Raw genomic sequence first — 57,671 nt, 5'->3', positions numbered from 1 at the left:
CAGCGTGGGCGGTATCCGCTCGCCCGGCGGCATCGGCTTCGACGCCACCGGCGAAGTGTTCTACACCGACAACCAAGGCCTCTGGAACGGCACGAGTTCGCTCAAGCACCTGAAGCTCGGCTCCCACGCGGGCAACCCCACGGGCAACACGTGGTACAAGCAAGCCAAGGAAGACCTCGCGACCAAAGGCGTCGAAGACTACCTCGGCCCCGATCCCGGCTGGCCGGAACAAGACCAGACCCTCACCGAAGACGAGCGTCAGCGCAACCCGCGCTACCTCCCCCCTGCGGTCATCTTCCCGCATGGCAAGGTCGGCAACTCGCCCACCGGCATCGTGTATGACAACAGCGAAGGCAAGTTCGGCCCGTTTGCCGGGCAGATGTTCGTCGGCGAGATCACTCACAGCCAAGTCCAACGCGTCTTCCTCGAAGAGATCAACGGCGTGCAGCAAGGCGCGGTGTTCCACTTTGTCTCGGGCTTCCGCTCAGGGCCGGTGGGCGTGATGATGGCCGAGGAAGGCTTCATCTTCACCGGCGAGACCGACCGCGGTTGGGGCTCGCGCGGCGGCAGCCCGTTCGCGTTTGAACGTATCCGTTGGACCGGCGAGGTACCGTTCGAGGTGCACGAGATGCGCATCGAACCCGACGGCTTCACGCTGACCTTTACCAAGCCCGCCGACCCCGAAACCGCGGGCGACGTCGCGTCTTACCAGATGAAGAGCTGGACCTACTGGTACCAGGCGGCCTACGGCAGCCCCGAGATCAACCACGCCGACCAGACGATCACCTCGGCGACGGTGGCCGAGGACGGAATGTCGGTGCGGTTGGTCGTCGAAGGCATCGTGAAAGGCGACGTTCACGAGCTGAAGATGGAAGGCGTCCGCTCGGCGGAATCCAAAGACGAAGGCCTCTGGCACCCGCTTGGCTATTACACCGTCAACGAGATCCCGGCGGAGTAAACAACCGGCAGCCTCGCCAACGCCCAAACAAACCAAGAAAAAACGCCCGCCGATCAAACGGCGGGCGTTTTATGTTTCGAGGTTAATCAATCCGTTCACGGCGTAGGTAGCTCGAGCGTCTTGTCGTCCGCCCCCGGGGCGAAGTTACTCGTAAAGAACTCGGTGCCATCGCCTTTCGCGCCCCACTCGACCTCGACCCGGCCGTCGCCCAGCACGATGTTCAACAGCTTGGCCTTGAGCGCGTCGGCCACGCCGCGGTACTTGGGGTTGTGGGCGAGGTTGTTCAGCTCATCCGGGTCGGCCTTCACGTCGTAGAGGATCGGCTCGAGGTCTTCGTAGTCGGCTTTGAGGGCCCACTTGAAGTCGCCGCCGTGCTTCTTGTCGGGTCGCGGCTTGAGCGAGAACATGTACTGCTCTGTGCGGATCGTCGCACGCGGGCCGGTCACGGCGTGGCTCTCGCCGATGATGTACGGCCGGGGAGCCAGCTCGCCCGACGCGACCTTCGCCAAGTCGTAGCCGTCCAGATAGGCGTACTTCTCCTGGGACAGGTCCCCCCCGCCCGCGGCGATCACCGTGGGCTTGATATCGACGAACTCGGTGAAGGCGTGCACCACCTTGCCCGCGGGGAATTTCTCTTTGTCCGAAGACACCACGATGATCGGGTTCAGCGAGTCGATCAGCCACGGCGTGAACTTCGAGATCGCGCCGTGCTCGTTGAGCTTCCAGCCGTGGTCGCCGCACACATAGACAACGACCCAGGGCTGACCTTGCGACTCGCTGTACGCGATGAAGTCGTCCGCCGCTTTGCCGACCAGCTCGTCGCCGTAGGCGCAGAACGCGTAATAGTCCTGCACCATGATCTGCTTATCCGCATCGGTGAAGTGGTCCGAAGCGTTGGTCCAAGTAACGAACTGCTTCAGGTCCTTGGGAAGCGTGTCTGCTTCCTTGGGGTCCACCACGGGGATCTTGTAGGTCTTCTTGCTGAAGCGCTCGCGGTAGGACTTGGGCGGCAGCACGGGGGTGTGGGGGAAGTCGTAGCCGATGTGGGCGAACAGCGGCTTACTGGTGTCCACGCCGGTGTAGGTCTGCGAGCCGACCGTCAATTTCTTGCCGGGGTTTTCCAGGAAGCGGGTGAGCTCGGTGTTGTAACGCCCGTCACGCGTGAGGCCCGCGGGCTGCGGACTGACGCCGCCGAGGATCATGCCGGTGTTCCATAGGGGCTTGGCGTTCGGCGGATCGTACTTGCGGAACAGGTCGTACTTCGCATCGACTTTCGCGCTGTGGTTTTCGAAGCCGGGCACGTCGTTGAGCGCGGGCCCGCCGTAGTCGACGCCGTCGGGCGAGAAGAACCAGTCGGTGTGCGTGGGCTCGGGGAGTTTCTTGCCGTCGATCTCGGTGATCTTGCCTTTGCTCCAGTCGGTCAGGCCCTCGGCCCACATCTTGTGGAAGCTGATGTCCTGCTCGTAAATCTGATGCCCCTTGAGCTTGCCGTTCGCGCCGAAGGTGCGGATGCGGACGCCGAGTTTGCCGACGTGGAACGTCTGGTAGCCCAGCTCGGCCATCTGCTCGGGCATCGAAGGCTGCCAGTGGGGGACGGTGTTGTTGTGCCATTCAAACTCGTAGAGGCCCGAGCGGTGCGGGTATCGGCCGTGGTGGATCGAGGCCCGCGAAGGAGCGCAGCCCTGGGCGTGGCAGAAGGTGTTGATGAAGGTCGTGCCCATCTCCGCGAGGCGGTCGACGTTCGGCGACTCGACGTAGCCCAGGGCGCTGTGGTCCCGGCCGTGCAGGATGCGGTTGAACGCCTGGATGGAGTCATAGCGCTGGTCGTCGGTGATGATGTACAGCACGTTGGGTTGAACATCATCGGCCGCGATCGCGGTCGGCGAAATCATAAGAAATGCCAAGAGAAGTAAGCTGAAATATTTATGCATCTTGATCTTTCGATAAAGGTTCATGTCCATGAAAAATGAGTAGTGGTCGAAAAATGAACTACGGGGCACCGACCGCCGGAATCTTGATCGTCTTGTCATCCGCGCCCGGGGCGAAGTTGCTGGTAAACACCTGGGTTCCGGTGCCCCACTGCTCCCATTCGACTTCGACCCGGCCGTCGCCCAGCACAATGTCGAGGAGCTTGGTTTTCAACGCCTCGGCGACCTCACGGTACGCGGGGTCGTGGGCGAGGTTATTCAGCTCATCGGGGTCGGCGATCACGTCGTAGAGGATCGGCTCGAGGTCTTCGTAGCTGGCGCTGAGCGCCCACTCGAAATCTTCGCCACGCTTGTCGTGCGGCCGGTTGCGGAGCGAGAACATGTACTGCTCGGTGCGGATGGTGGCACGCGGGCCGGTGAGCACGAGGTTCTCGCCGATGATGTAGTCGCGTGGTGCAAGTTCACCCGAAGCGACCTTGGCCAGGTCGTAGCCATCGAGGTAGGTGAAACGATCGGAAGACAGATCCGCTCCGCCCGCGGCGATCACCGTGGGCTTGATATCGACGAACTCGGCGAACGCGTGAACCACCTTGCCCGCCGGGAAGGCTTCTTTGTCCGACGAAACCACGATCATCGGGTTTTGGGCATCTGGACGCCACGAGGTGAACTTCGCGGTCGAGCCGTGCTCGTTGAACTTCCAGCCGTGGTCGCCGCAGACGTAGACGATCATCCACGGCTCGCCGCGTGTTTCGTTGTATTCGATGAACGCATCGGCGGCCTGGCCGACCAGCTCGTCGCCGTAGGCGCAGAAGGCGTAGTAGTCCTGCACCATCTGCTGCTTCTCGGCGTCGGTGAAGTGGTCCGACGGCTTGTGGTTCTTCACGAAATTCTGCATCTGCGGCGGCAGCTTGGCGAACTCATCCAAATCCCAGGTCGGGATGTCGTAGGTGATCTTCTGGAACCGCTCGCGGTACGACTTGGGCGGGAACACCGGGGTGTGCGGGAAGTTGAAGCCCAGGTGGGCGAAGATCGGGCGGGACTGGTCCACGCCGTCGTAGGCCTGCGAGCCGATGGTCAGTTTCTCGCCGGGGTGGTCGAGGAAATTCTCGAGCTCCGTGACGTACCACGCGTCGCGGGTGAGGCCGGCCGGTTGGGGGCTGACGCCGCCGTAGAACGTGGGCCAGTAGCCGGGCTCGCGGTTTTGGCCGGGCTTGTAGTGACGGATCAGGTGGTACTTCTCATCCGTCTCCTTGCTCATGTGCTCGAATCCGGGGATGGTGTTCAGGCCCGACCCGGTGTACTCCCGGCCTTCGGGGCTGTACATGGTCACCACGTTCTTGACCGGGTGCGGCAGCTTGACGCCTTCGATCTCGGTCATGGTGCCCTTGTTCCAGTCGGTGAACCCCTCGTTCCACATGATCTTGGCGTTGATGTCGTTCTCGTAGAGCGGGTACTGCCCCTTGCTTTCGCCGTTGGACCCGATCTTGCGCTGTCGCACACCGAGCTTGCCGACGTGGAACGTCTGGTAGCCCAGCTCGGCCATGACTTCGGGCATCGACTGCTGCCAATGCTCGACCTTGTTGTTGTGGTACTCAAACGAATAGAGCCCGGTGTGGTGCGGGTATCGACCGTAGTGGATCGCCGCGCGTGACGGGGCGCAGCCCTGGGTGTGGCTCCAGGCGTTGATGAACGTCGTGCCCATCTCCGTCAGGCGGTCGACATTAGGCGACTCGACATAACCCAAGGCGCTGTGGTCGCGCCCGTGTAGGATGCGGTTGAACGCCTGGATCGAGTCGTATCGCTGGTCGTCGGTCAGGATGTAGAGAATGTTGGGCTGGGTTTGTTCTGCCGCAACGGCTTTGCCCGGCAGAATCGCCAGCGTTAATAGCAGCAGGATGAAAAACTTGCGCATCGTGTACTCCGAGTATCGAAACCAACGGCTAGCGTGGACGACCGGGATGAGGATCAAGGGATGAGTTCCGCGGGGATATCGAGCTTCTTGTCGTCTGCCCCTTCTGCGAAGTTGCTGATGTGGTAGGTGTTGGGCTTGGACCAGTCGCACTCGATCCGGCCGTCGCCCAGCACGATCCGCCCCAGCTTGTCGCGGAAGAACGCCGCGAGCTCGACGTACTCCGGGTCGGCGGCCACGTTGTTGCGTTCCATGGGGTCGTACTTCAGGTCGTAGAGCGCCAGGTCCACCTTCTCGACCGGGGCCTTGAGCGCCCACTGCAGGTTCTTGCCGAGCTGCTTTTCGTTGACCCAGTTGTCGAACGGGCGGGTCCGCATGGAGAAGCGAAAGCGTTCGGAGTGGAGGTAGGCGCGGGGGCCGATCACGAGGTTCATCTCGCCGAGGATGTAGTCGCGCTTGGGCTTACGCTCGTGGACGACATCCAGCAGGCTGTAGCCGTCGAGGTAGTCGAACTGCTCGGAGGCGATGTCGCCACCGGCGGTTTGGATGAGGGTGGGGGCGAGGTCCACGTATTCGACCAGGCCGTTGTACACCTTGCCCGCGGGCACGAGCGACTTGTCGGACGAGGCCATAATGATCGCGTTGCCCACCGAGTGGTGCCACGGGCCGAACTTAGCTTCGATGCCCTGTTCGCCGAGGTGCCAGCTGTGATCGCCGACCAGGAAGATGATCAGCCAGTCCCGGTCTTGCTTCGCCGAGTATTCCTTGAACGATTCGATCGCCCGGCCCATGAGCGCGTCGCCGTGGGCGCAGAAGGCGTAGTAGTCCTGGATCGCCTGCTGCTTCTCGTCGTCGGTCATGTCGTCGAAGTTCATCGCCTTGAACAGCCGATCGAGCTGCGGCGGCAGCTTCGAGACCTCGGCTTCTTTGTCGAACTCCGGCACCTTGTAGGTTTCCTGCTGGAAACGCTCGCGGATCGACTTGGGCGGCAGGACCGGGGTGTGGGGCAGGTGGAAACCCAGGTGCATCAGCACGGGCTTGCTGCTGTCGGGCCCCTGAACATCCAGGCCCCAAACGGTTTTGTACCCCTGGTCGGCGTTGGCGAGGTGGCTTTCAAATTCATCGACCACGCGGGCGTCGACGGTCTTGTCGGCGGGCATGGGGTTCACGCCGCCGATGATCAGGTTCTTGTTTCCGCCACGGGTGTAAGAGCGGAGGATGTCGAACTCTTCTTCGACCTCGGCGCGGATGCGTTTATCGTCTTCGGTGATCGGGCCATCGACCCGGCTCAGGAAGTATTCCTTCACGCTGCCGTCGGGGTAGTGGGCCCACTCGGCTTGCCCGAGCTTGGTCCAGTTCTTGGTGTAAGCCGTGTTGCCGAACAGGTCGCCGTAGCCGACTTTCTGGAGCTGGTTCTTGAAGTGGATGCGGTGGTCCCAGTGGCCGGGGTCGTGGAAACCTTGGCCGGGCCCCCAGCGGTAGATGTAGCTGTCGGACTTGCCGAAGCTCGCGGAGGTGTAGCCCAGGTCACGCAGCGTCTGCATGATCACCGGCCGCGTGAAGTCGGGCTCCTGGTGGGTTTGTTCGAAGGCGTAGTGCCCGTTGCGGAAGGGGTACCGCCCGGAGTGGAACGAGCCCCGCGAAGGGCCACACGCCGGGGAGTTGTTGAACGCGTTGATAAACAGCGTGCCCTCGGCGGCCAAGGCGTCGGCCACGGGCGACTCGACGTAGCCCAGCGGGCTGTCGTCGGTGCCGAAGACCGCGCGGTTGTAGGCCTGCAGCGAGTCGGGCCGCTGGTCGTCGGTGACGATCCACATGATGTTGGGTTGTTTGTCACCCGCCTGAGCTTGCCCCGGGAAAATGACAGCAGAGCAGATCGCAAGAAGAGCTATCGATAGAACAGCCGGTTTAAAAGCAGTCATGTTGTCTCGTTAAAAAGAAAGCAGGGTTGAAGAGGGAATCACGTCCGTGGAATTTACAGCCAAGTCATATGGCTTAGACCCACATGTTGATTGTCTACATTAACCGTCGATTTATAGATTGACAAGATCGGAAGTAGTCTCGATGCGCGCAGTTGGATTAATCTCGAATCTGATTGACGTAACAGTAATACGCCCCTCGATCAATCTTGTTTTCATCGATCAACCAAGCCTGAACGCGGTAACGCCCGGGACTCAAATCGGCCACAAGGGTCACGTGGCAAAGGTCGGGGGTGATGGCCTGATCGACCAAGGCGACAGAATCACCTTGCTGATCTACATCAACATCGTGAATTGCAAGTTTTGCGCGCTTAAATGACAAGCTCGCGCCTTCGGGGCGATCGCTCACGTGGGGCACGCCGATGCGAGCGGGAAGCCCCGCGGTCATAGGCGCATCGACCTCACGAGGCCAGCGGCGGAACTCAAAGGTGTACCGCCCCGCGTCCGCGACTTCGATCAGCCAGTAGCCGTTCTGCGGCACGCCGAGCCGGCAGTGGTTCTGGTCGTAGATCCCCGGCGGTCGATCCACGCCGTGCCAGGCGTGGGCGGTCATCATCACCGAGTCATCATCCTGACTGAGATAGAACGGCCAGACCTGATCGAACCCCGCGTCCAATTCCTCCCACCAGGCCTCGTAAACCCCCATCAGCTGCGCGACCACTTCGGGGTGCTGTTCCGAAACATCCTGCCGCTGCTCGACATCGTGGTCGGCACGGGTGAGCTCTCGCCGACCCGGCCCCCAGTCGGTGGTTTGGCAGAGCCGCCAGTCACGGGTCATCACCGCAAAGTCTTTGTACTTCTCCGGGTTGTCGCGCTGCTGGTTGTGGACGACGATCGCGCGTTCATCGAGTTGCTCATCGTGTTCGCCCTGAAGCGCCTGAGAGAGATCGTGCCCATCGAATCTGCTCGGCGCTGAAGCTTCCCCGGCCAAGTCGCACTGCTCGATGAGCGTGGGCACTAGATCGAAGTGCGCCGTGAGTTGATCGACGTCTCGCCCCCCGCTCCAACCGCCGTTGGCCCAGCGGATCATGCAGAGGTTGCGGTGCCCGCCGTCGGTGCTCCAGCACTTCTTGCCGCGCAGCCCCGCGTTGTAGCCCTCGGCAACAAAACCCTCGTGGTCGACCGTCGCGCCGCAGGCGGTTCCGTTGTCGCCGGTGTAAACGATGATCGTGTCGTCGGCGATGCCCAAGTCCTCGAGGTGCTGTCGCAGCTTTCCCACGTTCTCGTCGATGTTGGCGATCATCCCGAAGAAGTGCGCCCGGTCGTGGGGAACGCCTTGGTCGAGGTAGGGCTTGGCGTAGTCGGCGTGGACGTCGTACGGGCTGTGCGGGGCGTTCAACGGCAGGTAGCAGAAGAACGGCTGCTCGTCAGCCACACTCCGCCGGATGAATTCGGAGGCTTCGTGGCACCAGACGTCGGTGCAGTAGGTGTCTTCGAATCGCTCGGGCACGCCGTTGCGCCAGAACACCGCGTTGAAGTAGTCGTTATCCCAGCGGTCGGGCATCTCGCCGATGACGCCGCCGCCGTGGTAGAGCGCCTCGTCGAAACCGCGGTCGTGGGGGAGGTAGCGACGCGAATCCCCCAGGTGCCACTTGCCGAACATCCCCGTGCGGTAGCCGCCGGCCCGGAAGTGGTCGGCCATGGTGGGCATATCCCGATTCAGGAAGTAACGACCGGTCAGCGTGCTCCAAACGCCCGCCCTGGCCGAGTAGCATCCGGTCATCAGCGCCGCCCGGCTCGGAGCGCACATCGGATCGGTATGGAACTGCTGGAGACGCACCGCGTCGTCGTGGAACCGGTCGAGTTCGGGGGTTTTCAGCCACGGGTTCCCGCTGCAGGAAAAATCGCCGTAGCCCTGGTCGTCGGTCACGATCACCAAAACGTTCGGACGGTTCTTATTCATGGGGGAACTGATGGGGTTCTCGAGCGGAAAAACGGAGTCTCACGGGCCGGTCATGATAATCCGCCGCCGCGGAAGCGACCCCGCATCAAACCCGCGCGGGCATATTTTTTGACAATTACGCTCATCATTTGACCCAGAATTGTTAGACTGATCCTCCGCCTCCTGCGTGGCCCCGGCATCCGGGTCAACCGCCTCCTCCGTTCCTTCGAACACCTAAGACGCCTCTTCCTTACCAGGTCTAATCTCCATGCCAAGCTTTGCGCGAAACTTCGCTTGTTTTTCCTGTCAAACCCTCTGTTGTGTTCTGCTCCTGGCCATGGGCTCCGCCGCGTCGGGGCAGGTGGCTTATGAGACCGGCGTTGCGGTGCAGGTGTACTCGGTTGAGGGCGACCTGACGAACGTGCCCAAGCTCGCTCCGCACCAGACGCCCAACTACGAACAGCTCCACGAAGCGCTGGATTTTCACGAATCCGCGCCTTGGGCCGAGGCCGTGCCGGGCAAGCGTGTCATCGTGATCCAAAGCGAACTGACTTGCCCCGAGCCCGGCAAGTACCAAGTTCGACTGACCGGCAACGGCGCCCTGCGCTTCCAGGTCTGGGGCGGGGTCCGTGGCGACACGACGATCGGCGACCCGGAAGTCATCGAAACGAGCATGGTCTGGAACGATGAAGGCAGCTACGTCCGGTTCAACATCCAGCAGCTGACCGTGGGCGAGGAATCGAATCTCGCTTTGGAATGGCGTGCGCCCGGCGCTGAAGACTTCGAGTCCATACCCGCCGAGTACTGGCGCAGCATCGCCGACCCAACGCGTGTGACCTCGCCGGGCGTCAAGCGGCTCTCGAACACGCGCAGCCCCGGCGACGGCAAGGCGGTCGCGGGACTGCACCCCGGCTACGACATCGCCACCATCCGCCCCACCGACAGCAAGCCCAGCGTCGGCGCGATGACCTTCATCGACGACGGCCGGCTGATCGTCGGCACGTTCAGCCCGAAGCAGCGCTCCAACGTGGCGCTGCCCGACATCGACAGCAAGGAACCCGACAAACTCTACGAGGTCCGCGGCGCAACCGGGAACGATGCGGACGCCTACGAACTCGTCGAGATCGCCGACGGTTTCCTCGAGCCCAGCGGTCTTTGCGCCATCGGTGACGCGCTCTACGTCTCGCACCGCCGGGCCGTCACCCGCCTGACCGACCAAGACGGCGACGGCTACTTCGAGACCCACCACACCGTGGGCGAGGGCTGGGAAGGCTGGAACTACCACCAGTTCTCCTTCGGCCTGATCCACCACCACGGCAAGCTCTACGTCGCGCTCTCCACCGCCATGGCCCCTCCCGGCTGGGAAGGCATGGGCACCAACGCCGCGACCAACGGCCCGATGCGCGGCTCGATGATCGAGATCGACCTCGCCACCGAATCGGTCCGCGTGATCGCCGGTGGATTACGCACGCCCAACACCGTAGCGATGGGCCCCGAAGGTTCGCTCTTCTATGCCGACAACCAAGGCACCTGGTTCCCGACCAGCGTGCTGTCTCACGTCCAGCCCGGCCGGTTCTACGGCCACTTCAACCGGACCAACATCGTCCCCAACCTCGCGGACCGCTTCCCCGAAGGCGGCCACCCCAGCACCTACTCGGACCAGATCCGCAGCACCCCCGTGCTCTACCTCCCGCAGAACGAGTTCATCAACTCGCCCAGCAAGGCGCTGCTCATCGAGGACGGCCCGTTTGCCGGGCAGATGTTGATCGGCGAGATCACCTCCGGCGGCATTCGCCGTGGCTACCTCGAAAAGGTCAACGGACAGTGGCAGGGCGCCGCCTTCCGGTTTACTCAGGGCCTTGAGTGCGGCGTGAACCGCCTGGACTGGGGGCCCGACGGCAGCCTGTACATCGGCGGCATCGGGGCCGGGGGGAGCTGGGCGTGGAACGGCACCCGCTTCGGCCTGCAACGCATGACGCCCAACGGCAAGACCGTCTTCGAGATGCTCAGCGTCAGCGCAACGCCCGACGGCTTCCACGTCCGCTTCACCAAGCCGATCGATGCCGAGTGGCTCGCCGACGCGTCGAACTACGACGTCGAGCAATGGAACTACAACCCCACCGCGCAGTACGGCGGCTGGAAGACGAACCAGGAAATCCTCAAAGCGGCTGAAGCCCACCCCGATGAAGACGGCCAGGGCGTGCGTTTGGTGATCCCTGATCTGAAACCGTGGCGCTGCGTGTACCTGCGGATGCTGCCGACCTCATTGGATGGCGAGACGATCTGGTCGACCGAGGCGTTCTACACCCTCAACATGATTCCGACTGCCGAGCCGATCGAGCCCAGCACGATCAACGGTCGCATCATCGTCTCCGACGAAAGCGACAACCCCGGGATCGGCATGGGTGTGCTGCCGCCCGCGGACGCGGTGGCGTTGATCGGCCGTTCGTCCAAGGGCCTGATGTACCACTCCAACGTCGAGCCCAAGCGGATGGCCAACAAGGGCGCGGTCACCCAAGACGAACTCATCCAGATGGACCCCGCGGAGGGCGTTGCGGTCTCGAAGAGCCTGGGCAATCTGATGTCGTCGGCGACCTTCGGCGACCAACGCCTGCACCTCGAATGGATGGCACCAGCCCGGGAAGACGGCGGTTACGGCAAGCAGACCGGCAACAGCGGCGTGTACATCCAGGGACGCTACGAAGTCCAGGTGCTCAGCACCCCGGCGGACAAGGCGCTCGAACCCTGGGAAGCCGGATCGCTCTACAAGTTCAAGCCCGCCGACGTCAACGCCTCGGCCGGGCCGGGAGAATGGCAGAGCTACGACATCTGGTTCCGCGCCGCTCGCTTTGACGAAAGCGGCAACAAAACCGAGAACGCCCGGATCACCTTGTATTGGAACGGGGTGCTGGTCCACCACGACGTGGAACTCCCGCAACCCACCGGCTCGGCGGCCAAGCACGGCGAGCCGGTCCGCGAAGGGGAGACGATGCTCACCGGGCCGCTGCGTCTGCAAGGGCACTGGAGCGATGCCGAGGGCCCGGTGCGGTTCCGCAACGTGTGGGTCGCTCCGCTCGAAACCTCAACCTACAGCCCGGAACCCGAGCGAGATTTGTTTGATGGGAAGTCGCTCGACGGCTGGGTGGTGCGTGGTGGCCAATCCGAATTTGCCGTGGACAACGGCGAGATCGTCGGCACCGCTGTGCCCAACAGCGGCGGCAACACGTTCCTCATGACCGAACAGACCTACCGCGATTTCGAGCTGTCCTACGAAATCCTCACCACCGACCTGAACTCGGGCGTCCAGATCCGCAGCCACGTCGACGGCGGGATCGACAAGCGCTCGGGCAAGATCCGTGGCTATCAGGTCGAAGGTGACCCGACCGACCGACGCTACAGCGGCGGCATCTTCGACGAGGGCCGACGCGGCTGGCTCAACCCGCTGATCGAGAAGCCCTACGCCCGTCATGCATGGCGGCAGGGCGAGTGGAACCAGATCCGGGTGGTGGCGAAAGGCTCCCGCATCCAGACCTGGGTCAACGGCGTGCCCGCGGCCGACCTCATGGACGCGATGACCGCCGAGGGCCACATCGGCCTGCAGGTGCACGGCGTGGGCGCTCGGGACGACCGCCCCACCGTCCGTTTCCGCAACATCAAGCTCCGGGAGTTCAAACCCGGAGCTGCGGATTGCGGCTGCTAGAGCATTCCTATTTCACCAGTAGTGTCGGGTTCAATTCCCCTCCCTTGAGGGAGGGGTTAGGGGAGGGTGTGAAAACTCGCCCCCACCCGGGGTGAAACCGCACGCCTCGGCACCCTCCCCCGGCCCCTCCCTCAAGGGAGGGGAGAAAACACCCCCCACAGAGCAAGTCGCTCTGCTTCTAATCACGTGCCTTGAATCCGTGATCAGATCGGCGTGACGCGCACCCGCACGTCGATCGTCTGATCCCCCCCGCCGATGATCACGCCGCGGACGGGGCTGACGTCGGCGTAGTCCCGGCCCCAGGCGAGCGTGATGTGGTGCTCGCTGGGGATCTGGTCGTTGGTCGGATCGAAGTCCGTCCAGTTGCCCTGACCGTCGCCCACGGCCAGCCACGCATGCGACGCATCAGCGCCGATGAGTTTGGGGTCCTCTTCCTTGTGGAAGGTACGCAGGTAGCCCGACACATACCGGGCGGGCAAACCCAGACCACGCAGCATGGCGATCTGCATGTGCGAGAAGTCCTGGCACACGCCCGACCGCTGCGCGAACACCTCATCCACCGGCGTCGAGACCGTGGTCGTGGTCGGGTCGTACTTGAAGTCGGTGAAGATACGGTGGGTCAACTCCAGCGCCGCGTCGAAGATCGGCCGCCCCTCGGTGAAGGATTCCTTTGCGTATTCTGTCAACTCCGGCAACGCACGGATCAACGTGGAGTCGTAGATGAACTGGAGCATTTCCAAACCCGCCGCCGAGGTATCCCACCTCACCTGGTCACGGACCTGCTCCCAGGGCGGGCTCATCCCGGGGATCGGCGGCCCCGCGGGTGTCACTTCCACCTCACTCACCGATACCACACTCATATGCGTATGCGATTCCTGGATCGTGAACAGCGTGGTTTGGTTACCGAAGTAATCGTGGCGGACATTCGAGTTGGCGGGAACCGGCTCAAAGTCGATGAGGTTGCCCAGGCACTTCTGCTGGCCCGGCAGATCACGCGGGCGGAGAAACACCTGGTTGTGTCCCACGCCGACGGAGGACGCGTAGCTGTACTCGGTCTCGTGCTTGATGCGGTACTTCATGCGCCCTCCTGGTTGACCTTGTCCAGCCGATCGGGCTCGGCATACTCAGCAGGCTTCCGCGTGGTACTGCCCAGGCGGGTCGAGACCGCGTTGTGACTCAGGAACTGACGGGCAATGGCATCGGAGAGTTGCGGCAGCTGATCGGTCAGGCCGGTGAGGTACTCGGACAACGCGTCGCGCTGGGACTGCATGTTCACCATGGCCAGCCAGCCGGGGTCGGCAAGGCGCAGCCCGGTCAGCATGTCTAGCACACGGCGTTGGTCTTCGGTGAGCCGCGTGTCGGGCGTTGAGGGCCGGGGCAATCGGTCGAGGTGCTCGGAGAGTTGGGCCACCTGGTAGGCCACGGAACGCGGGTTGGTCTCGTCGAGCAGCAGCATGTCGAGCGTGGTGAGTGCCGACGGCACCGCGAGGTAGCGTTGGCGGTAGCTCATCGCGCTGGCCATGACTTCGAGCAGGGCGTCGAGGGTCAGGCCTTCGTTGTCGAGCGGGCTGACCGCCAGGAGCCGCAGCAGTTCCGCATGATTCAACGCTCGTTCCAGACGCCGCCCCATGTCCAGGAATCGCCAGCCCTGGTTACGCAGCATCGACTCGGTGCCCAGCCCCGTGAACGCGGCGAGCGTGATGATCATCTGGTCGAGCAGCTCCATCGCATCCCCCAACTCGGTGATCGGGGGCTGCCAGGCTTCTTCGTCGTCCTTGCCTTCGGACGGCACCGCGATCGGGCCGGTGATTTCCTGGTAGTCGCGCCCCAATTGGCTGACGATCCGCCAGGTATCCAGCGAGATGCGGTCGCGCGCGGTCGATGCAAGCCGGCGGGCGTTGGCGAGGGTTTGGTACAGCCCGCTGGAGACTTCGGGGTTGAACATCGCCGAGAGGATCCGCGATTCAACCGAATCGTCTTCCTCGGCGTGGTTCTCGCTGACCGTATCCAACGCGTTCACCAGCGCGATCAGTTCGGGGCGGTCGTCGGGTTGGGCGTCGTCGGTGAGACGTTCCATGATCGCCCGCAGCAGCCGGACCAGCCCCTCGGTGCGCTCGACGTATCGCCCCAGCCAATAGAGGTTGTCCGCCACACGGCTGGGCAGGTCGAAGCTGTCGTTGGCCAGAGCCGTGGCGGAGGCCGAGGCGTCGCCGCTGAGCAGGCTGAAGTTCGAGACCGGCCCGTCGGAGATGATCCAGGTGTCTTTGCTGCCGCCGCCGCGCTGCATCGAGGTGACGCGTGAGTCGGCGGTGTTGGAGACCCGGGTCAAGCCGCCGGGCATCACGACATAGCCCGGCTCGTCGTCGCACGCCGCCACGTAGGCACGCAAGATCATGTGGCGCGGCTCGAGCTTGCCGTCGCGCCACACCGGAGTGGTGGAGATGTTGACGTTTTCCTGCGCCGCAAACGCCTCGGGCCGCGAGCGGATCAATTCGGCGATCTGTTTGCCCTGGTCCTCGGTGAGTTGATCGCCGAAGATCGCGTCGATGTGCACGCCGCCGAGGCCGCGGGCCGGGGCACCGGGGTACGCGGGCTTGATGACCAACTCATGCAGGTATTTGAGGACGTAGTCGAGTTCTTTGGGCTGACCGCACCACCACGTGGCGAGGCTGGGCAGTTTTTCTTCTTCGCCCAGCAGCTTCTTACAGAGGCCCGGGTAGAACGGCATCAGCCCCGGGGTTTCGAGCAGACCGGTGCCCAACGCGTTGGCGATCGTGACGTTGCCCGCCCACGCCGCCTGCACAAGCCCGGGTACGCCGATGGCCGAGTCGCCGCGTAGCTCCAGCGGGTCGCAGTAGCTGTCGTCAAGGCGACGGAGGATCACGTCCACCCGCCGCAGCCCCCCGAGGGTTTTCAGGAACACCTTGTTGTCGCGCACCGTCAGGTCGTCGCCCTGCGCCAGCGTGAAGCCGAGGTACCGCGCCAGGTAGGCGTGTTCGAAAAACGTTTCGTTGAACGGCCCGGGCGTCAGCAGCACGATCCGCGGGTTGTCACCCACACGCGGCGACATCGCCCGCAGCGTCTCACGCCACCGTGCAAAGAACCGTGCGTGCCGGGTCACCTGACAATCACGGAACACGCCCGGCAGCGTCCGGGAGATCACCAAGCGATTCTCCAACGCATAGCCCGCGCCGGAGGTCGCCTGGGTCCGGTCGTTGAGCACCCACCACTTGCCTTCGGGCGATCGCGCCAGGTCCACGCCGTAGAACGACAGGTACCGCTGCTTGGGCACCTTCAGGTTGTGGCAGGGCCTCAGAAAACCGGGATGGCCCATGATCAACTCGGCGGGGAGTTGGCCGGACTTCAGGAGTTTTTGCGGACCGTAGAGATCGGCACACACCGCGTTGAGCAGCTTCGCACGCTGGATCAGACCCGCCTCGATCATCGCCCATTCCTCGGCCCCGACGATCATCGGCACCGGGTCGAGCTGCCACGGCCGATCCATCCCACGCGGGTCGCCGTAGACGTTGTACGTCACGCCGTTGTCCTGGATCATCCGCTGGCCGTGCGACCAGCGTCGGCCCAGTTCGTCGGCCCCCAGCACATCAAGACGGCCGGCCAACCCCTCCCAAGCGGGGCGCACCCCGCCCTCGGCGTTTTTCATCTCGTCGTGCACACCGTTGGGCTCGCCGTACGACTGGGTCAGCGAGTGGTCGGTGTCCGGGTTGGCCACGGAGTGGGTCATGAGCCGCGTATCTTAGCGGGGAACCGCGGCGGCCCGCGATCCCAAGGAATTGGGGTGAACTAATGCGGATTCAAAGCTTGCGACGCAGGTCTAGCGTCACGGGCATCTCTTCGCTGCGCGTGGTCGGTCGCATCTGGAAGGAGCCGGGCGTGTGACCGTGCTGGAAGAACCGATTCACGCGGCGAGACTCGGCCTCGAGCGCGTTGATCGGGAACGTTTCGTAACTCATGCCGCCGGGGTGGACGACGTGGTACGTGCATCCGCCGATCGAACGGTTGGACCACGTATCAACCAGGTCGAAAGTCAGCGGCGTGTGGATCGGGATGGTCGGGTGCAGGCAACTGGGCGGCTGCCAGGCGCGGTAACGCAGCCCCGCGACGAACTCGCCCTGCCGACCGGTGGGGGTCAGTGGGAGTTCCTGCCCGTTGACCGCGACGGCGTACTTCCGAGCTCCTGAGACCGAGCCGACCAGGCCGGTGACCTTGACCTGCATGCGTTCGAGCGACGAATCGACGTACCGCGCGGTGCCCTGCCCGGTCGCTTCTTCGCCGAGCGTGAGCCACGGCTCGATCGCTTGGCGAAGTTCGATCGTGACGCCTTCGCAGGTGTACGTGCCGTGACGCGGGAAACGGAATTCGAAGAACGCGTCGTACCACGCGGGATCGATCGCGAACCCGTCCTCGGCGAGGTCCTTGAGGACTTCCTTGAAATCCTCTTCCACGAAGTGCGGCAGCAGGAACCGGTCGTGCAGCATCGTGCCCCATCGCACCAGGTGGTGCTTGCCCGGGGACTCCCAGAACTTCGCAATCAACGCCCGCAGCAGCAACGCCTGGGTCAATCCCATCCGCGGGTGCGGCGGCATCTCGAAGCCGCGGAACTCGACCAGCCCCAAACGCCCCGTCGCCGAGTCGGGCGAGTAGAGCTTGTCGATGCAGAACTCGGCCCGGTGCGTATTGCCGGTCAGGTCGGTGAGCAGGTTCCGGAACACGCGGTCGACCAGCCACGGCGGGATACCTTGCCCGCCGGGGTCGGGGATCTGGCCGCAAGCAATCTCCAACTCGTACGTCGCATCCGCGCGGCCCTCGTCGACGCGGGGAGCCTGACTTGTCGGGCCGATGAACATCCCGCTGAACAGGTAGCTGAGCGAGGGGTGGTTGTGCCAATGGCCGAGCAAACTTCGCAGCAGGTCCGGCCGACGCAGGAACGGCGAATCCAACGGCGTCGCCGCGCCGACTACGACGTGGTTGCCGCCACCCGTGCCGGTGTGTCGGCCGTCGAGCTGGAACTTCTCGGTGCCGAGTCGGCAACGGCGCGCGGCGTCGTACAGCGTCGTCGTCGTATCGACCAGTTCGTCCCACGACGCAGCGGGGTGGACGTTGACCTCGATCACGCCGGGGTCGGGCGTGACCTTGAGGTTATGGATGCGCGGATCGGTCGGCGGGGTGTAGCCCTCGATAATGACGGGCATCTTCAGCTCCTCCGCCGTGGCTTCGATCGCGTAGACCAAATGCAGGTAGTCTTCGAGCTGCTCGACCGGCGGCATAAAGATGTAGATCCGGCCTTCGCGCGGCTCGACGCAGATCGCCGAGCGGATCACCCAGCTGGCCGACTCGCCGACTTGCGGGACGCGGTCGCCCGGCGCGGGGATCGGTTCCTGTCGGTTGATGTGGCGATCGGGCGGGAGCTCGACTTCTTCGCTGCGGGCGGCCCGATGGCGTCCGCCTTGGGTGAAGTGGTCGGGCTCGGGCAGGGGCTTGGTCGCCGCGTGCATCGGGTCGGCCTCGACGACGTAGGGGTACTCGTCCTCCACCACCCACGGCAATCGGTCCAGCGGCAGACGCAGCCCGACCGGCGAGTCCCCGGGGATGAGCCGGATTCGGCCGCCACGCGGCAGCGGACGCGCATTGGGCTTGGGCTGTGGTTTGGCCTTGGACTTCTTCTTGCCGCGCGGCTGCGTCTCCATCGTCTTGTCGGCCGGGCCCTGCATCATCCACAGACCGCTCTGCCACTGCGGGCCATCCGGGCTGAACACCCGCTTGAGCGGCAGCACGTATCCCACGGGCCGGTTCAGCCCGCGCCCGAAGACGCGCTTCAAACGTTCGCGGTCCTCGATGCTTTCGAGCCGATTGTCCTGCGGCGTCACGTTGACCGGGAGCTTGGCTTTGATGTCCTGGTAGTGCTTCGTGTCTTCGTAGACCGACTTCACGTACCGGCTGGACACGCCGAGCTTCTTAGTCAGCTTCTGGAGGAACTTGCGGGCGTGGGGCGTGTCGTAGCCGTAGTCTTTCGATTCGTCGGCGATGAGGTCGTCGCGGCTCCACATCGGCTTGCCGTCTTTGCGCCAGTACAGGCCGAGCGCCCAACGTGGCAGCGGCTCGCCGGGGTACCACTTGCCCTGGCCGATGTGCAGCAGGCTGCCAGGGGCGATCTTGTTGCGCAAGCGTTGGACGAGTTGGTCGGCGTATTGACGCTTGCCCCCGCCGACCGCGGCGGTGTTCCACGTCTCGCCCTCCTGGTCGTCGATCGAGACGAACGTCGGCTCCCCGCCCATGGTCAGGCGCACGTCCCCCGCGTTGAGCCGGTCGTCGATCTGCTGACCCAGCGTGTTGATCTTCTCCCACTGGTCATCCGTGTACGGCCTGGTCACTCGCGGGTCTTCGTGGACCCGGTTGATCGTCATCGCGTAGTCGAACTCGACCTCGGCCTCGCCCAGGCTGCCGGAGATCGGCGCCGCACTCCCCGGGTCCGGCGAGGCCGCCAAGGGGAAGTGCCCCTCCCCGCACATCATGCCGCTCGTCGCGTCCAGCCCCACCCAGCCCGCGCCCGGCAGGTACACCTCGGCCCAGGCGTGCAGGTCGGTCACGTCTTGCGGCACGCCCGCCGCCGCCCCCTCCTCGATCGGCTTCTCGTCCGCCACGAGCTGCACCGAGTACCCCGAGACAAACCGCGCCGCCAGCCCGCTGCGTCGCAGCAGTTGAACGAGCAGCCAAGCGAAATCGCGGCAGGAACCCACGCCCTTCTTCAGCGTCTCTTCGGGCGTCTGCACGCCGGGGTCGTAACGCAGCGAATAATCCAGCCGCTGCTCGACCATCTGGTTCACATCCACCAGAAAGTCCACCGACCGCCGCTTCTCACGATTGATCGACGCGAACATCTCCTCGAACAGCGGGCCGCACTGCTTCTCACCCAGCGTCTCCAGGTACGGCCGGAGCTCACGCGCCAGGGCCTCCTCGTACTCAAACGGGAAGTCCTCGGCGTACTCCTCCAGGAAAAAATCGAACGGGTTGATCGGCGTCAGGTCCGCGACCAGATCGATCTCGATCCCGAAACGCGTCACCGGCTTGGGGAAGACCAGCCGGGCGAGGTAGTTGCTCTGCGGGTCCTGCTGCCAGTTGATGAACGGCTGCTCTTCGCCCGGCCCAACCTCCACCTTCATGGAGTAGGCCCCGATGGGCGTGCGGCAGTGCGGCGCGGGGCGCAGGCGAACCACCTGGGGGCCCATCTCCACCGGGCGGTCGTATCGGTATCGGGTCTGGTGATGCAGGGCGATGCGTATCGCCATGGGGGCAATCCTGGGGCGTCATCGCAACGGCACGCAGCAGGCCTGATCCACGTCCGTTGCGAGGGCAGTATACACCGCCCCACCCCACGACCCCGAAGCCCGCACAGAATCTAAACACCCCCGCCCCAAGGGCTTGGCGGGTTGATTGACGTCGGCTGTGGTCTTCGCCAAGCGGTTGTGGTAGCATTTCTCGCTCGACGTCGCAGGATGCAGTTCCGGCGGCTTCTCGAGGGTGTAGCTCAATTGGCAGAGCGTCAGCCTTCCAAGCTGAATGTTGCCGGTTCGACCCCGGTCACCCTCTTTTTCTTCCACATCCCCCTTCCGGATGACCTGCGGATAACCTTTCGTGCGGTCGGTATTGGGTCTACACTCGGCAGTCTGTGTTTGATGCTGTTCTACGACTGATCCCCCCCGACACGCCGACGGCGATCGCTTTGGCGGCGATGTGCGGGGCGGTGCTGATTATTGGGATCGCCAAGTCGGGATTTGGGGGCGGGATCGGGATCCTGGCGGTGCCGTTGTTGGCGCTGGCGCTCAACCCCGAGGTCGCAGTCGGGGTGTTGCTGCCGATCCTGATCCTGGGGGACATCGTCGCGCTGATCCAGCACCGGAAATTCCGGTCGTGGCGTCACCTGCGGTGGGCGTTTGTCGGCGGCGCGGTGGGTATCGGCGTCGGCACGATCTTGTTCTGGGTGTTTCGGTCCAGCCAGGTGATGGCCACGGCACTCAACCTCACGGTTGGCGGCGTGTGTGTGGTGTTTGTGGGGATTCAGGTTTACCGGATGCTCGGCGGGAAGGTGCCCGCGGTGCCGGACAACGCGGCGTCGGGCGTGACCGCGGGCGGGGTTGCGGGGGTGGTGTCGACGCTGGCCCACTCCGCGGGGCCGGTGATGACGATCTACCTGCTCGAACATAAACTCGAGAAACGGGTGCTGGTCGGCACGCTGGTGCTGTTCTTTTTCCTGCTCAACCTGGCGAAGCTGCCCACGTACGTCGGGTTCGGGCTGATCAACGGCAAGACGCTGCTGGCCTCGGCGATCATGCTGCCGCTGGTGCCGGTGGGATCGCTGTTGGGCTTGTGGATGCACCGGGTGATCGCCGAACGGCCGTTCACGTTTATCATGTACGCTGGGGCCGCGGCGGCCGGGCTTCGGATGGTGTGGAAGGGGCTGGCGTAAACCACGCTTCGTATTAAGTTGAGTTTTCTGGGAACCGAGGGACACCGTGTCGATCCATGTCGCCATCCTGAAACGCGAATACCTGCGGATGATCCTGTCGGGACAGAAGACGGTGGAGAGCCGGCTGTCGAAGCTGCGGTGCGCCCCGTTTAAGTCGGTCTCGACCGGCGAGCGGTTGTTTCTCAAAGCGTCGGGCGGGCCGTTCATGGCGACGGCGATCGCGGGGGCGGTCCACGACTACGCCGACCAGACGCCCGAGCAGATCGATGCGCTGTGTGATCAATGGAACCCCGCGGTCTGCGGCCCGCTGGCGTATTGGCGTGATCGGCGGGACCGTCCTTTCGCCACGATGATCCGCTTGCGGAACGTCGAGCCGATGGACGTGGGCCCGAAGTTAGCCGTGCAGAACATGCGGGCGTGGTACGTGCTACCGGATGAGGCGAGCCCGCTGATGGACGTCTCGCTGAAGCCCGGGGCGCTGCGCAACCGTTACCTCTCGCTGCCGGAGTCGTCGCCCGCTATGCGGAGTCAACCGCTCACGCTGGAGATGCCCGACCACGAGTCGGTCCAGACCGATTTCGTGGATGGCGGGCCCATGCTGCGTTGGCGCGGGTGGGGCTGGTACTACGACGCATTTGCGCTCGAGGCGGGTGATGTCGTGCGTTTTGTCGCGCTCGGCGGGCGGCGGTATCGTGTGAGGTTCATCCGTTCGACCCCGTAACCCTTTCGCCTATGCCGCCACTCGACGCTTACATTTCAGATCAGGCGCTCGACCAGTTGCTGGCGGTGGCGCAGTTTGAAGACCTCGGCCCCACCAACCTCGACGCCACTTCCGCGCTGTTCATCGACGAGAACACCACCGCGGAAGCTAAGGTCGTCGCGCGTCAGCCGGGCACGGTGGCGGGGTTGGCGTTGTTGCCGGCGATCATCGAGCGTTACGACCCGAACGTCACCCTGCAGTCGGTCGCGCTGGACGGGGCACGCGTCGAGCCGGGCGACGCGGTGGCGGTGTTCAGTGGGTCACTGCGTTCGGTACTCATGCTCGAACGCGTTGCGCTCAACTTCCTCGGGCACCTCTCGGGCGTGGCGACGCACACCGCGGCGTTTGCCGACCGGATCGCACACACCTCGGCCAAGGTCTACGACACCCGCAAGACCCTGCCCGGGCTGCGGGGCCTGCAGAAGTACGCGGTGGCGTGTGGCGGCGGCGGGACGCACCGCATGGGCTTATACGACGCGGTGCTGGTCAAGGACAACCACCTGGCGCATGTGCCCATAGCCGAATGGACCGACGCGTTGCGGGCGATGGCGGATCGGGCCCGCTCGGAGATCGAGGGGCTCAAGTTCGTGATGGTGGAAGTCGACACGCTCGAACAACTCGCCCAGGTCCTGCCCGCGGGCGTGGACCTAGTGCTGCTCGACAACATGCCGCCGGACGTACTGCGGCAAGCAGTCGACATGCGAAACCAAACCGCACCGGGCGTTCAGCTCGAGGCGAGCGGCGGGGTGACGCTCGATTCCGTTGTCGCGATCGCTGAGTCGGGCGTGGACCGCATCTCGGTGGGCGCACTGACCCACTCGTCGATCAACCTCGACCTCGGGCTCGATATCGAACCTGTCGCTTCGTAACGATTACTCGGCTGTGGGCACGTCGGCGAGCTCCAGACGCTCGCCAGCGTTATCCGACTCTTCGCTGCGGCGCACCTCGGCGAGCTGCGCCTGCTCCAGCGAACGCGCGGCGATATCGGCCAGGCGCTCGGCACGCTCGGCGGCGGCGGCGAACTCCTGGGCGTAGCCTTGCTCGGTGGTCCATGCATCGGCGGCAACCTGAGCCCGGGCTTGATACGCCTCGGCCGCGTCCTGCAGACGGTCGGCCGACTCGCGGGCTTCCAGCGCCATCGCCTGAGCGGTCTCGGCCTGAGCCACCGCGGCTTCCAACGCCTGCTCGGCGGCCTCGGCTTCGGCCAACGATTGCTCGGCGGTCTGCGACGCTTCCTGGGCTTTCAACAACGCCCGGTGCGCTTCTTCGGCCTTGATCCGTGCGAGCCGGGCGGCTTCCTCCGCCTCATGCGCAACGGCTTCGGAAGTCACGGCCTCGTCGGCGGCGGCCTGCGCATCCTGCTGGGCCTGCATAGCGGCGGCTTCTTCAACCTTCAACTGGTCCGCGGCGGCTTGCTCGGCCTGAGCGACTTCGAACTGACGCTTGGTCACCTGCTCGGCCGCCGCACTCACTTCACGCAGAGCCGACTCGGCGACCTTCGCCTCGGCCTCGGCGGTCTGACGCGCGGCTTCGACGCGTTGGTTGGCTTCTTCGGCCAGGGCCTTAGAAGCTTCGTAGGCCTGCTGGGCTTCCTCGGCTTCACGGGCGGCCACTGCGGCGAGTTCCAGGTATTCCAGGGAGACTTTCAGGACGTAGCCCGAAGCATCCTTGGAAGAGCGGTTCGCATAGGGACGTTTCAGGTGCTTGGCCGACGCGGTCAGGTATAGGTAGCCGTCGTTGGCCAAAGCGAGCGAGTCGGGCCAGCGCAGGCGTCCGTCGGCGACGAGCGATTCCATCTTGCCCGAGGCGCGGCGGACGTAGACCGCGTTGTGCTCGAGGGCCGTCATGTAGAGGTCGCCGGTGGCGTGGTTGAATTTCAACCCGTCCATGGCCGAGCCGGTGGTGCCGAGGTTTTCGACGGCTTCGGAGACCGCCACCTCGCCGGCCTGATCATCCAGGAGCACGGCGGTCGGGACGCGGTAGAGCGTCCGGCCGACCACGGCGTGGTAGTACAGATAGTCGCCATCGGCAGACAGCTCTAAACCCGCAACGCCAAGGCGGACGTTGGAACGCTCACCCTCCGGGCCGGTGTGAAGCGTCACGCCGGATTCCGGACGGGTCGACTCGTGGCCGACCAAAACCGCGCGGGTCTGGCGCTGCTTGAGGTCGACCACATAGATGCCGCCCCGCTGCGAGTCGGAGAGGTAGGCCACGCCCTGCTCGGCATCGACACGCACATCGCTGAGCACGCTGTCGGCAGAGAAGTCACGCTGATGGTCGAAGTAGAAGATCTGTGCGACGCTGTCGTCCGACAGATCGATCTTGAAGAGCTTGGGGCCGGCGACAATCACGCCGCGTTGGCGTGGGTTGCCCGAGTCGAGCACCCAGAGGAACTCGTTTCCGTTTTCGATGGTGGTGGTGAGCGCTTGGGCCGACACGATCGCGCGCAGTGCGGAGGGGCCGGGCTTGGCATCCCATTGGTTCCAGATCGCGCTGGGATAGGCCACGGCTTCACCGGTCGGTTGCAGCTCGCCCAACGCGGGAGAAGGCTGACGATCCAGCCAGGGGAAGGTGACAAACACGCGGCCGGTCGACGACACGGCGATGCCCGAGGGGCTGTGGTCGTCGAACTGCGCGAGCTCCACGACCAGTTGGTTCAGGTCGGTGCCTGCGGGGAAGGTGATTCCTGCGGGCTGATCGCCGGCGGCAGACACTTCGTCTGAGTGTGGCGCAGTCGTGCTGCAACCCGTCACGCCGAGACCGGCCAGGGATAAGACGAGGATCGACATCTTGTTCATAACCAACTCCGCGTGATAGCAAGTAGAGAAACACGGTTGCTATCGACGTTTCCGGACGGTCGATGAAGGTTTGACGATCCCGCCTAAGCCGAAAATCCCATAAAAATCGCCCGCATCGGCGTGATACGTCACACTGTGCGGGTTATGCGGGCAAGCCAACGCGGAGGGCGGGTTAATCCTCAGCGGAAATACGGTAAAGCCGACGCGGGGTCGCGATGGCGTGGACGGGGTAGTCGTGAGTTTCTACGGGCAAGTCATCGCGCAGTTGTTCGTCGAAGGCCAAGCCGACACGCAGGCCACCCTCATGACCCGGCCCATCGAAAAAGCGGTCGTAGTACCCCCCGCCCATGCCCAGCCGGACGCCGGTCTCGGGCGAAAACGCGAGCCCGGGGAGCAGCGTGAGGTCGGGGGCGAGGCCGAGCGGTTCGCCGGTTTGGGGGGTGAGCAGAGAAGGCAGGTGCGGGTCGGGTACGAGGTCCTGGAGCGCGTGGATGACGACCGCCTGCATCCGGCCCGCCTTGGGATCGGTGATGTGCGGGACCGCCACCGTTTTACCGCGGACAAGCAACGCCTCGATCAACTCGTGCGTCGCCACCTCGCTGCCCGCCGAGGCGTACACGAAAACGCTTTGGGCAGTGCCGAGTTCCGGCAGGTTCAGAATCGTTTGATGGATGGCTTGGGAACCGCGCTGCCGCTCGCCGGCCGGTATCGCATCCCGCACGGCCCGGAACTTTTGCCGGAGTTGAGCTTTGGTCGACATCACATCGGCTTCACTGAGGGGAGCTAAACATCTGAATCTCTTCGACGTCCGCGTTGTGTTCAGCCGTGGGGTCGAGATGCAGATACTTCTTGAAGAATGCTACAGCTAGGTAGATCACCGGGGTGTCGATCAGCGCCGCGACAAGTTTGAACACGAAGCCCGTGATAATGAAAAGCCAGAGCTGCGGCCAGATAGCCTTGGCGTCGTCGACCGGCAATGCGTGGGCGTAGAAGTGGGTAATGGTAATCACCGCAAACGTGTCCACGAATTGGCTGATAATGGTCGAGCCGTTGTTACGCAGCCAGAGGTGCTTGCCTTTGGTTAGCCGTTTCCAGAAGTGGAACACCTGCACATCGATGAGCTGAGCGGCCAGGTACGCAATCATCGAAGCAAAGACCGAACTGATCGCTAAGAAACGTATCTGGTAGAAGGTCCAGCCTGTTTCTTCGTAGAGGCCTTTGTCGGCGTTGTACTCGGGCTGTACGGGGAAGCCGCCGCCGGCGTCGTTGGGCAGAAAGCCCGGGAGTTCGCCGCCGATCCAGAGGATCAACACCACCCAGAGGTTGAGCAGCAAACCGACGAGAACCAGAAAATTGGCTCGTTTTCGGCCGTAAAACTCGCTGATGAGGTCGGTGCAGAGAAAAGTGATCGGGTAAGGCAACACACCCACGGCGACGGCGAAGGTCAACTCGCCCGGGATGCCCCACTGCAATCCCGATTCCCCGCCATAGGACGCCAAGACCAGGAACCGCGATATCCCCAGCAGGTTGAGCATCGTCAACGTCCCGAGGAACAGCCCCGCGAGAACGAGGAACACCCGTTCACGGCGTTGATGGAGGATCGCGGGATCGATGCCGGGAGATGCGGTGGACAAGACCAGTTACTCACGAGAGGGAAAGAAAGCGACACGTGTAATTCATGCTAGGTCCCCTCGAGTGATGTTACAATCCTGTTGCCTTTCTTCACCCCCGCCCACTCGGGCAACAAGGAATTCTCTCGATGTCGACCACCACCCAACCTGCGCAGATCTACGACGGACACGGCGACGACCTGATCGTCGAAACCCATCTCAGCGAGAAAATCACGATCATCCCGGACGGCAAGCCGTCGAGCCAACCGGATGTGACCCGGCGTCTGCGGATTATGTGGGGCCAGCACCTGCTCGACGATGTGCTGGCGGGGCGTTACCGGTCGCTCGTCTGCGCGGTGAACACCGAAGACAACAGCCACGGCATCGTGGCCCAGCTGGCGACTCTGCTCCCGACGTCGATGTGGACCCCTAAGACGATCACCGAGTACGCCCGCCAGTTTGCGGGCAACCAGCAGACCGCGGTCCTGAAATTCGACATGGACGTGGTCGAGGTCCTTGCTCTGCTGCGCCCCTCGGCCCAGGACGAGATGACCATCACCGATCTGGGCCACGGCTTTGAGATCGTCAGCGAGATGCTGCGCCGCAAGACCCAGCGTCTGCCCACGGCATCGGTTTCGTTCCTCGGGGCCCACGCGAACCGGTTGGCCGGGGCCGAGCCCGGGACCGAGCCGAGCTTCGAGACGGTGCTGCGGGTCATGAGCGAAGCCGGATTTGCGGGGGATGTCTACCCCTCGGTGAAGATGTGGGACAGCCACCCCACCGCCGTCTACGCCCGCTACCCCTTCCCGGAATCGGTCGAGCAGATGCGGGACGGCGGTTACTGAGCCGCTGCTTTTGGTGAGATGTGGGGATAGGCAATCCTGCGGAATCCGGTCAACACCCCCTCGCCCGGGCCACAATCGAAGGGTATACTTGCACCTGATGATGAGCGTGGCACTCTCAGAAGCCGTGAATTCGACCCGATACCCGCTGGACGCCTTTGTTTTCGTTCAGCGCGGCTTGGACTTCACGGTCCGCCGGGAGCACGGCGAGCTCACCGAAGACTACGACCCCGAGGACCCGGATCAGCCCAGCCGTCACATCAGCGGCCGGGTGCTGTGCGAGGGGCTGCGTGACTACGCCATCCAGCAATACGGCCTGCTCGCGGGCACGGTGCTGCGTCGCTGGCGGATCACGAAATGTGAAGACTTCGGCCACATCGTCTTCGCCATGGTCGAATCCGGCATGATGCACAAGACCGAGGACGACTCGCTGGCGGACTTTGAAAACGTCTACTCGTTCCGTGACGCCTTCGGCAGCTCGGCCCTGGCCCTGGGCTGATCGAACCCACAGATCCCCGCAGTGCGGATCGGTGGCCCCACAATTCGCATCTGTGAGAACGCAATTACCCGATGATGCTACGGGCAGGTATCCTGCACCCGTCCACCCATCTTCGGGAGCCCTTGCATGTCCGACTCGGCCGATGCCGTTGAGCCCTCACCCCAGCCCCCTGAGGCACGCCCCGAACCGGCGCGTGCCACCCCAGGCAAACCCGAGTTCCGCCGATACGTCTGGCAGCGACGCTGGTTCCAGACGCTGCTCGCCGCGCTGGTCATCTTCCTGGTGCTGTCCTACGTCGTGCCCGGCGTCCTGGGGATGCTCTATGCGGTGCGCTCGGTGCTCGTACCGGTGCTGATCGGCTTGGCGTTGGCGTACATCGTCAACCCGGCCCTGCGTTTTGTCGAGCTCAAGATGCGCATCGGCCGACTGGCGGGGACCATCTCGCTGATGTTGTTGGCCCTGGTCATGGTCATGGTCATCATGGTCACCGCGGTGCCGACGATGTACCAACAAGGCGGCGAGCTGCTCAAGACGATCCAGGAAGCTTATCCGAGATACGTCGACAAACTGCTTGCCCGGATCGACCAAAAAGAAGCGGGCGAGTCAGAACAGCGACCCGACGTCGTGGTGGTACAGGTCAAGCCGGAGGTCGCGGCGAATGACACCGAAGCAGAGATTGACGGCACGACTCAAGCCGCGGAGATCGATGCAGAGGCCGACGCCGTGAGTCCAGAGGCGGCCGAGGAAGACGCGTCGATCGTCGACAAGTTCATCAACCCCGACCGCAATCGCCGACTGCTCGAGCTCAGTGTCGAACGGCTCAAGGGATTGGACGGCTCGGTCATCGCGGGCTGGGCGATGCAGTCGCTGGACATCGGCGTCGGGCTGGTGGGGTCCGCGGTGAGCTTCACCAGCTATATCGCGTTGTCCGCCGTGGTGATCGTGTTCTGCTTCTTTTTCTTCTCGTGGAAGTTTGATGCGATCTTGAAATGGTTCGAGCCGTTCATCCCACGCTCGCATCAGGCCGAAACCATCGACATGCTCAAGAAGATGGACCTGGCGGTCTCGTCGTTTGTGCGCGGCAGGCTGATCCAGAGCCTGGTCATGATGGTGATCCTGATCGTCGGCTGGTGGATCGCCGACGTGCCCTACTGGTTCTTGCTTGGGGTGGTGACGGGGCTGATGAACCTCGTGCCGTTCCTTCCCGCGGTGGGCTGGATCCTGGCGTTGATCCTGGCGGTCATCACGACGCTGGCCAACGGCGGAGACTTCACGGTCGCGCTGATCCTCTGGCCGAGCGTCGTCTACTTCGCGGCACAGAGCCTCGACGGCTGGGTGGTCGAGCCGCTGGTTCAGGGACAGGCCACGAACCTGGACCCGTTGACCGTCATGCTGGTGGTCCTGGTCGGCGGGACACTGGCCGGGCTGCTGGGCATGCTCCTGGCGATCCCGCTGGCGGCATGCGTAAAGATACTATCCCGTGAGATGCTGCTACCCCGACTCAGAAAAGTCGCGGCCGAGGCCTAGGCATTTTCAGATTCGGATGTCATCTCTAGATAAACGCGGTAGCCTTCCAACTCATGATCCTCGACCGCTTCCTGAGCAATCAGAGTGTGCGTTTCAGAAAAGCCTGTTTTGTCCATCGGAGCATGTCCGATCTGAGACTTGAGGTCTCGGGTCGACACCCGCTCAGGAAGTGTGTCAAATTGCTGTTCGTACAGCCGCACGTGAACAGCAAATTCATCTACCGCCAGGATTTTGCTGACAGCATAGGTACCGTTTTCATTGGCATATGCGTAAACATTCCCCGCTTCGATTTCGGTTGGCGGCAGATCGGCCGACCCATCCTGTGATTCTGCATCAGGGTTAAGCAGTTGCTGCACCCGGCTCACGATCGCGGTAGTCGGCTCGCGTTCCTGCTTGAAGTCGTCGAGCAAAACCTTCCGCTCCGAGCCGTTGGCGTCGGTGTAGTGCAACAAGGCGATGCCTTTGGTCTTCCACTTCTCTTCGTTCAGCGACTTGATTGAATCCCAAGGCATGGTGTGCCCGCCGCTGGCGGTGATACCGTTTTCGTCCATCGCGACCCACCGGCCGTTCTCGCGGACCAGCTTGAACAGGAAGAACAAACCAAGGGGCACGGTGATCATGGCCATCAACAACTGCGTGAAGATGTCTTTGTCGTACTCGCTCGCTTTTTTGATCTTCTTGGGAGGCGTCGTCTTCCATCCGCGTTCCGAAGCGTATTCCTTCCAGACCTGCGGGTAGTCGTCGGGGTTGGCTTCCTTGATGTCCACGTAGGCCAGCCCGATCTCTTTGATCTTGGGGTAACCGATCTGCCAGTCGTAGATGCAGTAGGCCCCGAAGCCGAGCATGATGAAGGTGATGAGGATCAGGCGCCATCGGTACCCCGAACTGATGGTGGATTTGACGGTATTCATGCTCAACTTCTACGAGAGGAAAGAAAGGGTTAACGAACTGATCTCAGCCAGCGGGCCCAAGAGCAGGCCAATCGCTTGGTTATACGAACGTTTTATCGACCCGTTCGCGATCTTTCACCAGTAGAACCCGGTGAGGTGGGCACATCTTAGCGATATGGCGGTTAACGGCGTGGATCGAGCCTGGGTCAATCCTTCTGGCCCCATTTCGATAGCGTCTGCCCCCACCAGTGCCCCACCAGCGCCCGCGCCATCGGACGCTGCAGCAGTTTGGTGAATCCCCCTTGGTCCACCCGTCGACGGGGTATCCGTGGCAGATTCCGGTCTTCCGATAACGCCCAGGTCAGAAACGCGCTGGTCTCGGCGATGGCTTTCCGCCGAGCGTCGCGTGGGGCTCCGCCGCCTCTGTATCTTCCGGGTGCTACCAAAACGGCCCACTGCCTCTCTTGGCGTCTGCTGAATCAGACGCGGTGAAATGAAATCCTAAACGACTCCAATCTATTTTTGCGCCGTGCGAGTGGTTTTCAAGTCCATCGGGCCTACTTTTCACTGCAGGCCATCCCGCTATACCGCCTAGGGTCCACGAATCCCGGGCGGTGGCTCGAACCACAAGCCGCGGCCTTCCCGCTGGGCCTGCCGCTGGAGCTGGGCGTAACGATCCACCTCCCGGTGTGGCCAGCGATCGTCCGCCCGGGCCAGCCCTTCGGACAGCAAGCGTTCGTTGAGGATCGTTCCGTCGGCCAGGACCACGTAGGCCAGCAGACGCCCGTACTGGCCCCTGAGCCGGTGGGGTTCAAGCCGGAGGGTGACCCGCTGCCCGAGGGCAAGTTCCTGCGTCCGTTCGGTCGCGGCCTCAGCCCCGGTCTCAGCGGGACGCCCCTGCCGTCCACGCTCGGGGGTGTTGATCCCCCAGAGCCGCACCCGGGTCGTAGCGCTCGACCCATCGGGTACGTCCAGATCAAGCGTATCGCCGTCGATGACCGCGACCACGTCAAAACTCCGCCCGTCGTACCGGGTCGCTTCCGCCCCGCCATATACCAGGACGCCCCAGCGATCGGCGAGGAACAGCGCGACCAGCAACAGCACCGCCAGCACCACGGCGCCTCGGCTACGCCAACGGCGACGCCGCAAGTACGCCAAAGGCGGTAAGCGTTTCACACGAGATCGTTTCTGGGCTGCCCCGGTTCTCACATCGAAAATGTACCAGCCTCGTTCAGAGGCCGCCGCGGCTACGCCAGGACGTCGAGCAGCGAGCCCACGACATGCGTCGGCAGGGTCGTCGGCACGGCCACTTCACGGACTTCGGTATGAACATGAACTTCCGCTTGTTCCTGCCCTAAGCGATAACCGAGGACGGGGCCGAGGCGGGCGTCGCAGGTGTACACATCCGCAGGGCAAGGCTGCGGCTTGCGGGCCACCGAATCCGAAAGCTCCACCTGATCCCCGGCCGCGGTGTGGATCGACCAAGGCCCCTCGACCTCTCGGCTCAGCGGCGGGCCGAACGGTTCGAACCGCTCGGGGCCGAAGTTGGCCTCGTGGATCAGTTGAACCGACAGGCTGGAGCGGGGATCGATACGCACGCCAAGCATGCTGCGAGCCCCGGACCGCGAGAGACCAGCCGAGCGACATCAACCTAAACCATGCCCTTACCGTCACTTGAGCAACCCACCCGAAGCTCCACCCGCTTTCGGTCTGGATGGAATGTTGCATCGACGCCACACGGATGATGCCCTAGGATGCTCGGCCATGCGTACTTCGGAACTCGATTTCGACCTCCCCCCCGAACGGATCGCCACGACCGCCGCCGAGCCCCGCGACAGCGCCCGGCTGATGGCCATCCACCGCGATTCGGGCAAAGTCGAACACCGCCGGGTCCGTGACCTGCCCAAGCTGGGTGTGTTCCAGCCGGGCGACCTCATGGTCGTGAACCAGACCCGTGTCCTGCGGGCCTACCTCACCGGCACCCGCGACGCGACCGGCGGCAAGGTCTCGGGCCTGTTCGTCTGCGCGCACGACGAAACCACTTGGGAAGTCATGCTCGAGTCCAAGGGCAAGCTCCAGCCCGGCGAAGCCATCGACCTGCACCCCGTTCCGCGGAAGGGTGATGAGACCGTGGCCCAGCTCACCCTGACCGAGTCGCTCGGGCGAGGCGCTTGGCGGGTCCAGGTGAGCTCGGACCAAACCACTGACCCGCCGACGCTTCTCGAGCGGGTGGGCTCGACGCCGCTGCCACCCTACATCCGCAAAGCCCGAAAAGCCCGTGAGCAACCCGAATTCACGGGGAACGACTTCGAGCGCTACAACACGGTGTTTTCCGATACGCAGCAGGCCGGCTCCGTCGCCGCCCCCACGGCGGGACTCCACTTCACGCCGGAGCTGCTCGCCTCACTCGATGCGATGGGCGTGCACCGTGCCGCGGTCACGCTGCACGTGGGGCTGGGTACCTTCTTGCCCGTTCACACCGAGTCGCTCGAAGACCACCCGATCCACCGCGAATGGATCGACGTTGCGGGTGAGACGCTCGACGCGTTGCGGGCCGTGCGTGAACGGGGCCGGGACATCCTTGCGGTGGGTACGACCAGCGTGCGGACCCTCGAAAGCCTGCCCGATTCATTCGAGGGCGTGAACCAGCACACCGGCGAGACCGAATTGTTCATCACCCCCGATCGTGTAGCCGACGGCTCATTTACCTACCGCTACACCGACCGCTTGCTCACCAACTTCCATCTGCCCCAATCGACGCTGTTGGCTCTGGTCGCCGCCCTGCCGGGTGTCGGGGTCGATCGTCTGCTGGGGTGGTATCGCGAAGCGATCCGAGAGGAATACCGCTTCTATTCCTTCGGCGACGCGATGCTCATCCTCTGAGCGCCGCCCGCTCGACGCCGCTACACTAACCGCCATGCCATTGGATCAGTCAGGCGACTTGGTCAACGAGTCAGACATCTCGATGCCGCTGGGCGACCACCTCGAAGAACTGCGGATGCGGCTGATCTTTGCCGGCATCGGCATCGTGGTCGCAGCCGGGGTCACGTTCTATTTCGTCTTCGACCTGATCGGCTGGCTGGCCCAGCCCCTGCTCCAGGCCCAAGACACCATGGGCTTCCCGGCCCAAACCCTCGTCACCGACGCCACCGCCGGGTTCACCAGCGTCATTCTCCCTGTAGGGATCATCGCCGCAGCGCTGCTCGCCTCACCTTGGGTGATTTATCAGGGCTGGAAGTTCGTTTCCGTGGGTTTGTATTCCCACGAGAAGAAAGCGGTGTACATCCTGACGCCTTTCAGCACGCTGATGACGGTGCTGGCGGTGTCGTTCACCTACTACATCCTGCTGCCGATCAGCCTGCTGTTCTTCCTGCAGTTCGCGACCTACTTCCCCAAGGTCGAGCTGTCCTCGCCCAATCCGCTCTGGGGGATCATCCTGGACGCCTACGGCGGCGACAAGACCCCGCCGGTAGATGCCGGTGACCAGCTTTCCACCGACGAACCGGTCGAGCTTCCCCTGTTCCCCGTCCTCGGTGAGGATCCGGTCGAGCCCGCCGAGGGGGCCATGTGGATCAATGCTCAGGAGGGCAAGCTCAAAGCCCTGGTCAACGGCGAGGTTCGCATCATCGGACTACGCAGCGACCGCCTCATCAACCCGCTCCCGCAGCTCGGTGAGTACGTGAAGTTCGCCGCGATGCTGATGTTCGGCGTGACTTTGGCGTTCCAATTGCCCGTGGTGATGCTTGTCCTGGGCTGGACGCACCTGTTTGATCCGAAGGCGATCGCGTCGCTGCGCAAGTACGCGTTGTTTGTCGCGTTTGCGGCGGGCGCGATCCTGACACCGACCGACATGCTCAGCATGTTTGTGCTCGCGGTGCCGTTGTACGTGCTGTTCGAAGTCGGCCTGATCATGATGAAGATCGCGGACCGCGGCGGTTCGTCGGCCCCCGATGAGCTTTGATCAAGCGTTGGGAGAACGGCAGACCTAGGATCACCCATGATCGCACCCAACCCCCAAACCAAGAACGTCCTCGGTACCGAGCTACAGCCCTGCTCGACCGACCCGATGACCGGTTTCTTCCGCGACGGCTGCTGCAAGACCGGCCCGAACGACACGGGCTCGCACACGGTCTGCGCAGTCATGACCGCGGAGTTCCTGGAGTTCACCCGCGCCCAAGGCAATGACCTGAGCACGCCTAGGCCCGAGTACCGCTTCCCCGGACTTAAGCCCGGCGACCGCTGGTGCCTGTGCGCCGCTCGCTGGCGTGAAGCCGATGAAGCGGGGATCGCCCCGCCGGTGGTACTCGAGGCCACGCACGCCAAGGCGGTCGACATCGTGCCGCTCGCGTCACTGGAAGCCGCAGCGATTTCCTAAACGCTCCTAGCCCCGCTTGCCACGACTACGCTGGGGGCACCTCCGCCAAATCATGGCGGTCCAGAGGTTTCTCGAAGTGCTCAATCGCAAACGCGTCCTCCACCCGGTACGGGCCCACGGCCGTCCGACGCAGAGCCGCGAGGTGCCCGCCCGTGCCCAGCGCGACCCCGAGGTCACGCCCGATGCTGCGGATGTAGGTGCCCTTCCCGCAGGTCACGCGGATCGTTGCGGTGGGCCAGTCGTAAGCCAGCAGATCGATCGCGTCGATGCGGACCCAGCGCGGCCGCATCTTGACGTCTTCGCCGTTGCGGGCCATCTCGTAGGCCCGCCTGCCTTCGATGTGGATCGCCGAGTAGGCCGGGGGGATCTGCTCCACGGACTCGCCGACCATCGCCTGACAAGCCGCCACCACCGCGTCACGGGTCGGGGGCGTTTCGACGTCCACTTCGGTGCGGGGGCCTTCGCGGTCGTCGGTGGTGGTGAATGCCGAGAGATCGACCTCCGCCTCATACTCCTTGGTCATCCCCATCAGGCGGTCAACCGATTTGGTCGCCTTCCCGACGCAGCACAGTATCACCCCGGTGGCCAGCGGATCGAGGGTGCCCGCGTGGCCGCATTTGGTCTTTTTCACCCCCGCCCCGCGTGACGCGGCCCGGCGAACGCGGTAGATCACGTCCATCGAGCTCAGGCCCAACGGCTTGTCCACCACGATCATCCCGGTCCAGGGCTCGGTCGGAGGCGTAGTCAATCCATGCTCCCAAAGGCGTTGAAGTTACACATTCATCCCCAAACGAGGGGGCTGGCTTTACAGCGGGCCATAAACGCATAGGATATCTCCCCCGCACTGCCCGCGTCCGACGCCGGCAGGCCCCCATTGGAGAGGTGGCTGAGCGGCTGAAGGCGCACGACTGGAATTCGTGTTTACGGGCAACCGTAACGAGGGTTCGAATCCCTCCCTCTCCGTTTTTTCCGGTTGAGTTCGATCCAACCGAGCTCCTCGGGCCCAGAACAAAAAACTCCCGCAGTAAGCGGGAGTTTTTTATTGGGTTCGTTTTTTCTTTACAAACACATGCGGCTTCAGGGCGTTGGCGTTGTAGCGACCAATCCAATTCCCTGCATGCCACACTACCCGGCGCTGGGAGCCATCCCGGCACCCACCACGGGCATCGTTTGGACCCGACGGGTGGGCGTGGCGGCCTGGGCGGAACGAGTCCGCTCAAGGTCTTCAAGCAGGGGCAGGTCTTCACCTTGGCGGATGAGGCGCGCGGAGTTGAAGATCACCACGATGGAGCTGACGCCGTGCGAGATCGCCGCGATGAGTGGCGTGACGTAGCCGAAGCCGAGCAGGATCAGCATGGTGAGGATGTAGAGCATCACGAAAACGATGTTCTGCCGGATGACGCGGCTGGTGGCTCGGGACAGGCGGACCAGGAACGGCAGCCGGTTGAGCTGGCTGTTCATCAGTGCGATCGAGGCGGCGTTGATGGCCACGTCCGAGCCGGCGGCACCCATCGCGACGGAGATATCGGCCGCGGCCAGCGCGGGGCCGTCGTTCACGCCGTCGCCGATGACCGCAACTGTGTGGCCACGCTCTTTGAGCTGACGGACGATGTCGAGCTTATCGCCGGGCAGGGCCTCGGCGACCATGCCCGTGAGGTTCAACGCCTGGGCGGTCTGCTGGGCGGGGCCGGTGCGGTCGCCGGTCACCATGATCCGCTGGTGGATGCCCAACTCGTTCAGTTCCTCGAGGGCAATATCCGCGCCGACCCGCGTTTGGTCGGACAGGCCGATCCACCCCAGGCATCGGCCTTCCTCGGCCAGCATCAGAACACTCATGCTGCCGATCTCGTCAAGCAGCCCCTCGGGCACCTCGACGCCGCTTTCACGGATCCATGATTCGCGTCCGGCCATGACTTTGCGGCCCTGGTAGATACCGCGCACCCCACGCCCCGCCACTTCTTCGAAGTCTTCGACGTCGGTCAGTTCGACCTGTGCTTTTTCGGAGATCGCAACCACCGCCCGGGCCACGGGGTGGCGGGAGAGTTGCTCAAGCGATGCGGCCAGGCTCAACAAATCGGCGGGATCGGTTCCCGGCGCCGGGAAGAGCCGGGTGACCGCGAGGTTGCCCGTGGTCAGCGTACCGGTCTTGTCGAAGACAATCGCGGTGAGGTTCCGGGCCACCTCGATATCGGTGACATTCTTGATCAGCACCCCGAGACGGGCCGCTGCGCTCAGCGACGCCACCGCGGCCAATGGCCCGGAGATGATGATCTCCATCGGGCAGGCGATCAGCAGGAGGCTGATGACCTGCGACATGTCCTGGGTAAAGAACAGCACGATGGCTGCGAGACACAGGATCACCGGCATGTAGTAGCCCGAGAATCGGTCGAGCATCTGGGCCACCGGGGTCTTGTGGTTCGCAGCATCAAGGATCAACGCCTGGACCCGGCCCAGCGTACTCTCGGCCAGCGGCTTCTCGACCTCGATCTCCAGCACGCCGGTCAGGTTGATGCTGCCGGCAAAAACCTGGTCCGAAGTGGATTTATCAACCGGATGAGATTCACCGGTGATGTATTTCTCGTCCAACGAACTCGAGCCCGACAGCACCCGTCCGTCACAGGGCACCTGATCGCCCGGACGCACCATGACACGGTCGCCGGGGTTGAGCTCGGTGGCCAGGGTGTCTTCTTCGCTGCCGTCTTCTTTCAACCGATTCGCCCGCTTCGGCGAGACACGCATCAGCGATTCGATCGTGCGGCGTGCGCCGGTGGCGGTCCGGTGCACGATCAACGAGGCGAAGTACATGAACAGCGCGATGGCGGCGGCTTCCAGGTATCGCGCCGAGGCAAACGATCCGAGGAACGCGAGCATGACCAAGGCTTCGGTGTGCTGATCCTGGCTCTCGTAACCCATCATGCCACGGATGGTGTTCCAGGTGACCGGGGTGCCGAGGCACAGCGCCGCGAGCATCGCCAGGATCGCGGGGTGCTCCGCGGTATCGAAAAGCGGGTAGGCGGCCAACGCACAGATCAACAGCACCGTGCCGATCATCACCACGATCAGCTGCGGATCGATCTTGGATCGTTCGTCGTTCAGCGCTTCGCTAAGTGCTTCCTGGGATGTGCTATCGCTGGCGGGTTGGCCAGAAGGCTGGCTTTCTGTCATGACGCCCGGCCTCCATGGTTCAATCTAATGCGAAATGTAGTCACTCGATCGTCTCTGCAAAGTCATTCTGAGCCCGACCTCGAATCGACACCAAGGCGGGGAAGGATTTTACCCGTTCTCCAGCAGTGCGGCTATCTCCTGTCGATTTATCGGGCGATCGATCTCTTCCAGAATCTGTTCCTGCGCCACCTCCCCTGGCTTCGTCAGCCACTCCATCCGGTTATCCCGACGGTGGGCCGACGGCCGAAACGACACCTCTTGGTTCGCAATCTCGATGGATTGCCAGCCGCTGTTGGTTTGAAAAACCCCCTTGAGCCGCAAGATTTCATTTCCCTCGATGCCTTGGTAACAGATCCGCATCAGGTTAATCAAAAGGACTTCCTGATCGAAGCGTCGCGACGAATCAAGGATGAACCCGCCAGGGCGAACGCCTGGATCGTGGTCATGAGCGTGATCATGGTCGTGGCCATGATGGTGGCCGTGCTCGTGCTCGTGGTGATGATGGTGATGGTCCGCAGACTGGTCTCCATGTGAGGCCCCACCGCTGTCCTCAAAAAGCTCTGCGGGGAGCTGGCCGTGTGAAGTGGTGACCACTCGCAGTTTGGGCGGGTCGAGCTTGCCGGCCCATTGCCGAGCCCGTTCAATTTTGGGCTCGGTGGCCTGGTCGCATCGATTGAAGACCAGGATGTCGGCGGCCTCGCAGAACATCTGGTAATAGCCCATCCGCTCGAAGGTTTCCTCGTCGAAATCAACCGTGTTCAGCATCACCACCGCAGGCTGCAGGTTGATCTTCAACTGCAACTGAGCGCCTCGGAGCAGATCGATGACCTGTGCAGGCGAGGCCATGCCGCTGGGCTCGATGATGAGTCGGTCCAGGTCTTGCTCGGAGAGAAGCCGGTTGATGCAGTTGGGCAGCTCCGAAAGCATCGTGCAGCAGATGCACCCGCCGGGGACGTTGAGCACCTTGGTCCCGGGGGCCTCGGCTTGCAACGTGGTGCTGTCCAGACCGACCGGGCCGAAGTCGTTCACCAAGACGCCGACCCGCTGACTCGCCGCGTGTTGGCGGAGATAGTCGAGGATCGCGGTGGTCTTCCCAACCCCGAGGGGGCCGGCGATGATGTGGCAGGGCGTGTAGGCCATCGGTTTCATGTTAGACGCAGCAATCTATTAAATCAGAGCTGCGTGGGATTCGGGGCGTCCCCATAGACCTTTTCGGGCTCGAAGACTTTTTCGGTCTCGGTGAATCCAAGCGGCTGTCCGATCTCATCGCCGAAGGGAACGGCCCGGTAGAAGCAGGAACGGTAGCCCACGTGACAGCTCGCGCCGCCCTGAACATCGACTCGAATCCAGACGCAGTCTTGGTCGTCATCGATCCGGATCTCGCGGATGATCTGAACCAGGCCGCTCGTCGCGCCCTTATGCCAAAGACACTTACGGCTTCGGCTCCAGTAGACCGCCTCGCCGAGCTTGATGGTTTCGGTGAACGCCTCTTCGTTCATGTAGGCGTGCATGAGCACTTCGCCGGAATTGAAGTCCGTGGTCACCACGGGGATCAAGCCCTGCGCATCGAATTTAGGGGCGAGTTCATTGCCCTCTTCGACCTGTTCAACACTCTGTCTCGGCGCAAAAGACACAACACTCATTGACTTACTTTCATAATCCTTCTGGGTTGTGGTTGACGGGATATGGCCTTGCGTGCATAGAGCGGGATCAAAGATCATCCGCGCTGATCACGTCCGGCCCAGAGCCCGCGTGTTTCTCGTAAACGCCATCACCGGCTTTGACGTACTTGGTCATGCCGTTGGCCTCGATATTCTTGTCCGAAAGCCGTTCCCGGCCCGCGGCTTCCGACCACTGGCCGCCAAGGTTGGGCGGCTGAATCACGCGGCGCACCGGCTGGCCGGTCGTCGGATGCTGGGTCAGCGGACATGTTCTGCATGACTTCGAAGACCTGGCTGGTCTCACCGTCTTCCAGAACGACCTCGTATACATAAATCGGCATGATCGGGCTCCTATCCCAGGGGTTTTAGTCTCCGCATCCGTGCGTGCCGCAGCGGCTGCCGCCGCCGAAACATCCCTTGCCTACAAATGATATCTGAATATCAATAACGAGCAACAAGCCCACTCTTACTCCTGTTCCATCGCTCCAAATACTTGTCGCAGCCATCCCATTACGGCTCTGTCCTGCACTGAACCGGATATGAAAAAATCTTCATACCTCCGCTTCACAATTCGTTCACCCAATCGAAGTGACCTGACGGCCTCGAAACAAAACGACTCTTGTTGTTTTGCAATCAAGGACTTATACCTCGCTATTCTGTGTGCCGAGACCGCAACTCGCTATGCAATGGCGGCGAAAAACTCACTGCGCGATGGTAAATTCCGTATACGCATACGCGTCATACTCATAGTGGCCCGTGAATTCGTGCGCAGCCGGGAAGGTCATCATCGACGAGCTTTGGAAAAACTGTGTAGTCGGCGTGATCATGAGAGATGGTCGCAAGCACCTGCGCAGGGCGACGCGGATCTTGTCGGATACCGCGATCGCTGAAGACGTCTGCCAGCATGCGTACCTGAAAGCGATTGAGAAGCAAGGCCAGATCCGCGATCCCGAAAAGTTGCCCGGGTGGATCAATCGCGTCGTGACCAATGCCGCGCTGGATCAGCTCCGCCACCGAGAAAGGCAACAGCAGGCGTATTCCGCAAGGGGCGAACATCCCACCAGCCAACTGAACGGCGAAGATCGGCTGGTGGAATCTGAAACACAGGACGAGCTTTACCAACTCCTTGATCGACTTGATGAACCCGTACGGCAGGTGGTCGTCATGAGAACCATTCAAGGCATGACCGGCAACGAAGTGAAACAAAGCCTCGGCTGCAGCGCCGCCTTGGTCTCGAAACGACTCCACCGCGGTCTGGACCAATTAAGGCAATGGATACGAGAATCCCAGCGGGAAGGAGTCGCCAAGCCATGACCGATACCCCCTCGATGATCGAAGAACTGCTCGACCGTGACCTCTCGCCCCGGGACCTTGAGCGCTTGGCCCAAATCGCGTCCACACTGGAGAAAGACCCCGAGTTGGCTCAGGACTTCGAACAGCTCCACAGGATCCGCCAACGGCTGTCGGATACCGCCGAGCATTCTGAGTTGTCGCGCGCAGACGAAGACGGTTTCGTGGAGCTTGCATTGGGTTCCATCCAAGCATCCACACCCACACCATCGCTAGGCAACCGCCCAACGCGACCGTACCCCCGGGGGAGCTGGACGTACGCCTTGGTCGGCGGGGCCGTGGCGGCAGCACTCACCCTTGCTTTTGTCGTGGGTCTTCGCGGGTTCGATGGCTCGGGGGAAACCGCCTCAAGCCCTGCGACCACCCTGGCCAACGACGATCCGACGCGCTGGCTGCCCGATTCTCCGAGTGAGCAGAGCGCGATCCTCGCTGACCTGGCCGGGTTCTACGACCACCGCGCGGGATGGATCGCGACCACCGACAACGACACCCAGATCGGCCTCAGCGACACCGCCATCCATGGACTCCAACCAACCGTCACCCGGCTGTCGCTCATCACCCCCGACCAGGAATATCTCACGACCGACATCGCGCTTTTCCCCGGCCAAGATGTCACCGTCACCGTCCCGCGTCCCGATCGCCAACCACTCCGTTACAAGTTGCATCTCTCGAAAAGCGTGGAGCCAAGCCAGCCGTCGACGCTCACCGTTGGGCTCTTCCTGGATGCAGACCTATACCTGAGCACGACGGTGCGGATCGACAACATGACGATCCAGGACGTTGGTCGCATCCACACCCCTCGCGGTGATTACGTGCTGCGTCTCGGGCTGGGTGAGCCAGCTTCCAGCCGGGAGGTCGGATGAACACACTCGCCGCCGTGCTACTGGTTCTGGTGTTGCCCCACGGCGGCCATGTGCGTGGAGGCCAAACCACCACAATCCAAATCCACCCCGCCATCGAGGAGACACCGGGGCTACTCGAAATCTCGTGGCAACTGACCCACCACTCGATCGTGCTCCAGCAAGGTCGACTCACCGTCCCGCAAGCGGGGGCGACGCTCAAGCTTGACCTGCCCGAGGTGCGGGTCGTCACTCCGCTGATACTCCATCAACAGATTCTGTCCGACGGCGAAGAACTGGCGACGCAGGAAGCCGCCCTCTGGCTCCATCCGCCAACCCTCGATCACCCTTCTCTCTCGGAGGTCATCACGGGTCCTGTGGCTGTCGTAACGGATGATCCGAGCCCCGGCTTGGAGACGCTTCTTCGGGACATGGGGCTTGAAGTGACCACCTTCTCCGCAGAGGACATCAACCCCTCGGCGCTGTTCAGTTGGATCATTATTGATGGCAACATGCTGGATAAATCGCTGGAGAGAACCGTGGGCCGTGCCTTGGCAAGAGGCGCAAGGGTCGTCGTCTGGGAGCAAAACGATCCGCGGTACACGCCGCGATCGGTCCTTCGGACCGTGACGCCGATCAAGTGGGACCAAGACCACCCGTTATTGGCCCGTGTTGATCCGTCGTGGCTGGAGCCGCGGTGGGTCAACCGAAGCGCCGTCGTGGTAGCGCGGCGCTTCGAAGGGGACGGCCACATCGTCGCCGGTTGGCCCAACCCCGAGTCCGCTGCCGATCCGGCCGCCGAAGCCAAGTCCGAACCGACGCCCCTCCTCGACGCCCTGGTGTGGATCGACCGGACAACACCCGGCATGCGGATCAACTGGCAACTGCCCGTCACCGACTGGCGAAGCGATCCCCTGGCCGCCGAACTACTCTACAACTCGCTGGTTTATCTGGCGTTCCCACCCCCATCCGAGACACAACCCACCTCCACACCGGGAGCTACTCCATGACTCTTCGCGCCCTCCTCCTTTTCGTATCGGTCTGCCTCGGACTGGTCCCATCCCTGCTCGTGGCTCAGGACAGCGCGGAGCCCGAGGGGCAACCCGCTCCCCTCACGGTCACGGTCCTGCCGTTCGAATCCCCGGCACACAGCGAGTTCAGCGGAGCCGACGCCAGCGAAATCATCGCCATGCTGCTCTCCAGCGATCCAGCGTTCCGGGTCGTGGATCGGCAGGTCCTCGATGAGGTCCTCCAAGAACAAGCGTTGTCGCTGACCGGCCTGGCCGACACCAATGAGGCGGTCAAGGTTGGCAAACTCGTGGGTGCCAAATTGATTGTCGCGGGCCGAACGTTTGAGCTGGGCGACAGCCGCATGATGACCGCCAAGATCATCGGCACCGAAACCACTCTGCTCAAAGGCGTCGTCGAACGCGGCAACCTGGACACCCCCAGCGACCAGATGCTCCTCAAGCTCAGCGAAGAAATCGTGCAGACACTTAAGGAGCACGGCGGCTCACTCGTGGCCCAGGACCGCCCCACCGACCCCGTGCCGGACCTCCTCACCGCGCTCAAGGAACGCGAACTCCCGACGATTGCCGTATTCGTCGCCGAGGAAGAAACCGGCGCCCCCCGGGTTCCGCAGGTGCCCGACCCCGCAGTCGAAACCGAGATCAAGTCACTACTCGCCGCCGCCGGGGTCACCGTGAAAGACATCCCGCTCAACGAGCTTGCGGAGTGGGCACAGGCCGAAGGCTGGAACGACGCCCGCGGTTGGCCGCGGTCCCTGGACGGTGTGGATTATGTCATCACCGGCGAAGCCTTCAGCGAACGCGGCGGCCAGCTGGGCCAACTCCATGTCGCGGGGGCGCGGTCGGAGATCAACATGATCTCCCGCCAAACCGGCACGATCGTGTTGGCGGAAGCACAAACCGCTCGCGGTGTTGATCTGTCGCCCGCCTTATCGGGCAAGAACGCTCTGCAAGCCGCCGGCCGCGCCCAAGGGATCGAAGTGCTGCGTTATCTGGAAGAAAACAGCCAGCCAGCCGAATAATCATGGCTTATGCAAAACCCCAAGGCATTTCCTTATGAACATCCATTCCGGCCATCTCGCAACTGCGCGCCTCTTAATTCTGATCAGTTCTCTATGTGTCCCTTATCTGATTACATCGAATGCACAGGCAGAAACAAGTACTACCGAAGACCTGATTGATCGCCCTGAACGTCCAAAGTATCCCAATAAACCCCGTGTCACGATGATACCCGTGGCACCGACACAACCCTGGTCCAATCAGATTTCCAGCGAACGTCTCGCCGAATGGTTCGACGCTTCGAGTGCGATGGTCGCGTCCAACGTGCCGTACGACTGGGTCGAAAGACGTCACTTGGACATGGCGCTTCGTGAGCTCGAATGGGCTCAATCTGGATCGTTGACACCCGGGACATCCCGCAGCAGCAGCGCCGCACTCTCGTTGGGGCGTTGGGCGCTGTGCGACCTTATTTTGGTTGGCGAAGTCCGTGCCCTTCAGCAGCCCGAAGCCTCGCCAGAAACTGCAGGGCTTTACCTTTCGGTCATTGATCCCGCAACCGCTACACGGGTCGTTACACGCGACACTCCGCTTCCTTTGCCCAAAGACAGGGTCACTACCACCGATGCCTTTGAACTCGCTTCAATTGCCAAGCAGCTATTTCGCGAAGCCCACGAACATATGCAAGAAGCTGCCGACAAACCGGTGGTAATGTTGCTGCACTTCCGAAACATCAGTTTCAGTGATCGACTCAATCGACTCAACACGGAAGGACCCCAACAATTACGAAAGCTCGCCGAAGCCGACGGCCGGCTGCGTCTGGTGGAGGTTGACCGCCCCGATCGTTCGCTCGACGAACAAGAACTCTTGCTCACCGGCTTGCTGGATGTTAGCCCGGACGCTTGGACCTTCGCGGCCGATGCTTACCTATGGGGGACCGCTGAAGAGATACGAGCTGCTGATCATGGCGCAGACGCCGCTGCCGGAGACAAAGAGGTGGGCCGCGACCCGGAATTAGCCCCCGTTCGGCTTCTTCTGCACTTCTGGAATGGACGGAACAACGCACGTACCTTCGAGCGTGAAACAACAACGCGGGACATCGATACCGCGATGCATGAACTTGCGGAAGAAGCCTGGGCAGCGGCGTTAGAACCAATTCCCCCAAAGGTATCTCGTTCGGCTCGACGACAAGCCGCGGCCTTGCTGGCCGGAGGCTCATTTGACCGTAAGCATGTTCCGGCATTCAGACACGACGATCCGGTTAAAGGTTGGCGGGGACGACAGTTTTTCTATTGGCTCAACGCCGCCCGGGCCGCGCGTTTCCTCGACCCGCAAAACCCGGAGCGGGCTCACGCCGCGGTATCCACCGGCTACCCCGAACTCGCTCAAGACCCATGGGCCGCGCTCGACGCTTTTGCCGCCGATCTGGATCAAGCCATCCGCCAAGCAAAATACCCCTCCGCCGTCGATCGTGAGAAAGCCGAGGCGTTTGATCACGACTCATCGTTTTTTGGTATACAGCCCTGGAACGAAGCGTTCACCGACCTCGTCCTCAAACGCCTAGCCGTTGCGGAAACACACTCGAACCGGCTTGCGGGCTTCAGGGCGAGCTATGACGGCGATCAATTCAAGAACGATTTCAAATACAAACACCCGCCGCTGGGAACACCCCCTTTACTTAGCTCAAAACAGAAAAGTGAGCAACAAACCCAACTCTTCGCTGATCTGACTCGGCTGGGTAAAGAATGGTCGCGGTGGAATCAAGCACACGAGACAGCGATAAACCGCTCCGGGCAAGACAACCACGGCAGCTTCACCAATAGAAATGAATTTTTCGCCTTCGAGAAGGAAGAAATTTTCGACATCCTCGTAAACATCCTACACGAAAACAAAAAGCATCCTGCCCCTCATGTTCGCAAAGCAGTTGATGCCTGGTGGCCAGTATTAGTATTCGGCGTACGAATCTTTGAAGAAGATTTAACAGAAGGCGATGAGCCCATCCGCCCCGAAGACTTCCCGAGGTTATGGGCTGTTGCTCAAAGCATTCAACACAAAAAACTTCAGACATTACTCACCGACGGACCGGATTCACCAAAAATTGCACAGATTGAAAACTCACGCAGGGAACGCTCATCTAAAAAAACCCCTCGGGAAAAAGACGCCAACGGCTGGACTCTATTTAAATCCGGGCCCACGCCGATGACCCGCGTGAGACGCGGCGATACGGTCTCACCGCCGCACTCGATCACCGAGATTCACACCCGTGAAATGGGGCAACACAAAACTCTCGCCATCCACACAAAAGATATGGATGGAGGAGAATCCCAATATATGTGGCTGCTTATTTCCGGCCAAAACACCGAGCCCACAAAACAATCACAAACCGAACCCGTTGGCACAGTCCCCGAAGAGTTTGATGCCGAAGAGACCAGGCGATGGCTTGCTAGCCGGCGGGCTGAAGGAAAATTCAAATACGGCCTTTTGAAGGCCAAACCGCAGCACGATGACCCGAGCAATCAATCTCCGCTACCATCGGCTAAGCAGTCACCTCACCCGTTAGATATTTTGCCCACACTGCCCATAGAAATGCCCGACGAAGTCCGGCAGTTGATCAACCAATCGATCCAAAGAACACGCAACGGTAGCGAGAGTTGGACCGAAGAAAACAACAGTCAGGATCCCTTCGCAAGGGCGAGAAGTATGATGCCGCACGACACAAAAGTCTTCGTGCGCGAAACACCACACGCCGAACTCCCAATTACTGAAGCCCATAGCTTAAGGGTTCGGGTACAGGGAACTGAAAACGATTGGCCCCAAGTCACGCCGAAGCCAAGTAGGCCTTACTTTGATCGAACGCGCTGGGCCAACGGCTGGCTGGTTTCTTCCGTCCATCCCCGCGCTACCGTTACAAATGACCGGATCGTGGTCAACGGTGACAACCGGCGTGACTTACGCTGCCTCCATCCCGTCTCTCTGGCGGATGGACATCCTGGATTCGATCTACCCCAAGACACCATCGTGCTTGATATAACTGAAGGGCAGAAACCCGGGCGAGTCTGGTTCGGCACACAAGGCGACGGGCTGATACGCCTCGAACTCGGCGAAAATCCGAACGAATCTCGTCATCAAACATTCTCTTCACGTCACGGCCTTATCGACCAGAGAATTTTTCAGATTATTCGACACAACGATCGCCTGCTCGCTGTGGGTGCCACCGGCGCTTCCATCGTGTCTGATCTGAACGCATCGCCCCCCACATTCAGAGATGTCGAGGTCAAGGGGTTAAGCCTGCGTCTACCCGGAAAGCCTCTCGGCCGCTATATCTGCTTCCCGGGCAAGAGCGGTGGGTGGTTTGATATCCACACGGGCGATGCCGTATTGCTAACGGATTGGCTGGCCGAGTACATGCCCGACGTCAACCACGCTACGGATGTGAAGACGGGTTGTGTCGGAAGCGACGCGACTTGGCTTGTGCTAAACGATCGACTGGTCAAGATCAGCCAAGACCTCAAGCAACACCAAGTCTGGGAGCTTCCTATCGGAAACCATGCACGGCTGATTGCCCATGCTTCCGATGGTTTGGTATGGCTGGCTTATCGCGACGAATCCATCGTCTTCTCCCCTCCCACGCCAATCCTACAGGTCACCCGCAACTCCTACGAGCCATTATCTGTAAGAAACAGAACTTTAACCCGGCCAGAGCACCAACAAACAGGTGAGTCACGGCTTTTGTTGTTTAATCCAGAACAAGGGCGCCTGGTCGGACAGTTTGTAGTTCCAGGCCAGGTCCAACAACTTGAAAGCGACCACCACGACCTGTTTGTCATTGCGCCGACCGGGATATGGGACGTTTCGATTTACGCGAAGGCCGAACTCCTGGCCGCAATGGAAGTCGAGTCTTCCAGATCCCCCCACCAGCCTCAGACAGACGAGTCGTCGAATCAATCCTCTGCCCTCACCACCGCCGCAGCCATGGGCAATTCTGAAGCGGTCACCGAGTTGTTGGCCGAAGGCGTAGCGCCCGACGTGATGAACACCCACACGGGCGTGACTCCGCTCATCGCGGCGTCACGATACGGACACAACTCCGTCGTGAAACAACTCCTCGAAGCCGGGGCAGATCCACAGCTCAAAAGTGCAGTCAGACCTTGGGTCAGGCCCTTGATGTTGACCGCGATGCGTGACGATCAGAGCAACTTTGCCCAACTCTTAGATGCGGGCGGCATGACAACAGGCCACAACCAGATACTTGGCACCGAGGCGCATGCTGCGGTTCTTCATCGGTCCTACCGGGTTCTCGCACACCTCGACCGCCCTATGCATCTCGACCACTTTGCCCGATTTGAATCGATGCAATTCCCCGAAGCCAGGGGGATCAGTTACCTGAAGGTCAATCGATTCCGACCCATCGACGTCGCCATCATTAGAGGTGATCTGCGTGCCGTCGAATTGCTTGTCCGATCCGGGCACTCGATTTGCAAAAAAACGTCGAAAAGCGAATACATCACCAGCTTGCAATACGCCGCGATGCATAACCGCGGCGATATGCTCCGAGTGATGTTGAAAGACCCGCATCAAATCGAACACGCCGGACACGTAGACGCTAAAAACGCGACCGTTTGGCACTACTGCGTGGCCTATGATTCACCCGATGCCTTGTCTGCAATACTGAAATCCGGAGCACAGCCGCCCAACTCGACCGGCTTGTTGTTTTTGGCAGCCCGCCACGGTTCTCTGGACGACCTCAAGCGTTTGAAGCAAGCAGGCCTGCCCATCGATCATAAATGGGGGTTTCGCCGTGGCACTGAGGGTTCTAGAAGGCCTAGGGCTTCGGTGGCGATGCGTGACGTAGAGGTCAACGTAATGACAATCCTCGCATCGAACGGCCACCACAATCTGCTCCAGACTATGGTCGACGAACTGGGAATCAGTCTCGACGCTGATCTCGCAGGTGATCGTCAACACGACATCCTGTTGCGGATCTTGCTTGAGCGTGACGACCTTGAGGCCGCTATCGATCAAGTCGAAGCGGGGGCTGATGTCAACGGCGGGCTCAAGAGTGGCCACCATTCATCAACTCTGATTTCAAAAGCCGCCGAGTACGACAACCTGGCAGCAGCGGAGTTTCTTCTTCGCCTGGGAGCAGATCCTTACGCTAAGGGGCCGGACCGTGTTTCCGCGATCCAAATGGCCAATTCCCCTGAAATGAAGGCCCTACTCCGATCGGTTCCACGGAAAAGAAATAGATAGGCTACCTCATGCGAGTCATACCCACCAAGCACATGGACAATCACATTCCTTGGTGACCAAATGGGAAAGCCCGAACGATTCAATACGCGGAATCCGGAGAATTTTAGTTTCGTAGCGATTGAGGCAAAACATTAAATCCACCTAAGCATCACGCATTTCAAAGCAATCACTTCTTACGAATGACATGGACAATACGATCTACGGCAATGAAAACCATAACATTGACCACGATGCCGTACATCCCCACATCAGCGTGAGATTTCAGCTGAGTGGTGATTTGAACCAGCCCCGATTCCTCGCCGAACAGCAACGGGCTGATACCCGGAAACAGACAGACCGTCAGGAGGCCCGCCGCGAGTCCGGCGACTGCCCCCGGAGCGCTGCCTTTCTTGAGGAAAAGCATGTCGATAGTAATCGGCAGGAGCTGGGCGGAAAACGCCATGGCGAGGAAGAAGAACTGCGTGATCGTCGACAAGAACGGTGTATCGGCCAATCCGTGGGCGATCAACGCCGAAACGAGCGTCGCCACAACAATGACCCCGCGGCCAAACCATGTCCGCTCGGCCTCGGTCGATTGCGGACGCAGCGGCTTGTAGATATCACGAGTGGCGATACCCGACAGGGCGTGAAGCGCCGAGTCGGCGGTGGACATCGAAGCCGCCATGACCGCCACCAGGATGAGCGTGACCACAAACACCCCAAACGTGCTGAACAACTCCGGGAGCGTCTGAGAGATCACAAGGATGACGATCTGATCGGGGCGGGCGAGACTGGCTGCGGCTTCTTCGGAGCCGGTGGGGAACAACACCTGCCCCCCCAGCCCCACGAGGAACACCCCGACCAGGAAACACAGGGGCAATACCGTGGCAAAGATAATTGAGGTTTTGCGCAGCGTGTCGCGGTTACGTGCGGAGTAGAACCGCATCCATTGTGAGGGCTGGATCACGGAAGCCAAGGACGCGAACAGGCAGAACGTCAGGGCCGAGGTCGCGTTAAACCGCTGCCCGAATGCGGGCATGGTCAGGAATTCGCCGTCGAGCTGGGTGACTTGCTTGAAGTAGTTACCCGGGCCGTCGAGGGCATAAAAGATCGCCAAACCCGATACGAGCATCGCCGAGAGCAATAGCAGCCCCTGCGCGACATCGGTCCAGGCGACCGAACGCATCCCCCCCACCAACACGTAGAGCATCGTGATCAGAGCCAGCGTGAAGACCCCCGCCTCGTAGATGGTGATCTCCATGCCCATCAGATGGAACGGCGGCGTATCCTTAAAAAGCCCCTCGGCAAGCTCGCCGCCCGCTTTCACCTGCATGATGATGTAAGGGATCGCGTAGAGCGCACCGGTGAGCACCACAAGCACCCGCAGAAGGCGAGAGTCTCCGTAGTGATGGATGATCATGTCGGCGGGGGTGATAAACCCGTGCTTGCGCCCCGCGGCCCGGATGCGGTTGCCGATGATGAAGATCGCTGCGGCGGCCACCGGGAGGTTCAACGCGTACAGCATCGGCGAGATGCCATGGCTATACACCCAGCCGGGAAACGTGAGGATCGCGAACCCGGAAAAGTAGGTCGCCATGATCGTCAACGAGGTCACCAGGATTCCCTGGCCCCGACCGGCCAGGTAGTAGTCGGCCTCGGCGTCGCTGGCCCCACGGCTCTTCAGGAAACTGAATAGCCCCAGAACCAGCAAGAAAACAAGGTACCCGCCGAGTACGACGTAGGGGGTGTATCCGAGATTGGACGAGGCGATGAGCGTCATGAGTCTAGGTTCAATTCGGGTCGAGAGGTGAAGTCAAGGAAACCGCGGCGCTAGTCTTCGTCGTCTGTTTTCCAGAGCGTGAGTGCCGCCGTGACGACACAACCCGCCATCACCCCGAAGCACAACAGCGTCCAGAGATACAGCGCGGGAACGCCCAGCCAAGCCGCGGGGTTCTCAGAAGTCCCGTCGATCAACATCGACCCCGGCCCCGGGCCCATGATCAACGCAACAAAAAACAAGGTAACCAGAAGTTTTGCTTTCACGGCGTGCTCCGGATGTCGTTAACGATCTGTTCCAGACGCTTGCCGTATTCGACAAAACTGTCAAACCGGGCCTGCTCCGAGGCGGCTTGAATTTCACCGTGGAACACCACCGACAGGTGCGGCTCGATACTCAGCCCACCGTCGTAGCCCGTGGCGAAGAGGTCGGAGACGATGCGCTTCACCTCCCCGTCACCTTCGCCGGGCCAAACGTAATCGGCATCTTCAAAAACCGAATCGGGATTATCGCGGAGGAACCGGCCGTCTTTGATGTGGACGTGGGCGATATGCGGGCGGACGTTCTCGTAAAACTCCCAGGACGACAGCGTGACGGTTTCGCCTGGCTTCTTCCGATCAACCGTCGTCGCCGGGTTCGCGGTATCGAAGATCAGCCGGAGTCCGGGGATCTTCTCGACAAGCTCGAGCGTGTAACGCCAGCCCATCCCGCCGTAGTTCGCACAGTTTTCGTGCAACGCCTCGAGGCCTTCCTCGCCGAAGCGATCGACCACGCGACGGACCCGGTCAATACGCTCATCAACCAGTTGATCGGACATATCCCGGTCTTTCAGCACCGCATAACTCATGATGCGGATGTATTTCGTACCAAGGGCTTTCATCCGCGGGATCGCCCGCTCGATCTCTGCCAGGTCCTTGTCCATCGGTTCAAGGATGGACTTACCCCAGTTACAAATCGTCGAGCCGAAGGCGTTGACCGCGATGTCATTGGCGTCGAGATACCTAGCGACATGCTCGAACTCGTCATCCGAGATATCGGTGATGTTCGTTCCGTTGACGGCCCGTAGCTCGATATGTGACCAGCCGAGCGTTTGGATCGCCTTAACTTGGCCTTCGATATGGTCAGACGCTTCGTCGGCGAAGCCTGTGAGGTAGATCATGGAATGGGAACCACTGCTTGTTGTTGATGGGATTGCTTGATGCCGTCGAGGATGGCGATCAAGCGAATGGATTCGGCATCAGACACGGGATACGGCCGAACCCCACGGAGATCGTCGGCCACATCGCGGTAGATCTCGATGGGATCGCCAAACAGGTGTTCGCCAAGCTTTTCGCCACGGCCCTGCGACGCCTCGCCCTTCATGTCATTGAAATTGGTCGGGTCGTCGGGCTGCTCGGGCGTGCTGGCATAGACGACCAATTCATCATCGTTCACGATGATGCAGCCGCCGCTGCCCTGCACAAACCAATCGGGCTGATTCTGCGGCGAAAAAGACCACTGAGAATGTACCCGGACGCCGTTGTCCATGGTCAGGATGCTGTAGAAAACATCTTCAGCGTCCCCGGGATTCAGCACCTGCTGACAAGAACCGAAGACATGCTTCGGCGCTCCCCCCGCAAGGAACATGGGAGGATCGATGAGATGGGCACCCCAGTTGAGCACGATGCCGCCGCCGTGCTCAGTCTGGGTCTGCCAATCGCTGCGGGTCGCGAACCCGAAAGCCGAGCGGTGGATAGCGAACACGTCACCGATCTCACCAGAATCGACAATGTCGCGTAGTCGGCGGTAGTCGGTGCCCCAACGGGCGGGCAGGTAGGGGAACACTTTCTTGCCCGCGGCTTGTGCGGCGTCGTAAATCTCTTTGACTTCTTGCGTATTGGTCGCCAGCGGTTTGGTCACCAAAACATGGCATCCCGCGTCCAATGCCTCACAAGCCATCTCGGCGTGTTGGTCGTTGCGGGTCACAATGACGACCAGATCAAGTTCGACCTGACGCAACATTTCACGGTAATCCGCAAATGTCGGGCAACCAAAATCCGCCTCCCCCTTTTGCCGGCTCTCAGCCGACCTGCTGGCGATGGCCTTGATGTCAAAGGACTCCGGATTGCCGCGCAGCCCTCCCGCGTGCAGCAGTTGCCCGCTGCGGCCGTAACCAATGATGGCGGTGCGGATGCGTGAACTCATGATGGAGATCGCTTTGGCAGAAGAGCGTCGAGGGGACGGTAATCGAGCGTTTTAGAGGCCTGGATGAAATCCAGTGCACGCTGCAGGCCATTGTCGCTGATCGGGCCCCACCCTTCCTGGTCTAAGCCGTGCAGCATGTAGAGCAGCAACGGAGCATCCGAATCTTCAGCGTTCTTGAGCGTGGCCAGCAGGTGGTCATCGCAAGGCTCGGGGCCGTGCCACGCACTGGTGAAGCTGCGGCGATCAATCGCCTGATCATCATTCAAACCATCCGTCGGCTGACCGTCACCGCAGGTACGGATGGCGGCAACGCGTTGCAGCAGGTACTGCTCCACCTCTGGCGTCGAGCGGTTGTAGGTTAAGTGATACGGAGTGTCGGCAGCGCTAAAGCCATCGAGATGCTCTGCGAAGTACGCTAAGCATTCATCGATCTTTGCTGTAGCCTCGGAATAGGGGATCGCCGCGAGATCGCTGTGATCCAGGCCGTGGGGGTGGATCCCGTGCCCACGCGCTTGGAACTGGTTCCACAGCTCGAAGTCCCCTTTCGGGAATTCGTCCAGGAAACCTTCTGGCTTAGCCATCACCGCAAAAGTGGCGTGAAGCCCTCGCGTCTCGAACAGTTCCGCCACCCGCAGGCAGCTCTGCTCGAAACCGTCATCGAAAATGAAGCTGACTTGCGTGGTCTTCCGCATATTACTTGCTGGGGTTTCCGTCCACGGTGCTCTTACTCAGGTAGTAGAAATTCTTCACCCACACATGCTCACGGCAGACACGGTCGAAAACATCGGCGGGCAGCGGCCCTTTCTCCGCAGCTTTCAAGGCACGATCGATACGCTTGGCCGAACTCAGAGACAAGGCAAGTATCGAAACACCCGGCTGGGTTAGTGCGAAGCGGATGGACAGTTCGTTGAGGTCCATCGTGTCGTCACACAAATCATCTCGCAGACGGGCAATGCGCCGGAGATATTCGGAGACCAGTTCCGGTGAAGCATTGGAGAGCTTCACATCGTTGGCCAGCACCTCCCGGTCTCCACCGGTGGCCAATGAACCCGAGTGATCGAACACACAGCGTGCGATGAAGCCGACCTGCTTCTGCTCGCAAAGCGGGACACAGCTCACCAGCGGACGCGATTCGAAGGCATTGAGAATGATCTGGACCGAGTCGACCAGACCGTCTTCGACCAGCTTCAGCACCGCGTCGTGCTCGTGGTCCTGTGCGCTCACACCGATGTAGCGGAGTTTGCCTTCGTCACGTAACGTCCGCAACGTATCGAGCCATTCGATCCTGTAGGACCAGGGGTAATACCACTGGTGTAGTTGGACCAAGTCCAGGCAATCGACGCCGAGTGTTGCGAGGCTGGTCTCGACCGACTCTCGAATACTGTCGGGGGTGAACTGCTTCTCAATAGGCACGTAGAAGCGCCAGTTGCTGATGTCCTTCGGCTTGACCTTCGTGGCAATGAATGGGCGTTCGCCGGTCCACTGCCGCAGCGTCTTGGCAACCACCTCTTCGCTTTGGCCGTAGTTCCGAGCCGTGTCGATGAAGTCGACGCCTTTCTCTAGTGCGTAGAGCAGGGCGTCGGAGTAGCCTTGGTCATTGGGCTGGATCCGCATCGCGCCGAAGCCGATGGGATTGAACAGAAGATCGGGATTGCCGAAGGGGCGTTGAGGCATAGTCATTAGCACGGGCTGGGGTTAGAACTCGTCAAACGCGATGCCGTCTTGAGACACGGCGAATTCCTGGGTCAACATGGACTGAGCGGCTTGAATCATGACCGGGGGGCCGCAGAGGTAGAACTCGATCTGGTCGGGGTTGGGGTGGCGGTCGAGATAGGTCGATTTGAGGTGTTGGTGGATAAAACCCGTTGGGCCGTCCCACTCGTCTTCGGGCTGTGGTTCGGAAAGTGCGAGATGGAAAGTGAAATTCGGGAAACGGCTCTCAAGCTCGCGGAACTCTTGTTCGTAGAAGATCTCCTGCTTGGATCGTGCACCGTACCAGAAGCTAACCTTCCGGCCGGTCTGGAGGGTTTCGAACAGGTGCATGATATGAGAACGCAGCGGCGCCATGCCCGCCCCGCCGCCGAGGTAGACCATCTCTTGATCGGTGTCCTTGATGAGAAAATCACCGAATGGCCCTATAGCCGTCACCGTGTCACCGGGCTTTAGGCTGTGAACATATGTCGACCCAACCCCCGCGTCGCAGTCCTGGCCACGTGGCGGAGTCGCGATCCGGACATTGAACTTCAGCACCCCCCGTTCGTGCGATGGCGCAGTGGCCAGCGAATAATTCCGGCGGATATCAAGCCTGTTTGTAGAAGCAAAGTCGTAGACATGGTGCTGCTTCCACACGGTGTGAAATGGCTCGGGGACTTCGATGTCCTCGAACGATATTCGGGCGTAAGCGGGTATATCGAGCTGCATGTATTGACCGGGGTGGTAGTTCGGCAGCTCGCTGAGGGTCTTGGGCTTGAGCGTGAGTTCTTTGATGAACGTCGCGACATTGCGGTTGCTCACGACTTCAAACGTGTAAATGTCTTGTGTGGTTTTCTCATCGGCGTTGAGCCGGAGGAAAATCCTGGAGTCGCGGATTTCAACGGGGTAGGTCTGGAGCCCCACACACACCGGTGCACGGGCGGGGCTGCCGTCCTGGATGTTGAATCGGCCGTTGTGCTTGGGACATTCCACGATGTCGCCTTTGACCAGCCCGTCTGAGAGGTGCGTATTGCCGTGGGTACAGATACCGTCGGTCGCGTAGTAGCCGTCGTCTTCGGTGCGATACACCGCGTAGGTTCGGCTGCCATGGTCGAAACGGACGACGTCGCTTTTCTCAAGCAAGTCGGCATCACAGACCTCGATCCAGCCGTCAACGGGGCCGCTCTGTTCCGAAACAATCGGTTCACTGGTCGGGACCTTTCCGACGGGACGAGCGGTGTCCGGCAGAGCACGCTTGACGAAATAGCCGGGGTCTTTGATCTGACGGAGTACGGCCGGGATGATCTCGCGGTAGGTGGCGATCAGCCCGGGGTACGTTGCGGGGCAGTCGTCTTTGATCAGCTCGTGAAGCTTGGGCAGCTGGTGGTACGGCACCAGCGGAAACATATGGTGCTCAAGGTGGTAGTTCATGTTCCAGTAGAGGAACCGGTGCACGATGTTGAGTTTCATCGTGCGGCAGTTGAGCCGGTGATCTAAAACATTTTCCGCGAGCCCGGCGTGCTGCGTCCAGCCGTAGATCGGCATCAGCCAGGCGCCGTAGAGGTTGGGCCCAAGCACAAATACAAACGGCAGCCAAGTCTGAAAGTAGACCGCGAAGGCAACGATGCCCAGGTAGATCGCCGCGTAGATACGGGCACGGAAGAAGACCTTTGGGTATTCCGACTCGGGGATGAAGGTCGCTTCTTCGGGAGTGACACGCCCGAAGCTATGCAGCGCGATATTACGGATGTACCGACGAAACGCCTGGAAGTTAATGCATTTGAGCAGCAACGCTTTGAGATCGGGCGGGCGGGGCACGGCAATCTCGGGGTCGCGGCCAACGATGATGGTGTCGCTGTGATGTCGGGTATGGCTCCATCGCCAGGGCACCGACTCACGCAAAACCATGAACGAAGAAACTTCGTAGAGCAGGTTGTTCAGCCAGTCAGTCTTGAATGCCGTGCCGTGGCTCGATTCGTGCCAGCGGGCGTCCGACGCAGAAGCCCACAAAAGTCCGTACCCCATCATGGGCAGCAACGCCCACCAAGACCCCCACAGCAGATAGGTCGCGACCCCGAACACGGCAATCAACCCGAAGTAGATCACACAATCCCGGATCGGTGGCCCGTCTTTCCGCTCCAGCAGGGACTTGAGGTCCTTGCGTGAAATCGGCGAGGTGTACCAGTCGGCCTCGGCCAAGCCCTTCTCGATCGCCAGCTCGGTGTTCTTACCGACGAGGCTGTAATCCTGAAGCTCGATTTCGGGGTGCGGGGTGAGGACGGTACTCATAGCTTGGATGAATGATCGGGGCGAGACATGGGCACGAAGGCTGTTCGGTGTCTAAGAAACTGATTGGTAATTTACGCGTGGCTCAGGGATGGGCAATGGACAAAATCAGTCATCTGTTGCACATTATCACCCTATGCGCACACCCCCGAAGAATCACGTGGTGGTCTATCCCCACGGCCTGGGCTGGCAACGCGGCGGTGGGACGCTCGACACCGAGGGCCGAGCCACGCCGAGGCTGATCCATGCCGCCTGGCACCAGGACATCCCGGTCGTTCCCCGCCGAAGCGAGCACACCCACGACGTGTATCACATCGGCCTGGTGCACGAAGGGGAGAGCTCAATGCTGCTGGATAGCCGTGAAGTAAGCACCCGGCCCGGCAGCCTGCTCATCGTTTCCCCCGGCCAGCCGCACTGCTTTCTGCTCCCTCCGCGCACCCGTTCGGTGTATTCCGAGGTGACCTTCGAGCTGGTTGACCGCGTAGGAAAGAGCCTCCGTGACCCGCTTCACGACGTCTTGGCCGAGTGGACCGGAACGGATTGCCCGGCCTGGATCACCGGCACGGTTGTAAAGCCCGATTTGAAGAAAACCGTCGCCGACGCCATCGCCCGGGTCGTGATGGGATGCATGACCGCCCCGCCCCGCCGTCAGTTTCTGGTCAACCGCGCGCTGATGGATCTGCTCGAAGAAATCGCGAGCGCCGGCCGCGCCATCTCTGACGTCGCCGACGACCCCATCGCCCAGGTCGCTGCGTTGATTGAAGCCAACCTGCAGGAGCCGATCTCGGTCAACGAGATGGCCGAGCAGGTCAGCATGAGTCCAAACCACCTAATACGCCGGTTCCGCGACCACTACGGCACCACCCCGTTGGCTTACCGTCAGCAACTCCGGCTGGAAGCCGCCATCAGCCTACTCACCATGACTCACTACCCGATCAAGCTCATCGCTGAGTGGACCGGCTTCAGCAGCGTGTACTACTTTTCACGCTTCTTCACCTCGAAGGTCGGCACTTCACCGGCCGCGTACCGTGAACAAGCCAACCATGATCAACACCAAACGTGACTCGCACGTTTCAACCGCGATGGCACCAGGGCATTAACCAAGAACTTGCCCGACGAAGTCTCGCACCTACATCAATGCAGCCGATCGTTTACGCCGTGTTGTCTTCGAAGATGCGTAGGTTGGTGAACGTCACGTCCGCCGAGCTATTCGCGTCGTCGTCCGCGGCCAGCACCAGGTGCGTCACCGCGCCCGTGAAGTAGTCGCCCACGCGGATCTGGTAGCTGCCCGAGCCGTTACGCTGCGATTGGTTCGCCGACGA

The 57,671-nt window shown here is 61.8% G+C and carries 42 protein-coding genes and 2 tRNA genes (1 of these 44 running past the window's edge); 19 read left to right on the top strand and 25 right to left on the bottom strand.

Annotated elements, in window-relative coordinates:
* Positions 1-958, top strand: partial view of a DUF7133 domain-containing protein gene (locus tag HNQ40_RS17975; RefSeq protein WP_184679334.1) — the 3' portion only. The gene continues 584 nt to the left of window position 1, outside the view; the window shows 958 of its 1,542 coding nt (coding positions 585-1,542); its start codon lies off the left edge, out of view; its stop codon occupies positions 956-958.
* A 95-nt stretch (positions 959-1,053) separates the two neighbouring features.
* Here the strand turns inward: HNQ40_RS17975 and HNQ40_RS17970 are convergent, their stop codons facing one another.
* From HNQ40_RS17970 to HNQ40_RS17955, 4 genes are all read right to left on the bottom strand, one after another.
* Positions 1,054-2,850 (bottom strand): sulfatase-like hydrolase/transferase, encoded by a 1,797-nt coding sequence (locus HNQ40_RS17970; protein WP_221435644.1) that lies wholly within the window; start codon positions 2,848-2,850, stop codon positions 1,054-1,056.
* 97 nt (positions 2,851-2,947) lie between these two features.
* The gene (locus HNQ40_RS17965; protein ID WP_184679332.1) at positions 2,948-4,798 is read right to left on the bottom strand and encodes a sulfatase-like hydrolase/transferase; all 1,851 of its coding nucleotides are present in this window, start codon (positions 4,796-4,798) and stop codon (positions 2,948-2,950) included.
* A 53-nt stretch (positions 4,799-4,851) separates the two neighbouring features.
* Positions 4,852-6,612, bottom strand: coding sequence for a sulfatase-like hydrolase/transferase (locus tag HNQ40_RS17960; protein WP_221435643.1), 1,761 nt, complete (start codon positions 6,610-6,612; stop codon positions 4,852-4,854).
* A gap of 262 nt (positions 6,613-6,874) precedes the next feature.
* Positions 6,875-8,677, bottom strand: coding sequence for an arylsulfatase (locus tag HNQ40_RS17955; protein WP_184679330.1), 1,803 nt, complete (start codon positions 8,675-8,677; stop codon positions 6,875-6,877).
* A gap of 316 nt (positions 8,678-8,993) precedes the next feature.
* Here HNQ40_RS17955 and HNQ40_RS17950 point away from each other — a divergent pair, with 316 nt between their 5' ends.
* Positions 8,994-12,356 (top strand): family 16 glycoside hydrolase, encoded by a 3,363-nt coding sequence (locus HNQ40_RS17950; protein ID WP_184679329.1) that lies wholly within the window; start codon positions 8,994-8,996, stop codon positions 12,354-12,356.
* Positions 12,357-12,559: 203 nt separating this feature from the next.
* On the opposite strand, the gene HNQ40_RS17945 is transcribed toward HNQ40_RS17950, so the two are convergent.
* The 3 genes from HNQ40_RS17945 to HNQ40_RS17935 form a co-directional block, all read right to left on the bottom strand.
* Entirely contained in the window at positions 12,560-13,435 is an 876-nt protein-coding gene (locus HNQ40_RS17945; protein ID WP_184679328.1) for a transglutaminase family protein, read from the bottom strand.
* A complete protein-coding gene (locus tag HNQ40_RS17940) occupies positions 13,432-16,101 on the bottom strand; it encodes a circularly permuted type 2 ATP-grasp protein (RefSeq protein ID WP_184679327.1) in 2,670 nt (889 codons plus the stop codon). The genes HNQ40_RS17945 and HNQ40_RS17940 overlap by 4 nt, the downstream gene beginning before the upstream one ends.
* A gap of 70 nt (positions 16,102-16,171) precedes the next feature.
* A complete protein-coding gene (locus tag HNQ40_RS17935; RefSeq protein ID WP_184679326.1) occupies positions 16,172-19,663 on the bottom strand; it encodes a transglutaminase family protein in 3,492 nt (1,163 codons plus the stop codon).
* A gap of 228 nt (positions 19,664-19,891) precedes the next feature.
* Between HNQ40_RS17935 and HNQ40_RS17930 the strand changes: the two genes are divergently transcribed.
* The 4 genes from HNQ40_RS17930 to nadC all read left to right on the top strand — a co-directional run bounded on the left by HNQ40_RS17930 (position 19,892) and on the right by nadC (position 22,470).
* Positions 19,892-19,964 (top strand) — tRNA-Gly (locus HNQ40_RS17930).
* A 79-nt stretch (positions 19,965-20,043) separates the two neighbouring features.
* Complete coding sequence (locus HNQ40_RS17925) at positions 20,044-20,841, top strand: sulfite exporter TauE/SafE family protein (protein ID WP_184679325.1); 798 nt, start codon at positions 20,044-20,046, stop codon at positions 20,839-20,841.
* A 46-nt stretch (positions 20,842-20,887) separates the two neighbouring features.
* On the top strand, positions 20,888-21,562 hold the full coding sequence (locus tag HNQ40_RS17920; RefSeq protein ID WP_184679324.1) for an ASCH domain-containing protein: 675 nt from the start codon (positions 20,888-20,890) through the stop codon (positions 21,560-21,562).
* An 11-nt stretch (positions 21,563-21,573) separates the two neighbouring features.
* On the top strand, positions 21,574-22,470 hold the full coding sequence (nadC, locus tag HNQ40_RS17915) for a carboxylating nicotinate-nucleotide diphosphorylase (protein WP_184679323.1): 897 nt from the start codon (positions 21,574-21,576) through the stop codon (positions 22,468-22,470).
* A 3-nt stretch (positions 22,471-22,473) separates the two neighbouring features.
* Here nadC and HNQ40_RS17910 read toward each other — a convergent pair whose 3' ends face one another.
* The 3 genes from HNQ40_RS17910 to HNQ40_RS17900 form a co-directional block, all read right to left on the bottom strand.
* The gene (locus tag HNQ40_RS17910; protein WP_184679322.1) at positions 22,474-24,399 is read right to left on the bottom strand and encodes an L-dopachrome tautomerase-related protein; all 1,926 of its coding nucleotides are present in this window, start codon (positions 24,397-24,399) and stop codon (positions 22,474-22,476) included.
* A 172-nt stretch (positions 24,400-24,571) separates the two neighbouring features.
* Entirely contained in the window at positions 24,572-25,159 is a 588-nt protein-coding gene (locus HNQ40_RS17905; protein WP_184679321.1) for a 5-formyltetrahydrofolate cyclo-ligase, read from the bottom strand.
* Between the two features lie 10 nt (positions 25,160-25,169).
* Positions 25,170-26,033 carry a queuosine precursor transporter gene (locus HNQ40_RS17900; RefSeq protein WP_221435642.1) on the bottom strand — a complete coding sequence of 288 codons (864 nt, stop codon included), beginning with the start codon at positions 26,031-26,033 and terminating at the stop codon, positions 25,170-25,172.
* Positions 26,034-26,158: 125 nt separating this feature from the next.
* On the opposite strand from HNQ40_RS17900, the gene HNQ40_RS17895 reads away from it, so the two are divergent.
* The 3 genes from HNQ40_RS17895 to HNQ40_RS17885 all read left to right on the top strand — a co-directional run bounded on the left by HNQ40_RS17895 (position 26,159) and on the right by HNQ40_RS17885 (position 28,877).
* Positions 26,159-26,854 carry a hypothetical protein gene (locus HNQ40_RS17895; RefSeq protein WP_184679320.1) on the top strand — a complete coding sequence of 232 codons (696 nt, stop codon included), beginning with the start codon at positions 26,159-26,161 and terminating at the stop codon, positions 26,852-26,854.
* 124 nt (positions 26,855-26,978) lie between these two features.
* Entirely contained in the window at positions 26,979-27,350 is a 372-nt protein-coding gene (locus tag HNQ40_RS17890) for a Minf_1886 family protein (protein ID WP_184679319.1), read from the top strand.
* A 126-nt stretch (positions 27,351-27,476) separates the two neighbouring features.
* Positions 27,477-28,877 carry an AI-2E family transporter gene (locus HNQ40_RS17885; protein WP_184679318.1) on the top strand — a complete coding sequence of 467 codons (1,401 nt, stop codon included), beginning with the start codon at positions 27,477-27,479 and terminating at the stop codon, positions 28,875-28,877.
* Here the strand turns inward: HNQ40_RS17885 and HNQ40_RS17880 are convergent.
* The 3 genes from HNQ40_RS17880 to HNQ40_RS17870 all read right to left on the bottom strand — a co-directional run bounded on the left by HNQ40_RS17880 (position 28,874) and on the right by HNQ40_RS17870 (position 31,365).
* The gene (locus HNQ40_RS17880; RefSeq protein ID WP_184679317.1) at positions 28,874-29,788 is read right to left on the bottom strand and encodes a hypothetical protein; all 915 of its coding nucleotides are present in this window, start codon (positions 29,786-29,788) and stop codon (positions 28,874-28,876) included. The genes HNQ40_RS17885 and HNQ40_RS17880 overlap by 4 nt on opposite strands.
* Before the next feature lie 570 nt (positions 29,789-30,358).
* The gene (locus tag HNQ40_RS17875) at positions 30,359-30,943 is read right to left on the bottom strand and encodes a thermonuclease family protein (RefSeq protein ID WP_184679316.1); all 585 of its coding nucleotides are present in this window, start codon (positions 30,941-30,943) and stop codon (positions 30,359-30,361) included.
* A gap of 71 nt (positions 30,944-31,014) precedes the next feature.
* Positions 31,015-31,365: a hypothetical protein gene (locus HNQ40_RS17870; protein ID WP_184679315.1), complete on the bottom strand. Its 351-nt coding sequence runs from the start codon at positions 31,363-31,365 to the stop codon at positions 31,015-31,017.
* Positions 31,366-31,531: 166 nt separating this feature from the next.
* Between HNQ40_RS17870 and queA the strand changes: the two genes are divergently transcribed.
* Genes queA through HNQ40_RS17855 form a run of 3 tightly spaced genes read left to right on the top strand, consistent with a single transcriptional unit; the run spans position 31,532 to position 34,142 of the window.
* Complete coding sequence (gene queA / locus HNQ40_RS17865; RefSeq protein WP_184679314.1) at positions 31,532-32,650, top strand: tRNA preQ1(34) S-adenosylmethionine ribosyltransferase-isomerase QueA; 1,119 nt, start codon at positions 31,532-31,534, stop codon at positions 32,648-32,650.
* 34 nt (positions 32,651-32,684) lie between these two features.
* Positions 32,685-33,728, top strand: coding sequence for a twin-arginine translocase subunit TatC (gene tatC, locus HNQ40_RS17860; RefSeq protein WP_184679313.1), 1,044 nt, complete (start codon positions 32,685-32,687; stop codon positions 33,726-33,728).
* Between the two features lie 36 nt (positions 33,729-33,764).
* Complete coding sequence (locus HNQ40_RS17855; protein WP_184679312.1) at positions 33,765-34,142, top strand: DUF2237 family protein; 378 nt, start codon at positions 33,765-33,767, stop codon at positions 34,140-34,142.
* Positions 34,143-34,167: 25 nt separating this feature from the next.
* On the opposite strand, the gene truB is transcribed toward HNQ40_RS17855, so the two are convergent.
* On the bottom strand, positions 34,168-34,890 hold the full coding sequence (gene truB, locus HNQ40_RS17850) for a tRNA pseudouridine(55) synthase TruB (protein WP_221435641.1): 723 nt from the start codon (positions 34,888-34,890) through the stop codon (positions 34,168-34,170).
* A 128-nt stretch (positions 34,891-35,018) separates the two neighbouring features.
* On the opposite strand from truB, the gene HNQ40_RS17845 reads away from it, so the two are divergent.
* Positions 35,019-35,105 (top strand) — tRNA-Ser (locus HNQ40_RS17845).
* A gap of 162 nt (positions 35,106-35,267) precedes the next feature.
* On the opposite strand, the gene HNQ40_RS17840 is transcribed toward HNQ40_RS17845, so the two are convergent.
* The 4 genes from HNQ40_RS17840 to HNQ40_RS18155 all read right to left on the bottom strand — a co-directional run bounded on the left by HNQ40_RS17840 (position 35,268) and on the right by HNQ40_RS18155 (position 39,191).
* Positions 35,268-37,307, bottom strand: coding sequence for a heavy metal translocating P-type ATPase (locus HNQ40_RS17840; protein ID WP_184679311.1), 2,040 nt, complete (start codon positions 37,305-37,307; stop codon positions 35,268-35,270).
* A gap of 108 nt (positions 37,308-37,415) precedes the next feature.
* Positions 37,416-38,447: a CobW family GTP-binding protein gene (locus HNQ40_RS17835; protein WP_184679310.1), complete on the bottom strand. Its 1,032-nt coding sequence runs from the start codon at positions 38,445-38,447 to the stop codon at positions 37,416-37,418.
* A gap of 32 nt (positions 38,448-38,479) precedes the next feature.
* On the bottom strand, positions 38,480-38,950 hold the full coding sequence (gene hisI / locus HNQ40_RS17830) for a phosphoribosyl-AMP cyclohydrolase (protein WP_184679309.1): 471 nt from the start codon (positions 38,948-38,950) through the stop codon (positions 38,480-38,482).
* A gap of 67 nt (positions 38,951-39,017) precedes the next feature.
* A complete protein-coding gene (locus HNQ40_RS18155) occupies positions 39,018-39,191 on the bottom strand; it encodes a hypothetical protein (RefSeq protein ID WP_221435640.1) in 174 nt (57 codons plus the stop codon).
* Positions 39,192-39,793: 602 nt separating this feature from the next.
* Between HNQ40_RS18155 and HNQ40_RS18760 the strand changes: the two genes are divergently transcribed.
* The 5 genes from HNQ40_RS18760 to HNQ40_RS17800 are packed head-to-tail and all read left to right on the top strand — an operon-like array spanning position 39,794 to position 48,431.
* Complete coding sequence (locus tag HNQ40_RS18760; protein WP_390675782.1) at positions 39,794-40,282, top strand: RNA polymerase sigma factor; 489 nt, start codon at positions 39,794-39,796, stop codon at positions 40,280-40,282.
* Positions 40,279-41,181 carry a hypothetical protein gene (locus HNQ40_RS17815; RefSeq protein ID WP_184679307.1) on the top strand — a complete coding sequence of 301 codons (903 nt, stop codon included), beginning with the start codon at positions 40,279-40,281 and terminating at the stop codon, positions 41,179-41,181. Before HNQ40_RS18760 ends, HNQ40_RS17815 begins: the two co-directional genes overlap by 4 nt.
* Positions 41,178-42,167 (top strand): hypothetical protein, encoded by a 990-nt coding sequence (locus HNQ40_RS17810; protein ID WP_184679306.1) that lies wholly within the window; start codon positions 41,178-41,180, stop codon positions 42,165-42,167. Before HNQ40_RS17815 ends, HNQ40_RS17810 begins: the two co-directional genes overlap by 4 nt.
* Positions 42,164-43,207, top strand: a complete 1,044-nt coding sequence (locus HNQ40_RS17805; RefSeq protein WP_184679305.1) for a CsgG/HfaB family protein — start codon at positions 42,164-42,166, stop codon at positions 43,205-43,207. The genes HNQ40_RS17810 and HNQ40_RS17805 overlap by 4 nt, the downstream gene beginning before the upstream one ends.
* A 34-nt stretch (positions 43,208-43,241) precedes the next feature.
* Positions 43,242-48,431: an ankyrin repeat domain-containing protein gene (locus HNQ40_RS17800; RefSeq protein WP_184679304.1), complete on the top strand. Its 5,190-nt coding sequence runs from the start codon at positions 43,242-43,244 to the stop codon at positions 48,429-48,431.
* Between the two features lie 166 nt (positions 48,432-48,597).
* On the opposite strand, the gene HNQ40_RS17795 is transcribed toward HNQ40_RS17800, so the two are convergent.
* From HNQ40_RS17795 to nqrF, 7 genes are read right to left on the bottom strand one after another with little or no spacing between them, the layout of a single operon-like run.
* Positions 48,598-50,190: a sodium:solute symporter family protein gene (locus tag HNQ40_RS17795; protein ID WP_184679303.1), complete on the bottom strand. Its 1,593-nt coding sequence runs from the start codon at positions 50,188-50,190 to the stop codon at positions 48,598-48,600.
* A 50-nt stretch (positions 50,191-50,240) separates the two neighbouring features.
* Entirely contained in the window at positions 50,241-50,453 is a 213-nt protein-coding gene (locus HNQ40_RS17790) for a hypothetical protein (protein WP_184679302.1), read from the bottom strand.
* On the bottom strand, positions 50,450-51,346 hold the full coding sequence (locus tag HNQ40_RS17785; RefSeq protein WP_221435639.1) for a sugar phosphate isomerase/epimerase family protein: 897 nt from the start codon (positions 51,344-51,346) through the stop codon (positions 50,450-50,452). Before HNQ40_RS17785 ends, HNQ40_RS17790 begins: the two co-directional genes overlap by 4 nt.
* A complete protein-coding gene (locus tag HNQ40_RS17780; RefSeq protein ID WP_184679301.1) occupies positions 51,343-52,371 on the bottom strand; it encodes a Gfo/Idh/MocA family protein in 1,029 nt (342 codons plus the stop codon). Before HNQ40_RS17780 ends, HNQ40_RS17785 begins: the two co-directional genes overlap by 4 nt.
* Positions 52,368-53,063 (bottom strand): polysaccharide deacetylase family protein, encoded by a 696-nt coding sequence (locus tag HNQ40_RS17775; protein ID WP_184679300.1) that lies wholly within the window; start codon positions 53,061-53,063, stop codon positions 52,368-52,370. The genes HNQ40_RS17780 and HNQ40_RS17775 overlap by 4 nt, the downstream gene beginning before the upstream one ends.
* A 1-nt stretch (position 53,064) precedes the next feature.
* Positions 53,065-54,051: an aldo/keto reductase gene (locus HNQ40_RS17770; protein WP_184679299.1), complete on the bottom strand. Its 987-nt coding sequence runs from the start codon at positions 54,049-54,051 to the stop codon at positions 53,065-53,067.
* Positions 54,052-54,066: 15 nt separating this feature from the next.
* Entirely contained in the window at positions 54,067-56,352 is a 2,286-nt protein-coding gene (gene nqrF / locus HNQ40_RS17765) for an NADH:ubiquinone reductase (Na(+)-transporting) subunit F (protein WP_184679298.1), read from the bottom strand.
* A 160-nt stretch (positions 56,353-56,512) separates the two neighbouring features.
* Here nqrF and HNQ40_RS17760 point away from each other — a divergent pair, with 160 nt between their 5' ends.
* Positions 56,513-57,412, top strand: coding sequence for an AraC family transcriptional regulator (locus HNQ40_RS17760; protein WP_221435638.1), 900 nt, complete (start codon positions 56,513-56,515; stop codon positions 57,410-57,412).
* The last annotated feature ends 259 nt before the right edge of the window (positions 57,413-57,671 follow it).

Source organism: Algisphaera agarilytica (genome assembly GCF_014207595.1).
Classification (GTDB): Bacteria; Planctomycetota; Phycisphaerae; order Phycisphaerales; family Phycisphaeraceae; genus Algisphaera; species Algisphaera agarilytica.
This window is presented reverse-complemented; position numbering and strand designations above follow the sequence as displayed.

Coding starts and splice junctions, on each gene's coding strand:
- HNQ40_RS17970 (WP_221435644.1), bottom strand. CDS start 2,850: ATGATTTCGCCGACCGCGATCGCGGCCGATGATGTTCAACCCAACGTG.
- HNQ40_RS17965 (WP_184679332.1), bottom strand. CDS start 4,798: ATGCGCAAGTTTTTCATCCTGCTGCTATTAACGCTGGCGATTCTGCCG.
- HNQ40_RS17960 (WP_221435643.1), bottom strand. CDS start 6,612: ATGTGGATCGTCACCGACGACCAGCGGCCCGACTCGCTGCAGGCCTAC.
- HNQ40_RS17955 (WP_184679330.1), bottom strand. CDS start 8,677: ATGAATAAGAACCGTCCGAACGTTTTGGTGATCGTGACCGACGACCAG.
- HNQ40_RS17950 (WP_184679329.1), top strand. CDS start 8,994: ATGGGCTCCGCCGCGTCGGGGCAGGTGGCTTATGAGACCGGCGTTGCG.
- HNQ40_RS17945 (WP_184679328.1), bottom strand. CDS start 13,435: ATGAAGTACCGCATCAAGCACGAGACCGAGTACAGCTACGCGTCCTCC.
- HNQ40_RS17940 (WP_184679327.1), bottom strand. CDS start 16,101: ATGACCCACTCCGTGGCCAACCCGGACACCGACCACTCGCTGACCCAG.
- HNQ40_RS17935 (WP_184679326.1), bottom strand. CDS start 19,663: ATGGCGATACGCATCGCCCTGCATCACCAGACCCGATACCGATACGAC.
- nadC (WP_184679323.1), top strand. CDS start 21,574: ATGCCGCCACTCGACGCTTACATTTCAGATCAGGCGCTCGACCAGTTG.
- HNQ40_RS17910 (WP_184679322.1), bottom strand. CDS start 24,399: ATGAACAAGATGTCGATCCTCGTCTTATCCCTGGCCGGTCTCGGCGTG.
- HNQ40_RS17905 (WP_184679321.1), bottom strand. CDS start 25,159: ATGTCGACCAAAGCTCAACTCCGGCAAAAGTTCCGGGCCGTGCGGGAT.
- HNQ40_RS17895 (WP_184679320.1), top strand. CDS start 26,159: ATGTCGACCACCACCCAACCTGCGCAGATCTACGACGGACACGGCGAC.
- HNQ40_RS17885 (WP_184679318.1), top strand. CDS start 27,477: ATGTCCGACTCGGCCGATGCCGTTGAGCCCTCACCCCAGCCCCCTGAG.
- HNQ40_RS17880 (WP_184679317.1), bottom strand. CDS start 29,788: ATGAATACCGTCAAATCCACCATCAGTTCGGGGTACCGATGGCGCCTG.
- queA (WP_184679314.1), top strand. CDS start 31,532: ATGCGTACTTCGGAACTCGATTTCGACCTCCCCCCCGAACGGATCGCC.
- tatC (WP_184679313.1), top strand. CDS start 32,685: ATGCCATTGGATCAGTCAGGCGACTTGGTCAACGAGTCAGACATCTCG.
- HNQ40_RS17855 (WP_184679312.1), top strand. CDS start 33,765: ATGATCGCACCCAACCCCCAAACCAAGAACGTCCTCGGTACCGAGCTA.
- HNQ40_RS17840 (WP_184679311.1), bottom strand. CDS start 37,307: ATGACAGAAAGCCAGCCTTCTGGCCAACCCGCCAGCGATAGCACATCC.
- HNQ40_RS17835 (WP_184679310.1), bottom strand. CDS start 38,447: ATGGCCTACACGCCCTGCCACATCATCGCCGGCCCCCTCGGGGTTGGG.
- hisI (WP_184679309.1), bottom strand. CDS start 38,950: ATGAGTGTTGTGTCTTTTGCGCCGAGACAGAGTGTTGAACAGGTCGAA.
- HNQ40_RS18760 (WP_390675782.1), top strand. CDS start 39,794: ATGAGAGATGGTCGCAAGCACCTGCGCAGGGCGACGCGGATCTTGTCG.
- HNQ40_RS17815 (WP_184679307.1), top strand. CDS start 40,279: ATGACCGATACCCCCTCGATGATCGAAGAACTGCTCGACCGTGACCTC.
- HNQ40_RS17810 (WP_184679306.1), top strand. CDS start 41,178: ATGAACACACTCGCCGCCGTGCTACTGGTTCTGGTGTTGCCCCACGGC.
- HNQ40_RS17805 (WP_184679305.1), top strand. CDS start 42,164: ATGACTCTTCGCGCCCTCCTCCTTTTCGTATCGGTCTGCCTCGGACTG.
- HNQ40_RS17800 (WP_184679304.1), top strand. CDS start 43,242: ATGAACATCCATTCCGGCCATCTCGCAACTGCGCGCCTCTTAATTCTG.
- HNQ40_RS17795 (WP_184679303.1), bottom strand. CDS start 50,190: ATGACGCTCATCGCCTCGTCCAATCTCGGATACACCCCCTACGTCGTA.
- HNQ40_RS17785 (WP_221435639.1), bottom strand. CDS start 51,346: ATGATCTACCTCACAGGCTTCGCCGACGAAGCGTCTGACCATATCGAA.
- HNQ40_RS17780 (WP_184679301.1), bottom strand. CDS start 52,371: ATGAGTTCACGCATCCGCACCGCCATCATTGGTTACGGCCGCAGCGGG.
- HNQ40_RS17775 (WP_184679300.1), bottom strand. CDS start 53,063: ATGCGGAAGACCACGCAAGTCAGCTTCATTTTCGATGACGGTTTCGAG.
- HNQ40_RS17770 (WP_184679299.1), bottom strand. CDS start 54,051: ATGACTATGCCTCAACGCCCCTTCGGCAATCCCGATCTTCTGTTCAAT.
- nqrF (WP_184679298.1), bottom strand. CDS start 56,352: ATGAGTACCGTCCTCACCCCGCACCCCGAAATCGAGCTTCAGGATTAC.